The 57,671-nt window shown below is 39.3% G+C and carries 51 protein-coding genes (1 of these 51 running past the window's edge); 23 read left to right on the top strand and 28 right to left on the bottom strand.

Annotated features, from left to right (window positions below; genetic code table 11):
* The 6 genes from I6F44_RS09945 to I6F44_RS09920 all read left to right on the top strand — a co-directional run.
* Nucleotides 1–425, top strand: partial view of a sigma-70 family RNA polymerase sigma factor gene (locus I6F44_RS09945; RefSeq protein WP_197173712.1) — the 3' portion only. 106 nt of this gene lie to the left of the window's left edge; 425 of the gene's 531 nt are visible here — the last part of the coding sequence; its start codon lies off the left edge, out of view; it ends in the stop codon at nt 423–425.
* Nucleotides 422–1,105, top strand: coding sequence for an anti-sigma factor (locus I6F44_RS09940; RefSeq protein ID WP_197173711.1), 684 nt, complete (start codon nt 422–424; stop codon nt 1,103–1,105). The genes I6F44_RS09945 and I6F44_RS09940 overlap by 4 nt, the downstream gene beginning before the upstream one ends.
* 158 nt (nt 1,106–1,263) lie before the next feature.
* Nucleotides 1,264–2,856, top strand: a complete 1,593-nt coding sequence (locus I6F44_RS09935) for a DUF4331 domain-containing protein (protein ID WP_165735915.1) — start codon at nt 1,264–1,266, stop codon at nt 2,854–2,856.
* Nucleotides 2,857–2,867: 11 nt separating this feature from the next.
* On the top strand, nt 2,868–3,377 hold the full coding sequence (locus tag I6F44_RS09930) for an Ig-like domain-containing protein (protein WP_121953590.1): 510 nt from the start codon (nt 2,868–2,870) through the stop codon (nt 3,375–3,377).
* Nucleotides 3,378–3,430: 53 nt separating this feature from the next.
* Nucleotides 3,431–4,456 carry a hypothetical protein gene (locus tag I6F44_RS09925; RefSeq protein ID WP_121953591.1) on the top strand — a complete coding sequence of 342 codons (1,026 nt, stop codon included), beginning with the start codon at nt 3,431–3,433 and terminating at the stop codon, nt 4,454–4,456.
* On the top strand, nt 4,453–5,565 hold the full coding sequence (locus I6F44_RS09920) for a HupE/UreJ family protein (RefSeq protein ID WP_197173710.1): 1,113 nt from the start codon (nt 4,453–4,455) through the stop codon (nt 5,563–5,565). The genes I6F44_RS09925 and I6F44_RS09920 overlap by 4 nt, the downstream gene beginning before the upstream one ends.
* 66 nt (nt 5,566–5,631) lie before the next feature.
* Here I6F44_RS09920 and I6F44_RS09915 read toward each other — a convergent pair whose 3' ends face one another.
* The 7 genes from I6F44_RS09915 to I6F44_RS09885 form a co-directional block, all read right to left on the bottom strand.
* Nucleotides 5,632–6,258: a TetR/AcrR family transcriptional regulator gene (locus tag I6F44_RS09915; RefSeq protein WP_121953593.1), complete on the bottom strand. Its 627-nt coding sequence runs from the start codon at nt 6,256–6,258 to the stop codon at nt 5,632–5,634.
* 96 nt (nt 6,259–6,354) lie between these two features.
* On the bottom strand, nt 6,355–7,773 hold the full coding sequence (locus I6F44_RS09910; RefSeq protein WP_197173709.1) for an efflux transporter outer membrane subunit: 1,419 nt from the start codon (nt 7,771–7,773) through the stop codon (nt 6,355–6,357).
* Entirely contained in the window at nt 7,770–10,904 is a 3,135-nt protein-coding gene (locus I6F44_RS09905) for an efflux RND transporter permease subunit (protein WP_197173708.1), read from the bottom strand. Before I6F44_RS09905 ends, I6F44_RS09910 begins: the two co-directional genes overlap by 4 nt.
* A gap of 12 nt (nt 10,905–10,916) precedes the next feature.
* Nucleotides 10,917–12,086: an efflux RND transporter periplasmic adaptor subunit gene (locus I6F44_RS09900; protein WP_197173707.1), complete on the bottom strand. Its 1,170-nt coding sequence runs from the start codon at nt 12,084–12,086 to the stop codon at nt 10,917–10,919.
* Between the two features lie 289 nt (nt 12,087–12,375).
* Nucleotides 12,376–13,677: a hemolysin family protein gene (locus tag I6F44_RS09895; protein ID WP_024607789.1), complete on the bottom strand. Its 1,302-nt coding sequence runs from the start codon at nt 13,675–13,677 to the stop codon at nt 12,376–12,378.
* Nucleotides 13,678–13,824: 147 nt separating this feature from the next.
* A complete protein-coding gene (locus tag I6F44_RS09890; RefSeq protein WP_024591832.1) occupies nt 13,825–14,514 on the bottom strand; it encodes a transporter substrate-binding domain-containing protein in 690 nt (229 codons plus the stop codon).
* 129 nt (nt 14,515–14,643) lie between these two features.
* Nucleotides 14,644–15,753 (bottom strand): arginase family protein, encoded by a 1,110-nt coding sequence (locus tag I6F44_RS09885; protein ID WP_007582386.1) that lies wholly within the window; start codon nt 15,751–15,753, stop codon nt 14,644–14,646.
* A gap of 454 nt (nt 15,754–16,207) precedes the next feature.
* On the opposite strand from I6F44_RS09885, the gene udp reads away from it, so the two are divergent.
* Nucleotides 16,208–16,963 (top strand): uridine phosphorylase, encoded by a 756-nt coding sequence (gene udp, locus I6F44_RS09880; protein ID WP_007582384.1) that lies wholly within the window; start codon nt 16,208–16,210, stop codon nt 16,961–16,963.
* A gap of 186 nt (nt 16,964–17,149) precedes the next feature.
* Here udp and cdd read toward each other — a convergent pair whose 3' ends face one another.
* Both cdd and ppc read right to left on the bottom strand, forming a co-directional pair.
* Entirely contained in the window at nt 17,150–18,076 is a 927-nt protein-coding gene (cdd, locus tag I6F44_RS09875) for a cytidine deaminase (protein WP_169060827.1), read from the bottom strand.
* A gap of 425 nt (nt 18,077–18,501) precedes the next feature.
* Complete coding sequence (gene ppc, locus I6F44_RS09870; protein ID WP_007582382.1) at nt 18,502–21,147, bottom strand: phosphoenolpyruvate carboxylase; 2,646 nt, start codon at nt 21,145–21,147, stop codon at nt 18,502–18,504.
* Nucleotides 21,148–21,267: 120 nt separating this feature from the next.
* On the opposite strand from ppc, the gene I6F44_RS09865 reads away from it, so the two are divergent.
* The 6 genes from I6F44_RS09865 (at nt 21,268) to I6F44_RS09840 (ending at nt 25,614) form a co-directional block, all read left to right on the top strand.
* Complete coding sequence (locus I6F44_RS09865; protein WP_010553974.1) at nt 21,268–21,666, top strand: thiol-disulfide oxidoreductase DCC family protein; 399 nt, start codon at nt 21,268–21,270, stop codon at nt 21,664–21,666.
* Nucleotides 21,663–22,385, top strand: coding sequence for an SDR family NAD(P)-dependent oxidoreductase (locus I6F44_RS09860; RefSeq protein ID WP_197173706.1), 723 nt, complete (start codon nt 21,663–21,665; stop codon nt 22,383–22,385). Before I6F44_RS09865 ends, I6F44_RS09860 begins: the two co-directional genes overlap by 4 nt.
* A gap of 9 nt (nt 22,386–22,394) precedes the next feature.
* Nucleotides 22,395–23,003, top strand: coding sequence for a flavin reductase family protein (locus I6F44_RS09855; RefSeq protein ID WP_024605704.1), 609 nt, complete (start codon nt 22,395–22,397; stop codon nt 23,001–23,003).
* A gap of 101 nt (nt 23,004–23,104) precedes the next feature.
* Nucleotides 23,105–24,325, top strand: coding sequence for a M24 family metallopeptidase (locus I6F44_RS09850; RefSeq protein ID WP_197173705.1), 1,221 nt, complete (start codon nt 23,105–23,107; stop codon nt 24,323–24,325).
* Nucleotides 24,326–24,439: 114 nt separating this feature from the next.
* Nucleotides 24,440–25,099 (top strand): DsbA family oxidoreductase, encoded by a 660-nt coding sequence (locus I6F44_RS09845; protein ID WP_008134379.1) that lies wholly within the window; start codon nt 24,440–24,442, stop codon nt 25,097–25,099.
* Nucleotides 25,100–25,266: 167 nt separating this feature from the next.
* Entirely contained in the window at nt 25,267–25,614 is a 348-nt protein-coding gene (locus I6F44_RS09840) for an energy transducer TonB (protein ID WP_121953603.1), read from the top strand.
* 73 nt (nt 25,615–25,687) lie between these two features.
* On the opposite strand, the gene I6F44_RS09835 is transcribed toward I6F44_RS09840, so the two are convergent.
* The 8 genes from I6F44_RS09835 to I6F44_RS09800 form a co-directional block, all read right to left on the bottom strand.
* Nucleotides 25,688–25,966 carry a peptidylprolyl isomerase gene (locus tag I6F44_RS09835; protein WP_197173704.1) on the bottom strand — a complete coding sequence of 93 codons (279 nt, stop codon included), beginning with the start codon at nt 25,964–25,966 and terminating at the stop codon, nt 25,688–25,690.
* 120 nt (nt 25,967–26,086) lie between these two features.
* Complete coding sequence (locus I6F44_RS09830) at nt 26,087–26,509, bottom strand: hypothetical protein (RefSeq protein ID WP_024607799.1); 423 nt, start codon at nt 26,507–26,509, stop codon at nt 26,087–26,089.
* A 320-nt stretch (nt 26,510–26,829) separates the two neighbouring features.
* On the bottom strand, nt 26,830–27,153 hold the full coding sequence (locus I6F44_RS09825; protein ID WP_197173703.1) for a DUF3592 domain-containing protein: 324 nt from the start codon (nt 27,151–27,153) through the stop codon (nt 26,830–26,832).
* A 90-nt stretch (nt 27,154–27,243) separates the two neighbouring features.
* On the bottom strand, nt 27,244–27,666 hold the full coding sequence (locus I6F44_RS09820; protein WP_024607801.1) for a thiol-disulfide oxidoreductase DCC family protein: 423 nt from the start codon (nt 27,664–27,666) through the stop codon (nt 27,244–27,246).
* Nucleotides 27,667–27,693: 27 nt separating this feature from the next.
* Nucleotides 27,694–28,221, bottom strand: a complete 528-nt coding sequence (locus I6F44_RS09815; protein ID WP_165735898.1) for a response regulator transcription factor — start codon at nt 28,219–28,221, stop codon at nt 27,694–27,696.
* Nucleotides 28,218–29,459 carry a sensor histidine kinase gene (locus I6F44_RS09810; protein ID WP_197173702.1) on the bottom strand — a complete coding sequence of 414 codons (1,242 nt, stop codon included), beginning with the start codon at nt 29,457–29,459 and terminating at the stop codon, nt 28,218–28,220. The genes I6F44_RS09815 and I6F44_RS09810 overlap by 4 nt, the downstream gene beginning before the upstream one ends.
* Nucleotides 29,460–29,520: 61 nt before the next feature.
* Nucleotides 29,521–29,925 (bottom strand): nuclear transport factor 2 family protein, encoded by a 405-nt coding sequence (locus I6F44_RS09805; RefSeq protein ID WP_101216128.1) that lies wholly within the window; start codon nt 29,923–29,925, stop codon nt 29,521–29,523.
* An 8-nt stretch (nt 29,926–29,933) separates the two neighbouring features.
* Nucleotides 29,934–31,241, bottom strand: a complete 1,308-nt coding sequence (locus I6F44_RS09800) for a metal-dependent hydrolase family protein (protein ID WP_197173701.1) — start codon at nt 31,239–31,241, stop codon at nt 29,934–29,936.
* Between the two features lie 153 nt (nt 31,242–31,394).
* Here I6F44_RS09800 and I6F44_RS09795 point away from each other — a divergent pair, with 153 nt between their 5' ends.
* Together I6F44_RS09795 and gloA2 are read left to right on the top strand one after the other, a co-directional pair.
* Nucleotides 31,395–32,474, top strand: coding sequence for a ketoacyl-ACP synthase III (locus I6F44_RS09795; protein ID WP_197153068.1), 1,080 nt, complete (start codon nt 31,395–31,397; stop codon nt 32,472–32,474).
* Nucleotides 32,475–32,544: 70 nt separating this feature from the next.
* Nucleotides 32,545–32,931, top strand: coding sequence for an SMU1112c/YaeR family gloxylase I-like metalloprotein (gene gloA2, locus I6F44_RS09790; protein ID WP_039488460.1), 387 nt, complete (start codon nt 32,545–32,547; stop codon nt 32,929–32,931).
* A 38-nt stretch (nt 32,932–32,969) separates the two neighbouring features.
* Here the strand turns inward: gloA2 and I6F44_RS09785 are convergent, their stop codons facing one another.
* Together I6F44_RS09785 and I6F44_RS09780 are read right to left on the bottom strand one after the other, a co-directional pair.
* On the bottom strand, nt 32,970–34,334 hold the full coding sequence (locus I6F44_RS09785) for a leucyl aminopeptidase family protein (RefSeq protein ID WP_197173700.1): 1,365 nt from the start codon (nt 34,332–34,334) through the stop codon (nt 32,970–32,972).
* Nucleotides 34,335–34,421: 87 nt separating this feature from the next.
* Nucleotides 34,422–34,844, bottom strand: coding sequence for a hypothetical protein (locus tag I6F44_RS09780; protein WP_024600540.1), 423 nt, complete (start codon nt 34,842–34,844; stop codon nt 34,422–34,424).
* 112 nt (nt 34,845–34,956) lie between these two features.
* Between I6F44_RS09780 and I6F44_RS09775 the strand changes: the two genes are divergently transcribed.
* From I6F44_RS09775 to I6F44_RS09765, 3 genes are all read left to right on the top strand, one after another.
* Complete coding sequence (locus I6F44_RS09775) at nt 34,957–35,127, top strand: oxidoreductase-like domain-containing protein (RefSeq protein WP_010553991.1); 171 nt, start codon at nt 34,957–34,959, stop codon at nt 35,125–35,127.
* 310 nt (nt 35,128–35,437) lie between these two features.
* A complete protein-coding gene (locus I6F44_RS09770) occupies nt 35,438–38,020 on the top strand; it encodes a TonB-dependent receptor plug domain-containing protein (RefSeq protein ID WP_169045158.1) in 2,583 nt (860 codons plus the stop codon).
* Between the two features lie 90 nt (nt 38,021–38,110).
* The gene (locus I6F44_RS09765; protein ID WP_197112734.1) at nt 38,111–39,544 is read left to right on the top strand and encodes a tetratricopeptide repeat-containing sulfotransferase family protein; all 1,434 of its coding nucleotides are present in this window, start codon (nt 38,111–38,113) and stop codon (nt 39,542–39,544) included.
* Nucleotides 39,545–39,709: 165 nt separating this feature from the next.
* Here the strand turns inward: I6F44_RS09765 and I6F44_RS09760 are convergent, their stop codons facing one another.
* On the bottom strand, nt 39,710–40,612 hold the full coding sequence (locus I6F44_RS09760) for an alpha/beta fold hydrolase (protein WP_197173699.1): 903 nt from the start codon (nt 40,610–40,612) through the stop codon (nt 39,710–39,712).
* A gap of 128 nt (nt 40,613–40,740) precedes the next feature.
* Here I6F44_RS09760 and rlmF point away from each other — a divergent pair, with 128 nt between their 5' ends.
* Entirely contained in the window at nt 40,741–41,673 is a 933-nt protein-coding gene (gene rlmF / locus I6F44_RS09755) for a 23S rRNA (adenine(1618)-N(6))-methyltransferase RlmF (protein WP_197173698.1), read from the top strand.
* A 40-nt stretch (nt 41,674–41,713) separates the two neighbouring features.
* Nucleotides 41,714–42,718, top strand: a complete 1,005-nt coding sequence (gene ltaE, locus I6F44_RS09750) for a low-specificity L-threonine aldolase (RefSeq protein WP_197173697.1) — start codon at nt 41,714–41,716, stop codon at nt 42,716–42,718.
* On the opposite strand, the gene I6F44_RS09745 is transcribed toward ltaE, so the two are convergent.
* The 8 genes from I6F44_RS09745 to I6F44_RS09710 form a co-directional block, all read right to left on the bottom strand.
* The gene (locus tag I6F44_RS09745) at nt 42,692–43,285 is read right to left on the bottom strand and encodes a thymidine kinase (protein ID WP_007582344.1); all 594 of its coding nucleotides are present in this window, start codon (nt 43,283–43,285) and stop codon (nt 42,692–42,694) included. The genes ltaE and I6F44_RS09745 overlap by 27 nt on opposite strands.
* A gap of 296 nt (nt 43,286–43,581) precedes the next feature.
* Nucleotides 43,582–44,424 (bottom strand): amino acid ABC transporter substrate-binding protein, encoded by an 843-nt coding sequence (locus I6F44_RS09740; RefSeq protein WP_197173696.1) that lies wholly within the window; start codon nt 44,422–44,424, stop codon nt 43,582–43,584.
* Between the two features lie 75 nt (nt 44,425–44,499).
* On the bottom strand, nt 44,500–44,970 hold the full coding sequence (locus tag I6F44_RS09735; protein WP_197173695.1) for a methylated-DNA--[protein]-cysteine S-methyltransferase: 471 nt from the start codon (nt 44,968–44,970) through the stop codon (nt 44,500–44,502).
* Nucleotides 44,970–46,322, bottom strand: a complete 1,353-nt coding sequence (locus I6F44_RS09730) for a DNA-3-methyladenine glycosylase 2 family protein (RefSeq protein WP_197173694.1) — start codon at nt 46,320–46,322, stop codon at nt 44,970–44,972. The genes I6F44_RS09735 and I6F44_RS09730 overlap by 1 nt, the downstream gene beginning before the upstream one ends.
* Before the next feature lie 75 nt (nt 46,323–46,397).
* The gene (locus I6F44_RS09725; protein WP_197173693.1) at nt 46,398–47,009 is read right to left on the bottom strand and encodes a superoxide dismutase; all 612 of its coding nucleotides are present in this window, start codon (nt 47,007–47,009) and stop codon (nt 46,398–46,400) included.
* Between the two features lie 16 nt (nt 47,010–47,025).
* The gene (locus I6F44_RS09720) at nt 47,026–47,532 is read right to left on the bottom strand and encodes a hypothetical protein (protein ID WP_197173692.1); all 507 of its coding nucleotides are present in this window, start codon (nt 47,530–47,532) and stop codon (nt 47,026–47,028) included.
* A gap of 79 nt (nt 47,533–47,611) precedes the next feature.
* Entirely contained in the window at nt 47,612–48,094 is a 483-nt protein-coding gene (locus I6F44_RS09715; protein ID WP_024608844.1) for a GNAT family N-acetyltransferase, read from the bottom strand.
* Between the two features lie 12 nt (nt 48,095–48,106).
* On the bottom strand, nt 48,107–52,870 hold the full coding sequence (locus I6F44_RS09710) for a PAS domain-containing protein (RefSeq protein WP_197173691.1): 4,764 nt from the start codon (nt 52,868–52,870) through the stop codon (nt 48,107–48,109).
* Between the two features lie 257 nt (nt 52,871–53,127).
* Between I6F44_RS09710 and I6F44_RS09705 the strand changes: the two genes are divergently transcribed.
* From I6F44_RS09705 to I6F44_RS09695, 3 genes are all read left to right on the top strand, one after another.
* Nucleotides 53,128–54,003 (top strand): cation diffusion facilitator family transporter, encoded by an 876-nt coding sequence (locus I6F44_RS09705; RefSeq protein WP_197173690.1) that lies wholly within the window; start codon nt 53,128–53,130, stop codon nt 54,001–54,003.
* A gap of 57 nt (nt 54,004–54,060) precedes the next feature.
* Entirely contained in the window at nt 54,061–55,131 is a 1,071-nt protein-coding gene (locus I6F44_RS09700; RefSeq protein ID WP_197173689.1) for a PepSY-associated TM helix domain-containing protein, read from the top strand.
* Nucleotides 55,132–55,204: 73 nt separating this feature from the next.
* Nucleotides 55,205–57,340 (top strand): TonB-dependent receptor, encoded by a 2,136-nt coding sequence (locus I6F44_RS09695; RefSeq protein ID WP_197173688.1) that lies wholly within the window; start codon nt 55,205–55,207, stop codon nt 57,338–57,340.
* Nucleotides 57,341–57,671 lie beyond the last annotated feature (331 nt).

Raw genomic sequence — 57,671 nt, 5'->3', positions numbered from 1 at the left:
GTTTAAATATGCTCACTAACAGAGCTTATGCGGAAGAGGCACTACAAGATGCTTTTATAAAAATTTGGCATAACGCATCTGAATATAACGCCTCTAAAGGCACCGTTATTAGTTGGATGATAAGTATAGTTAGATACAGAAGTCTTGACTCACTGCGCTATCACAAAGTACGAAAAGAGCAGTCGTTAGGCGATGACGAATATGAAAATGAAAATGAAAGTATCGACGTTAATTACGATGAAGAAACGAAACTGGTTAATTGTATCGAACAGCTTGAGCCACAACAAAAACAAGCTATTCACTTAGCTTATTATAAGGGGCTGAGTCATAGCGAGCTAGTGGATCATATAGAAACGCCATTAGGTACAGTTAAAAGCTGGATCAGGCGTGGGCTTATGCAGCTACAAAGGTGTTTAACATTATGAATTATAATAAACCCGAACTATTAGACGCGCTTGCTGGGCAGTATGTGCTTGGCACACTTAGAGGGCTTGCCCGTAAGCGTTTTCAGCGTCTGTTGCTTAATTCAAATCAAGCACGTGAAGCAACAAGTCTATGGGAGCAAAACCTAAACAACTTAGCGAGTGCTATTACGCCGCAAACGCCACGTGACGAGGTATGGGTAAATATACTACAACGTATTGAAAACAGGCCACAAACAAGTAAAACAGTGATACATACCAAGCCTTCAATTTGGCGTACATGGTCTTTTGTGGCAACTGCTGCGTGTATTGTTTTAGCCTTTTTAGTTATTCAACCTAGTACCAATGTTATGCACACTCAACAAATTGCTTTGGTTCAAAATCAAGATAAACAATCATTGTGGTTTATTCATGTAAGCGAGCAAGGGCTCTCAATTAAAGCCAGTAGCCAATTGGTTGCCCAAACTAATAAAGATTATGAGTTGTGGATGATTTTAAAAGGGCAAGATGCACCTATTTCACTGGGTTTACTGCCCAAGCAAGGCAGTAAAATATTATTTAAAGATAACCGCTTTAACGCAAGTGATATCGCATTGTTAGCAGTGAGCTTAGAACCTATTGGCGGCTCGCCAAATGGCTCTCCTACTGAAGTGCTTTACACCACAGAGCTAGTACTTTTATAACCCTACTATTATGACTAAAGTTGGCTGTTTACTTAAAGCAGCCAACCTTCTTTAAAACTTTTTTAACAAAAAATAAAAATAATTTAACTTTTTTGCATCCAATTTAAATCCTGCCCCGTTATTAGCTATGACTTCAATCAAAACTAAAGGACAAAGTCATGAAAGCTTTAACTCCATCAATACTCGCAGTAGTAATATGTAGTACGTTTGTAAGTGCACCAAGTGAAGCATCTAGCCACAGAGAAGCGCCAAATATAAGCCGTTTCCCGACTTTAGATTCAACCGATTTTTATGTATTTAATAGTTACGAGCAAGGTCGTGATGATTTTGTAACATTAATTGCTAACTATATCCCGCTGCAAGATGCATACGGCGGTCCTAATTACTTTGCAATGGACCCAGATGCTACCTACAGCATTCATATAGATAACGACGGCGATGCTGTTGAAGATATTACATTTGCGTTTAACTTTAAAAGCATGCTTCCTAATGATAACCAAGGTGTGCAATTAACTGTTGGACCTGAAGGTAATCAACGCACCGTGTCTGTACCGCTTAAAAATGTAGGCGGTGTATCTGCCGGTGATGACAGCGCTGCAAATTTTAGCGAATCATACACAATGAGCATGATTAGCGGCGCGCAGCGTACTGGCGAAACAACGGTATTAAACAACACTGCATCAAACTCAAGCACATTTTCTAAACCGCTTGATTATGTCGGCAATAAAACATTTGGCTCAATGAGCGATTACCAAACTTATGCTGACCAATTTGTGTATCAGGTTTCAATTCCTAACTGTGAAAGCATGGCACAAGTTTTTGTAGGACAACGTAAAGACCCATTTGTAGTTAACCTAGGTAAAACATTTGATTTAGTTAACTATGTACCTGTAGAAGGCGATAGCGCCCCTGGTGCTGGTGACGGCGGTGGTTTTCCAGGTGGTATAACGCAATCAGCCGATAATGACGACCTTGCAGATAAAAACGTAACATCAATCGCTATCGAAATACCTAAAAGCTGTATTGTCGGTGAAGGTAACAAAGTAATTGGTGCATGGACAACAGCAAGCTTACCTCAAGCACGTGTATTAAACCCAAATGCTAAATTTGCTAATAATGCGGTAAACGGTGGTGCATTAACTCAGGTTTCACGACTAGGTAGCCCGCTTGTAAATGAGCTGGTAATTGGTATTAAAGACAAAGACACATTTTCTACTGCGCACCCTAAAGACGATGCACAATTTTTAGATTATGTATCTCACCCAGCACTACCAGAGTTATTAAATATTTTGTTTAAAGATGCTGTTAATACCACTCTTGGCGCAAACTTAGAAACTCTGGCACCCACTAACTTCCCGCGTACTGATTTAATCACTGCATTTTTAACGGGTTTTGCAGGCGTTAATCAACAAGCAACAGTAACACCTTCAGAAATGCTACGTTTAAATACAGACATTGCAGCAACAGCGCAAGCTGATCAATCTGCATTTGGTGTAGCGGGTAATGATTTAGCCGGCTTCCCAAATGGTCGTCGCCCGGGTGATGATGTGGTTGATATTGCACTTCGTGTTGTGATGGGTCGTTTATGTCATCCTATTCCTGTAAATGGTGAAGACACTGATTTAGGACTCTGTGTACCAGAGGATGCTAATACAGGCACAGTGCCATTTACTGACGGTGCACCTATTGATGCAACAATGATGGATTCATCATTCCCATACCTTGCAACACCGCTTGCTGGCTCTAAATAAGGAGTAAAATAATGCGTAATTTAAAAACTACCCATATTTGTGTTCTCCTCAGTGCATTAACATTGGGAGCATGTAGTAGCGATGATGATAAAAAACAGCCTACACCGGTTGTAAACACAGCGCCTACCGCAAGTGATGCAATGCTAACTACACAAACTGAGGTAAGCATTACCGATATGCTTAGCGCAACCGACAATGATGGCGATTCACTGACTTACTCGTTAACAAGTGAGCCAACTCTCGGAACTGTTACCGTTAATAGCGATGGTAACTTTACCTATACACCGAATAAAGAAGCGACAGGTTCAGATAGTTTTATGTTTGGTGTAAGTGATGGCGTTAATTCGCAAGTAACTGCAACAGTAAACATTACAATTGACGCACTACAAGTCGACTTTGCTCAATTTGCAACCGATGCATTTAATCAAGCCGCAAATGCAGAGCCATTAACTGTTAACGGTCGGGTGTTTACAAACACAGATACCGATGTTGATGGATTAATTTCAACAAACGGTAACTAACCAAGTAATTAAGCTGACAGGCCATGGATGGCTTTTTTCAAAGGATATTTATAATGCATTTATCAATTTTTAAGTCCGTCGCATTTATTACTTTATGCCTAACACCACTTGCGTTAAGCGCTGCGCTTTTTACCCCAAAAGATGATGCAGTTATTGCTAAAAGTAATTCAACGCTTAGTGCTTCCCTCTCTGTTGACGAAATAAATACATTAGTCACTAACAGCCAATATGCCGGCCAAACAGAGCGCTTACAGGGGCTACTTAAAACCCGTTTAGCCCAGCTATATAAACAAACACCCTCATCTCAAATTGGTTACTTATATGCTCGCGTTTTACAAAAAGAGCACCTTTTTGACGAAGCTATTGATATTGCTAACAACGTTTTGATTGCCGAGCCAAAACATAGTAATAGCCATTTATTGCTAGCCAATATATTTATGACTCAAGGTAAGTTTGCACAAGCAAAAAAACACTGCGTCGCCTTAATTGGGCAAGTAAGCACTATTACTGCTAGCACCTGTGTACTCGATGTACAAAGCCAACATGAAAGCGTTTTAGACAGCTACCAAGCATTAGTAAAAATTATAAATAATAATCAAACTAGCCTAGCTACAAACCATGTTTTAAGTGAAATGAGCTACCGTTTAAACAACTACAAACAAGCTTTGTCTCACTTACAAAGTGTAGATTTAGTTCAAGCCCCTGTGAGCCTTATTGTTTTATGGGCCGATATTCAAATTGCTCTAAATCAACCGCAACAAGTATTAAATACATTAAGCGTACTGCTTCCTGATAAAAGTAATTTAGAGGATGCTATTTTGCTAAGACTTTCAATCGCAGAAAAAAAACTAAATAAACGCGATAAAAAATGGCAAAATACAATGGCGCAAAGAGTTACACTACGAGAGCTTCGCAAAGATTCTTTTCATGCAAGTGACTTAGCTAAATATTACCTTGATGTACAACCAAATCGCGAAAAAGCACTTTACTGGGCTCATATTAATTGGCAACAGGCTAAAATGAGCACCGATGAGCAATTACTTATTCAAGCAAAAGCGATGCAACGAGATACACTATGAAAACGCCTTATCTATTTATACTCACTTTAATGCTGTGCATTTTTTCAACTTACAGCTTTGCCCATCAACTAAGTACAAGTTATATAACCTTAAATAGCGAGAACAATAACGACACCAACAAAAACCAATACACGGGTACTTGGCAAATTAATATAGCCGACTTAGAGCACGCAGTGCCTCTGGATTTAGATAAAAACGGGCAAATTTCGTGGGCAGAAATAAAAGCAAAACGCAGCTCAATTAATAACTTCATTGAAGAAAATTTAAATATCACGCAAAACGCGCAATCATGCCTTTTAAAAAGTGAAGGTATCTATCAGCTAGATAACCATTTTAACCAGCCTTATTTGGTGATTCCGTTGCTGTTTAGCTGTGATGACAATGAAGCAATCTCCCTTTCCTATTCTGCTTTTTTTAATACCGATGCCAATCATAAATCCATCGTAAATATAAACGGTGTATCTCGTGTATTTAATATCAACGAGGCACAACAAACGTTCAGCTTTGAGCAAACAAGTTATTTAAGTACGTTTAATCAATACGTGTATCAGGGTGTTTTACATATTTGGATTGGTATTGATCATATTTTATTTTTAATCGCCCTGTTACTTACCTGTGTTTTAAAACGCAGCGATAAAGCATGGCAAGGTATTAGCTCTAAAAAACAAATTATTAAACACACAGCATGGATAGTAACCGCGTTTACGCTTGCGCACTCTATTACGCTTACCGCAACAGCTATGAACCTTGTATCACCAAATAGCCGCTGGGTAGAGCTTGGAATTGCTATATCGGTTTTATTTGCAGCATTAAATAATGTGTGGCCGTTGGTACTTCGTTTAGGTTGGCTTACTTTTGCTTTTGGTTTACTACATGGGATGGGATTTGCGAGCGTACTTGGCGAGCTTGGCTTGTCGAGCGACTATCAGCTGCTTAGTATATTGGCGTTTAATTTAGGCGTCGAAATCGGTCAACTTAGTATCTTACTAGTAGCCTTACCAATACTCATTTATGTACGACACTACACTTGGTATAAAAAGTGGTTAATGCCAATGGGCTCCGTTGCTATCGCAATCATTGCACTTCAGTGGTCAATCGAGCGCTTTTAAATAGACTAAAATAAAAAAGCTAGCCAAAATATTGGCTAGCTTACTTTTGGTTATTTATTTTGAGCGTTACTGCGCTTTATCAAATGGCATCAGTAATGTTTTCATCGCAGGGCGAAGCGCTATGAGTACCGTTTCTTCGGTGAGCTCAGGGTAGAGTAACTTTCTGAGTAATAACCCCGCCATCATCGAAAAAATAACGTTAATTCGGCTTTCAAGTTCAAGCTCATCAATGTCTTTGAGCGCACTTCGCTCGCTTGTTAAAAGCTGTCTCATGCGCCCTCTTGCTTGAATATCGGTTTCACGCAAGAGAGTTGCTACTTTAATATTTCGACCTGCTTCTGCCATCATGTCTAAATCAATAACACACGAGCCTGTGTCCATGTGCCTTTGCACACCAATATTTAAGCCATCTAAAAGAGCCGCTAAAACATCACCAGGGTGATCTTCAAACTTTTGAAAGATGGAGAACATTTCTTCCATGTCTTTTTCAATAATGCTTTCTATAATGGCTTCTTTACTTTCAAAGTAATTATAAATATGGCCTGCACTCATCCCTGCCGTTTTAGATATTTCAGCCATACCTGCACCGTGATAACCTTTTCGGCGAAAACACTCTGCAGCAGCTGTTAATATTTGCTCACGCCTAGCCAGTGCTATCGCGGGATCTGTTTGCCTTTTTGCTTTAGGCTTCATGTTCAACTCCACTACCAAGTCATAAACCCAGTAAAGCAAGAGCTATAAATAGTCTCGCCATGTAAATATGTAATGCGGCTTTAAAAGCCGAAAATATTATTTCTCTACCTGAGCTGTTTCACTGGTTACGTTCCATCCGCCACCAAGCGCTTTGTACAAGTTAATTTGGCTTGCAAGATACGCTTGCTGACCCGAAATTAACTGTTGCTGAGCGCCGTACCACGTACGCTGAGCATCAAGTACTTGCAAGTAGCTATCTGCGCCTTTTTCGTAACGCATTTTTGATAAATCAAACGTGATTTGTCGGCTACTTATAAGCATATCAAGGGCACTTAATTGCTCTTGGTAACCTTCTCTGTCAGCAAGTGCATCGGCAACTTCGCGAAACGCATTTTGAATTTTTTGCTGATAAGTAGCCACTGCAATTTCTTGATCAGCTTTTGCTACATCAAGATTTGCTTGGTTACGTCCCATATTAAAAATAGGTAAGCTAATTGACGGCACAAAACTCCATGTACCCGAGCCTGAATCAAACAAGCCACTTAAATCACTTGAAGCAGACCCTGCATTGGCTGTTAAGCTAATACTTGGATAAAACGCCGCACGTGCAATACCAATATTGGCATTTGCAGCAAGCATTAAATGCTCAGCGGCTTTAATATCAGGGCGTTGCGATAACAGGTCAGACGGTAAACCAACCGGCACTTCTGGCATGCTGATCAAGTTAGTCAGGTCTTTACTAGGCAGTAAATCAGCTGAAACAGATTTACCCACTAATAAATCTAAGGCACTTTTATCACGCTTTAACAAACGTTTGTACGTTGCTATGTCTACTTTTGCTGTAGCAACTGTACTTCTAAGCTGCTCAAGGGTAATTGAAGACGTCGCACCTAAATCAAAGCTTTTTTGCGTAAGCGATAATGATTCTTGCTGAGAGGTGAGCGTTTCTTTTGCAAGCTCTAGCAGTTGTAAGTCCGTCGCGTAACTAAGCCACGCATTTGCCAACTCTGAAATTAAAGACACCTGCGTACTGTATTGACTAAGCTCTGTAGAGTATAAATTTTGGAGTGCTTGCGCTGATTGATTGCGTACTTTGCCCCAAATATCTAACTCGTAAGACGTAATGCCCACTGTTGCACTGTATTGCGAGCTAATAGCTGCATCGCCAGTACCCGACAAATCAGCCGGTAAACGCTGGCGCGTACCAGAAGCATTTAAATCAAGTGATGGATACAAAGCAGAGTCTTCAATTTGATACAAACCACGAACACGCTGCACATTAAGCACTGCAATTTGCATGTCTTTATTATGCTCAAGGCTTTGCGTAATTAAGGTTTGTAGTTTTTCATCATTAAAAAACTGCTGCCAATTTAATTGCTGCGCAGCGCTTTGCTCAGTACCTGATGCATAAGCATCAGATACTGGTAGAGCAAGGTCTTTTTGCTCTGGCGCTAATTGACAACCACTTAGCACCAATAAAGCAATTGCACTTAGGCTGAATGTTTTAATGCTCATTCTGCGCTCTCCTTTGTTGTCTCGTTAGTTTTACCAGGGAATACACGGCGAACTAACACAAAGAACAACGGTACAAATACAACAACTAATATTGATGATGCGAGTGTGCCGCCAATAATCGAAATACCTAACGCATTTTGCGCACCAGAACCCGCACTTGAGGCAATAGCAAGCGGTAAAACACCACAAATAAAGGCCATCGAAGTCATAAGTATTGGACGTAAACGTAAGCGTACAGCTGCAATAGCCGCATCAACTAAACCAAGCCCTTCATCCATTTTATGAATCGCAAACTCTACAATCAATATCGCATTTTTAGACGCTAAACCTATGGTGGTCAACAAGCCTACCTGCAAGTAAATATCGTTAGATAAGCCACCGCCTAGCGCTGCCATAATTGCACCAAATATACCCAGTGGCACAATCATCATTACCGCAAACGGTACCGACCAACTTTCATAAAGTGCAGCTAAACATAAAAATACAAACAATAGCGATAAGCCATATAGTAAAGGTGCTTGACCGCTACTTGAGCGCTCTTGGAATGAAATACCGGTCCACTCAGACGAAATACCATTAGGTAATTGTTTAACTAAACGCTCCATTTCATCCATTGCTTGGCCTGTACTGTAGCCCGGCGCTGCACTGCCTTGAATTTCCATTGCTGAAAAACCATTGTAACGCTCTAAACGTGGCGAACCATACGTCCAGTAGGCACTAGCAAACGCTGAAAACGGCACCATATCGCCATTATCATTGCGCACATACCACTTATTTAGATCCTCAGGCACCATGCGCGATTGTGCATCACCCTGCATATACACTTTTTTAACTCGACCACGGTCAATAAAGTCATTCACATAACTACTACCCCATGCTGTCGAAAGTGTACTGTTAATATCGTTTTGCGACACGCCAAGCGCTTCGGCTTTTGCCAAATCTGTATCAAGTTGTAGTTCTGGCATATCTTCTTGTCCATTTGGACGTACGCCCGCTAAAATTGGACTTTGGCTTGCTAAACCTAATAACTGATTTCGCGCAGCTAAAAGTGCGTCATGGCCAAGACCTACACGGTCTTGTAAAAAGATATTAAAACCATTAGCAGTACCCAGTTCAACAATTGCAGGTGGCGGGAATGCAAACACAAACGCTTCTTTTATCGTTGAAAAGTAGCCCATCGCTTTACCTGCAACACCTTGAACAGATAACTCGTCACGCTGACGCTCATCCCAATGTTTAAGGTTAACAAAGGCAATGGCTGAGTTTTGGCCAGAGCCTGCAAAACTAAAACCAGTAACGGTAAAAATACCATTCACAGCTTCAGATTGATCGTTTAAAAAGTGATTTTCTACCTTTTTAACAACCTCAAGCGTTTGTTGTGTTGTAGAGCCCGCTGGCAGTGAAACTTGGTTAAACAAAATACCTTGGTCTTCGTCAGGTAAAAATGCCGTTGGCAAGCTTGAGAATACATAAACCATACCGCCCACAATCACGCCATAAATAAGTAAGTAGCGTTTAGAGTGTGTAAGCATACGGCCTACAAAGCTTTGTGCACCTGAATTTGTTTTATCAAAACCACGGTTAAAGCCTGTAAAAAATCGGCCAAATAACGTCTCATTGTTATGTACATGGCTTGGTTTTAAAAGCGTTGCACACAATGCAGGCGTTAAAATAAGAGCAACTAAAACAGATAACCCCATCGCCGATACCAGTGTTATAGAAAACTGACGATAAATAATACCGGTAGAGCCACTAAAGAATGCCATTGGGATAAATACCGCAGAAAGCACCATGGCAATACCTACCAGCGCGCCTTTAATTTCATCCATAGATTTACGCGTAGCTTCAAGTGCCGAGAGTTTTTCCTCGGTCATTAAGCGCTCAACGTTTTCTACCACAACGATTGCGTCATCTACCAATAAGCCTATGGCAAGTACCATTGCAAACATCGTTAGCGTATTTATTGAATAACCAAAGGTGTATAAAATACCAAACGTACCTAGTAAAACCACTGGCACGGCAATAGTTGGAATAAGTGTTGCCCTAAAGTTTTGTAGGAACAAATACATAACTACAAAAACAAGTACAACAGCTTCAATTAAGGTGTGAATAACTTTTTCGATAGATAACGATACAAACGGCGTTGTGTCGTAAGGTATAACAGCATCTAACCCTTCAGGGAAAAACGGTTTTAGCTCTTCAATCGCTTTTTTAACTCCAGCGGCAGTATCAAGTGCGTTAGCACCACTGGCTAATTTAATACCTAACCCTGATGCAGGTTGCCCATCGTAACGAGCAACAACGCGGTAGCTTTCACCGCCAAGCTCTACTCTAGCAACGTCCTCTAGACGTACAAAAGAGCCATCTGGATTGGTTTTAACCAATATTTGTTCAAATTGCTCTGGCGTTTGTAATCGACTTTGAGCCGTTACTGTTGCATTAAGTTGCTGACCATCAACGGCAGGCATACCGCCAAGTTGACCGGCAGATACTTGCGCATTTTGCGCACTAATTGATGCACTAATATCAGCAGGTGTCAGCTTATAATTTTGTAACTTTGAAGGGTCTAACCAAATACGCATCGCGTACTGAGAACCAAACAGCTGCACTTCACCTACGCCTTCAACACGCGAGACAATATCTTGCACGTTTGATGAAACATAATCGCCAATATCAATATTGGTCATGCTGCCATCTTTAGACACAAAAGCATAAACCATTAAAAAGTTACGCGCTGACTTTGCAACTACAACACCTTGCCTTTGAACGGCTTCTGGTAATAGTGGAGTCGCTGTCGCTAGTTTATTTTGCACTTGAACTTGTGCAATATCAGGGTCTGTTTCGGCGCTAAACGAAAGTGTAAGTGTAGCAGAACCACTCGACTCAGACGTAGATGACATATAAAGCAAGCCATCAAGGCCTTTCATTTTTTGCTCAATAACTTGCGTTACCGTATCTTCAAGTGTACGTGCAGATGCACCAGGGTACGTTGCAGTAATACTCACTGCAGGTGGTGCAATTGAAGGATACTGCGAAATAGGTAAACTCCTGATCGCCAAAATACCTGCAAGCATCACTACAATAGCGAGTACCCAAGCAAATATCGGTCTATCGATAAAAAATCGTGACATTAAAACTCTCCGTTATTGCGCTTGATCGGCTTTAGTAGACGATTGAATTTCAGATGGATTCACTGGTGCACCAGGGCGGATTTTTTGTAAACCTTCAACTATTAATTTATCGCCATCCATTAAGCCATCAGTAACAAGCCAATCAGAACCAATCGTTCTATCTACTTTTAATACGCGGCTTTCTACTGTGTTATCTTTGCTGACAACCATTGCTGTTGGTTCGCCTTTTGAATTACGGCTAACACCACGTTGCGGAGCTAAAATAGCACCCGCCTTAACACCTTCCACAATAGAAGCTCGGGCATACATGCCTGGCAGTAATAATTTTTCTGGGTTTGAAAATTTAGCACGTAGTATTACTGAGCCAGTACTTGGATCAACTGTCACTTCAGAAAACTGCAATGTGCCTTTATGAGGATAAACAGAGCCATCTTCCATAATAAGTTCAACATCAGTTTGGCTAGTCGAATCAACACTTAGAGCACCTGATGATATTGCTTTTTTAAGTTTGGTAAGCTCATTACTTGATTGTGTTAAATCGATATAAATTGGATCTAACTGAGTCACTGTAGCAAGTGCAGTACTTTGGTTAGCACTAACTAGTGCACCTACAGTTACGCTTGATTTACTAATTTGACCACTAATTGGTGACGACACATGGCTGTAATCAAGGTTAATTTGCGCCGATTTTAACTGCGCTTTAGCCGTTAATAATTCTGCTTTTGCTTGTTTGTATGCGGCATCTGCTTCATCAAAGTCTTGCTGACTTACCGCTTTTATTTTTAAAAGCTCGCTAAAACGAGATGCTTTAGCTTTACTACTTGAAATACTCGCCTGAGCACGTGCAACACTTGCTTCACTTGCTGCTAAGTCTGCTTCAAATGTCGCAGGGTCTATTTGATACAGAGCCTGGCCTTGTTTAACCTCTTTACCTTCAACAAATAAACGAGATTGCACAATACCACTTACTTGTGGGCGAATTTCAGCAATTTGAAATGCACTGATACGACCAGGAAGTTCTTTTTTAAGAGTAAGCGCTTGGCTTTTTAATGTAAGTACACCCACTGGTACAGCTTTAGGAGCTGAAGCTTGTGACTGCTCAGTTGCTTGATCACAACCAGTTAAAGCAACAGAACCGACGAGGGCTGACAATACAAATAAAGCGATGCGGGAACGCTGCATGTTAAATACCTTTTAGTTTAGAGTGAACGATCATTCTAAATTAAAACGCGCTGATAATGAATCTTAATTAGAAGAAATTTACACAAACTTACACTCCTCAGTACAATATACGTCTTAGGTTGCATTTAATGTTAATTAGATGAAAACAGAATCAAGACTGTATGAAAATAAAACAACTTAACATATTGAAATAATATCTCATTTTAGAAACGAAGTTTTTAACAGGCACAAAAAAGCCAAGCAAATACAGCTTGGCTATTTATATAAAAACTAAAGCACACACCTTATTTTAAAGGGTATTAGCACTCTGCGGGTTAATAACCCTTGAAACTAACAACTGCTCTACCCTAATTCCTTCTACATCAACAACTTCAAACTTAAAGCCTGAAAAAGTTAAATGCTCCGCGCGTTTAGGTATTCGCTTCATATTGTAAATTAAAAAGCCAGCGACCGTTTCATAGTGCATCTGGTCAGGAAATTCTTCTATATCAAGTACTTTTGCTAAATCGGTAATTGGGGTTAAGCCATCTACAAGCCATGAATTTTTATCGCGTTCTATGATTAATTCGTCGCCTTGATGAGTGATTAAATCACCCATAAACCCTTTCATTAAATCTTTTACCGTTACAATGCCCACCGAAAGCGCATATTCGTTTACGACAACAGCAAATGGTTTTGCTGCACTTTTAAACGCATTTAAAGCTTCAGATAAGCTTAATGTTTCGGGTAAGTAAAAAACATCTTTATCAATGAGATCATCGTTTATATTGGCGGCTTCGCCCTTTAGTACTTGTCGTAAAATATCTTTAGATTCAACAGAGCCATGCAACTTATCTAAATTTCCTGACACCACTAAAAAGTGGTTATGAGGATGGTCAATAATTTTAGTCGCAATATCATGGCTAGATTCGTTTAAATCAAAATAGACAATTTGGTCGCGTGGCGTCATTACGCTTGATAAAAATCGCGCTTCTAGGTCAAACACATTGCCGATGAGTTCATATTCTTGCTTTTGCAAACTACCGTATGCAGCACCTGCTTCCATCATGGCAACAATGTCCTCTGTTGTCACATTGTCTTCTCGCTCAGCGGGCACTTTAAATAAGCGCAGCACAAAGTTAGTGACACCATTAAAAAACATCACCAGCGGGGTTAATGCAAAGGTAACCCAGCGCATTATTGTAACCACTCTAACAGCGACCGCTTCTGGCATGATCATCGCTAAACGCTTTGGCATTAAATCGGCGAATAATATAAACAAGGATGTAATAGTAAAAAACGAGAATAAAAAGCTAATTTTTTCTAAATGCGCACCTTGATAAAACAATACCAACACACTTTCAACATAAGGCGATAAGGCCTGCTCGCCCACAATACCACCCAATATCGCTATCGCGTTGAGTGCTATTTGGATCATGGCAAAAAAAGCCCCTGGATTTTCTTGTAGCTTTAGTACCGCTGCTGCCTTTATATTCCCTTCATCTGCCATTACTCGCAGTTTTATTTTACGCGACGCTGCAATTGCTATTTCTGACATAGCAAACAACGCACTGATCAAGATCAATAAGCTAATCCCGATTAAATCACCCATTAAACGCTCCAAAAAGTTAGTGCTTTTTTAAACAAAAAGCAGCTGGATTATAATCGGTTTTTAAAATGCGGCAATTTATATTTATAAAATATATTAAAGTAATTTAATTTCATGAGGTTACATTGATTAAACTGTTTTTTAAACTGTTTAATTGCCTTTAAAGGCGACTTTTAATTGAACAACTAAGGCCGGATCCATATTTATATTACAAGCAAAAAATAATGGAGATTGAGCTGTATTTAGATTTAGTAATGGCTCGAGTAGCTCAAGCCTTGGCTCAGTTTTTATTCGATAGCTAAATTGCTTTTTGCTAAGAACAACAAAATCAAGAATATCGTGACGAGTGCTTATAAGTTTATCTATTTTATCTAGGCTATCGATGAGTAATAAATGCTTGTTCTCACTAAAGCCCCTCTCAAGCAAATAGTGATGACTAAAGTTATCACGCAGTACTGCTATTTTATATTTTTTAGCATCATTGAGAGTATTTAACTTTATACCTCTGGACTTTAGACCATAAATAGCAGAATCAAAGCTTTCCAGTTCACCTACCCAGTTAAACTTACTTTCTCTATTAGGTAATCGAACAATTGAAAATATACAGGTGTTTTTATCGCGTAGCGCTGCATTGTAAGATATGGCCCAACTATGCGCCAACATAGTGTATTTTATACCAGTGCCTTCTAGCGCTTTATGAACTTTATCGACAGAACGGCCAACGAGTTTATTATCTTCATTGAGATACTGAAAGTCCGGAAATACTTCCGTTACTATTGTGATTTCAGTTGCATCAACTTTAATACAGCTAATGAACAATAAAAAGATCAATAATTTCATTCAGCAAGGCCTCAACTAACTCATTATAAGTATTTAATAAATATAGCTGAGGCTTTATGAACTGCTAGTTTTTAGTCATGTAATGCACACTTATACGCTGATAGTACTAGTATTTATAGCTCATACAGCTTACTTGTTCATCGCACTAATTAAAAAGGCTGAAATTTTAGCGCCTTCTCTAAGTGTCGTTTCAGAGCTTGATTGGCCCACTAAAGAGCTGTCGGTAAATGGCGCTATTTCCATCATATCCGCACCCGTAATCGGAAACTCATCCGCAATGGCTGATAAAATATCAAGCGCATGCTGTGGTGTTAAACCATTATGTTCTGGCGTACCTGTGGCAGATGCAAACTCTGCATCAAGCGCATCAATATCAAAGCTTACGTATACTTCATCAACGTTATCAGCTTTTAACTGTGCAATAGCGTCGGCAGCAACCGCTGCTGCGCCGCGCTCAATGATTTCATGTGCCCAATGTTGCTTAACGCCAAAGGTACTTTCCCAGTGTGCTTTAGGCTTACCACTTGAGCGTATACCAAATTGTATTAAATGATGTGGCGCCGGTAAAAACTCTAAAATATGCGTACACCACGAGCCAAAACATAAATCTATGCCTAGGCGCTCAACAAGTAAATCGGTATGCGCGTCAAAGTGAATAATAGCGGTACGCTTACCTTGCTCACGTTTTGCTTTTAAGTAGGCTTTGGTAAGTGGGTAACTAATTGAGTGATCGCCACCAATACCAAATATCCCTTTATCTTTAAATGTTGCGTAAAAACTGTCGCATACATCCTCAGTGATTGATAAGGGGCTTACGTAGTAGTCGTTATCTTCATTACCGTATAGGGCTTTTTGGCAATTAGAAATGGTTGCATCATTTAGGTATTTATCATGAAGTAAATGTGGGATTACACGTACATCGCCTAAATCAAACGAGTGACACTGCGGTTGCTGATCAATTAAAGCTGAGCGCACAAACAGTGGCCCCCAGTTTGCACCGCGTAAAATACCACCGCCACAGTCTGAGCTAATACCTAACATAACGGCTTTATGTGGAGAATTTGGTAATTCATTTAAAGACTCGCGCCACAAATTATCAACGTTTTCAGTTTGTCCATAAAGTTTATTACGCAGTGCGGCTTTGCGCTCTTTTGCAGTATTTACTGTGTATACGCCATCACCAGGTGCGCACAAACAGTGCTCAACTTTGTTTTTAAATGCTTCAAATTGTGTGCTCATAATAAACTCCTTCGATTTTTATTCTGTACGTAGCTAATTACTTTTGATTAGTTATGCAAAATCACCAAAAGTGCCTAAACTTCAAATAAATTCCACTTTGCTAAATAAGTCTGTGCCTAATATAAATAAACACGTTAGCTTTTACGTGCTTAATACAAATTTAAGCCATTGAATTAATTTAATATTAATGAATATTTACCATAAACTATTTAATTGTAGTTACGCGCTTGGTTGATACTTATTATGTCTGCTCGAACATGTCAACAGCACAACAAGGCTACTTGTATAAGCACTTGATTGAATATTCATAGTTGATGAATAAATCAAATTAGTCCTTAAAATTATTAAGACTTAATTGGAGGAGTTAAGATAAAACGGACAATCGTCCTGTACTTGATAAACGTTTCTAGGAATGATGCTAAATTGACACAATTTATTATAAAAAGGCTTAGCTATGGAAAAGGTATTTCACTTAGGACTATGTATTGACGATCTTAAAGGTGCAAAACTTGCGATTGTACCGGGCGATCCAGATCGTGCTGCACGCATTTCACAATTCCTAGACAACCCAACCTGCCTTGCTCAAACTCGTGAGTTTCATGTTTACTTAGGTCAACTAAACGGCCATTCGGTGGTTGTTTGTTCTACGGGTATTGGTGGTCCATCTACGTCGATTGCAGTAGAAGAATTAGCACAACTTGGCGTGCGTAAATTTTTACGTATTGGTACAACAGGTGCGATTCAGCCACATATCAACGAAGGCGAAATTTTAATTAGCCAAGCGTCTGTACGTTTAGACGGTGCAAGCCAGCATTTTGCTCCTCTTAGCTACCCTGCTGTGTCTGACTTTTATGCAACACAAGCTATGGTACAAGCATGTAAAAACTTAAATATCGATTTTCATATTGGTATTACTGCATCAAGCGATACATTTTATCCAGGACAAGAGCGTTACGATACGCATTCTGGTTACGTTCCTAAATCACTACAAGGTAGCTGCGAAGAGTGGCAAAAACTGGGCGTGATGAACTACGAAATGGAATCAGCAACATTATTTACTATGTGTGCAGCCCTTGGTTTACAAGCAGCATGTGTTGCCGGCGTACTTGTTAATCGTACTCGCCAAGAAATACCAAATGTTGACCATGGTGAAATTGAGCGTAAATCTGTAGCGGTAGTATTAGAAGCGGCAAAAGTATTACTTGATTAATATAAGTTCTATTAATTAATGGGCTATTATAACGATAAGAAAATGGCTCAGTAACAAGGCAAAAATTATGAAGTATAGTTGTCTTATATGAATAATTTTTAACGCAGTTAGTGAGTTATTTAATTCGATAGAATGGCACATTTTAATAAAGCACAGCTCTGCCTGTGCTTTATTGTTTTTAAGAGGTTATTTTAGCTGAGCGCTAATTACTTCTATTGCCGGTAGATTTTTAAAACTTGCAAGTACAGCACGTGCTACACCCGCTTGGTTTTCATGGCCTGCGGTTTCTAAAAGTGTAATTGATTTTACTGTACTTTCGTTAAAGCTAAGCCCTGCGATAAATAATTGGCTAAGTGCACTTTGCAGTGGCGACAAGCTTGGGCTGTACGCTGCGTTTTCTGCGTAACTTCCGTAAAAATCACCATTTTCAAATGTACTAATTTTTACTGCACTAAAGTTTTTACTATAGGGTACGTATGCGTTTAATGCTGTACTTGCTAGTTTTTCATCTAGTTGATCATTTGCAAATACTTGCTGGTGAGGCTCTGGATTAAACAAGCTAAACGCGTTACCTAAATCAGTCGGCCCAAACGAGTGCGGCAGTAATTCTGCCAATTTAAAGTGTTGCTCTGGCAATAAAATATCAAACTCTTTCGCATCAGCGAGTTCGTTCATAAACTGACGACAATACCCACACGGTGCATCGCTAATCGCTATTTTAACTATTTTTTTAGCGCCGTTTAACCATGCGTTATTTATAGCCGATTGCTCTGCATGAACCACTAAACTCAATGCTTGATGATCAAACTCTACATTTGCACCAAAGTAAAAGTTTACCTCATCGTTTTCATCAAGTGCTTTAACAATTGCGCCTACATGAAAATCTGATATCGGCGCTACAGCATACTCAGAAGCCAAAGGTACTAAACCTTGTAATAATGCATCATCAGACACATTGAGTTGCGCGCATAACGCTTTAATATTATTAGAATTTAATATGCCATGTTGTGATTTTAATTGACTACGTAATGACGCTGTTTGCGCTACGTTTAATGTGATGTGCGAATTTGTAAGTGCTGTATCTTGCTGTACAGTAAAAGTTGCTGAAGCCATAACATTTTTTAATTATTCAATGGCTAAGTAGTTTAAAAGGTTAAGCCGCTAATTGCTAGGGCCTGTTGACCTTTCAGGATTAAAATTTGTTCTAACTAGGGACGATTTAATCGTGGCGCGAGGTTTGTAACCTAGTGGGCTAAGTAAAAACCGAGCAACAAAGAGTTAATCGTCCCTAGGACGAACCTTTGGGCAGCGCGTGTTTGGTATTTATGCTGCGTTATCGCCTATTTATGGGGAATAACCACACTACATAGGCTCTGCCTTGCCTAAATACCAAATACACTGCTGCAAATTTAACCTCGAAAGATAAACAGGCCCTAGGTTATTAAACGCAAAAAAAGGGAGCACATCGCGTGCTCCCTTTAATTTTAACTGATATACCCAACAAAATAATTAATTGGTATACCTAACAAAATAATATGTTAGCCGGTATTACGCATACCTGCTGCAATACCTGTCATCGTGATCATTAATGCATTATCAATGTCACCTTCGTTGCGTTTTTCCTCTGAGCGAGCACGGCGTAAAAGCTCAACCTGTAGTAAGTTAAGTGGATCGGTGTACGGGTTACGTAAACTAATCGACTCCTTAATCCAAGGTTGTTCGGCTAGTAGGCTTTTTTGCGGGCTAAGTGATTGCACCAAGCTAATGGCTTCTTGAAGCTCTTTACGAAGTGTTACACCCAGTGGTTTGTACATATCTTCCACCAGCGCATTATCATAATGCTCACTCAACCAACAATCGGCTTTACTAAATACCATTTCTAGCATTTCTAGGCGCGATCTAAAGAACGGCCACTGTAAGCTCATTTCGTTTAGAGTTTCAGCGCCGTACTTATTAAGCGCAGCTTTTAAGCCTGTTAACGCACCTAGCCATGCAGGAAGCATTAAACGGTTTTGGCTCCACGCAAAAATCCATGGAATAGCACGCAGGCTTTCAACGCCGCCATTAGGATTACGTTTTGCAGGACGCGAGCCAAGCGGCAACTTAGACAGTTCAAGCTCAGGTGTTGCCATTCTAAAGTAAGGTACAAAGTTTTCATCATGGCGAACTACATTACGGTAGTGTTCACACGACTCCTCACTTATTAGCTTCATTACTTCGCGCCACTGCGGTTTTGGCTCCGGTGGCGGTAATAAGTTACTTTGCAGAACTGCGCCAGCGTAAATATTTAAGCTTTGCAGTGCTACATCGGGTAAACCAAATTTAAAGCGAATCATCTCGCCTTGCTCGGTTACACGCAAGCCACCTTTTAATGAGCCAGGCGGTTGTGAATGCAGCGCTTGTGCAGCGGGTGCACCACCACGTCCTACTGTACCACCACGTCCGTGGAATAAAACAAGCTCAATACCACGTGCATCAGCAAGCTGTACTAGCTTATCCATTGCTTCGTACTGCGCCCAACCTGCTGCCATCATGCCAGCATCTTTAGCTGAATCAGAGTAACCAATCATTACGTTTTGGGTGTTTTTAATGTGCCCGCGATACCAAACATTATCAAGCAATGTGGTAATTACATCACTGCCTGCGTTTAAATCGTCGAGTGTTTCAAACAACGGTGCCACTGGTAAATCAAAGCTACAGCCGCTTTCTTTTAGCAATAGTTGTACTGCTAAAATGTCTGACGCTGTTCGCGCCATCGAAATAATATACAAACCAAATGTTGCTTCGTCTTGCTTGGCAATTACATCAAAGGTATCAAGTACTTCTTGTACATCAGGGCTTGGTTGCCAATGCTTTGGAATAAGCGGTCTGCGTGAGTTAAGCTCTGCAAGTAAAAATGCTTGTTTGTCTTGCTCTTGCCATTGGTTGTAGTCGCCTAAACCTAAGTAACGCGTCAGTTCTGAAAACACATCGCCGTGGCGAGACGAATCTTGGCGCACATCAAGTTTAGCTAAACGCAAACCAAAGCTATTTATACGGTGCAGTAAATCAAGTAATAAGCCATCCGCAACTACTTTCATATTACACTTTAATAACGAGCGATAGCACACTTCAACTGGGTGTTTAAGCTGATTAATATTAGTAATTAAGTCTTGTGAATCGCTGCGCTTATTTTTAATTTTAGCACCTAAGTGCGCCACTGTTTCTGCAACTTGGTTTTTAAGCTTTTTGATTACCGCTCTATATGGTTCAAACTCTTGCCCTGCAAGCTCAACAAGCTCATCACTGGCATCTGACATAGAGAGTTCAGCGCACAACGTTTTTAAATCTTGAATGTATAAGTTAAGTGCCATCCAACGACCATGATCAAGCACTTCTTTTGTTACCTGCGAGGTTACAAACGGATTACCATCACGGTCTCCACCCATCCACGATGTAAACTCAATTGGGCTGTAATCTATTGGTAACTCTAAGCTCAACTGGTCTTTAACATTCGCTGAAAATTCACGTAAAAAGCGCGGAACCGCATGCCAAAGGCTATTTTCTATTACTGCATAGCCCCATTTGGCTTCATCAACTGGTGTTGGGCGAGAGCGACGAATATCGTCGGTATGCCAAGCTTGGCTAATCAGCTGTTCAATACGATTTAAAATATTGTCCCGCTCTTGCACTAAGTTATCTTTTCGCTCTAATGACGCTAAGCAATCACTTAGTTCAACGTGTTTATTAATAATAGTACGGCGCGTAACCTCGGTTGGGTGAGCGGTCAATACTAAGTTTATGTGGAGTTTTGAGAGTGTTTCGGCCAAATGATTACTGTCTAACTGGCCTTGTTCTGCTTTTGTAGCTAACGTTTTTAATGTTTGAGTGAGAGGGTTTTGTTGACCAAGGCCAACGTCATTAAAACGCGAAACGGTATGAAATTGCTCTGCTACATTAGCAAGGTTTAAAAAATGATTAAATGAACGGGCAACCGGTAAAAGCTCTTCATCACTAAGCGCATGTAAAACATCTATTAGCGCTTGTCTGTCGTCTTCGTTACCACTGCGAGATGATTTTGATAAAGCACGAATTTCTTCCACTTTATCTAAAATCGCTTGACCTTGGGCATCTTTGATTGTTTGTCCTAGTAGTTGCCCTAGTAAATTTACATTACCTCGCAAGGCGGCGTATTGTTCACTCATTTATCAGTCTCCATTTTTTCGTAGGACACTATTAATATCATTATGAAGAGATATTTAATAGATCCATTTGCAATGTCTTGTCGTAAAAAAATATATATAAAATAATCACAAAGCATTCACATGATCATTTTTTACGATGGTAACTGCCCTCTTTGTAGCACCGAGATGCAGCAACTAAAACACGCTGATAACAAAAACTTAATTACGCTTGAAGATCTTAACGCGAGCGACTTCAGTGAGCGCTACCCGTATATTGATAAAGACAAAGCAATGAACTACCTTCAAGCTCAAAAGCAATCAGGTGAAATGATTTATGGGCTTGATGTAACTTACGAAGCATGGAAAATAGTGGGTAAACACAGCTGGTTGAAAATTTTTCGCTTGCCAATAATTCGCTTTTTCGCTGACTGCGGATACCTATTATTTGCTAAGTATCGGCACCCCATCAGTCGCTTTTTAATGCCAAATACTCAGTGCAGTAATGGCCAATGTGGACTAAAAGCAAAAGGTGATAAATGAAAACTATTGTTTTATTCGGCGCAAGCAGTGCCATAGCAAATGCATATATAGAACATCTACAAATAAACACGCCTACTCATCAGATCGTTTGCATTAGTTCAAAAAGTATTGAGTCTGGCTCAAGTGTTGTCCACCTGCATACTGACTACACAAAAAAAAGTTTAGCGCGCGTTACTAATTACCTAAAAGAGCAAAATGCCGATATACAACAAGTTATTATATTCAATGGTACACTGCACAACGAAACCCATATGCCTGAAAAAAAGCTGGAGGATTTAGACGCTGAGTATTTTAGCCAACTTCTAAATTCAAACGCCCTAACTCCCCTACTTTGCTTACAGAGCGTATTGCCGCTGTTAACCCACAAAACGCAGTGTACTATTACAGCACTCAGTGCGCGCGTAGGCAGCATAAACGACAATAAATTAGGCGGTTGGTATACTTACCGCGCATCTAAAGCGGCGCTTAACATGCTATTTAAAACCGCTGCCATAGAGCTTGCTCGTCGTGCTAAAAATACCAAACTCATTTTGTTTCACCCTGGCACTACCGATACAGCACTTTCAAAGCCCTTTCAAAAAAATGTAGCTGAAGGCAAATTATTTACGCCTGAATTTGTAGCCAAGCAACTATTTGAATTAACAAACAATAACCCTGATTTAAAACTAAACGGTGAGCCTACTTATCTAGACTGGCAAGGCTCAACCATACCGTGGTAAGGATTTTTAATGCATTTTACTAAAGCGCGTATAGACGCACTTGAAAAACATACCCGTACACATTTAATTAATTCTCTTTCGGGTTTTAAAAGCGCTAATTTAATTGGCACGCAAGACTTACTCGGCAATACCAACTTGTCGATTGTAAGCTCGGTTATTCACCTTGGCGCTAACCCACCTTTAGTCGCCATGATTATGCGCCCTCATAGTGTGCCGCGTCATACATTTGAAAACATTTTACAAACGGGCACTTACACCATTAACCAAGTAAATAAGTCAATTTACAAACAAGCTCATCAAACTTCAGCTCGTTACGATAAAGACGAGTCTGAGTTTGATGCTACAGGGTTAACGCCTGAATACTTAAACGACTTTGCAGCGCCTTTTGTAAAAGAAAGCCGCTTAAAGTACTCGGTTAAATTTGTAGAAAACCAACATTTAGCCATCAATGGGACTGAGCTCGTTATTGGCGAAATTATGGATGTTTTTGTTGATAAAGCCGCGCTGCAAAGCGATGGTTTCCTAGATTTACAAGCAATAGAAACAGTCGCAGTAACCGGGCTTGATAGCTACCACACAAGTAATAAACTCACGCGTTTACCTTACGCTAAAAAATAATATGACCTTTTAAGAGGCTATAAACTATTAGCCTCTTATCGCATAACATTGAATTTTACCTTGGTATTAATCACACTAGCTAAAAATCCAAGGAGAAAAACATGACTACCATCGGTATTGGTACACAATCGAGCGAACAAGCGTTGGCAAGCCTAAGTAATATGACGCAAACGCTAACCCCTATTGCAGCTGACGAACATTTAGAGCGCATAGCCAAAGCGCAAGCTTATATGCTTGCAAACAACATAGATGCAATTTATTTAAACGCTGGCACCAACCTAACCTACTTTACAGGTATGAAATGGTACGCGAGCGAGCGTATGGTTGGCGCAATACTACCGGCCCTTGGTGAAGTACAATACATTGCGCCTTATTTCGAAATTGGTTCACTAAACGGGTTTAAAGTAATAGAGGGGCCTATTCATGGGTGGCAAGAGCACGAAAATCCTTATGCACTTTTTGTTGAAGTACTAAAAAAACTAAACATTAATGAAAACGCAACCATTGGCATTGATGAAAGCGCGCAGTTTTTTATATTCGACGGCATTAATAAAGCGCAAACGGGTTTAACACTCATAAACGCACAACCTGTAACGGCGCATTGCCGTATGCATAAATCAATTCACGAGCTTAGCTTAATGCAGCGCGCGATGGATATGACCTTAGCCGTACATCAAGCCACAGCAAGCATGCTTTATGAGGGAATAACCACCACCGAAGTAGAAGCCTTTATTAAGCAAGCACATCAAAAAGTAGGCGCGCCAGGTAACTATTTTTGTATTGTTTTATTTGGTATTGCAACGTCTTTTCCGCACGGTGTTAAAGACGCCCAAGTACTTAAAAAAGGCGATATGGTATTAATTGATACCGGCTGTAAAGTACACGATTACCTATCTGATATTACCCGTACCTATGTATTTGGCGAACCAACAATGCGCCAACGCATGTTTTGGGATCATGAAAAAGCAGCGCAAATGGCGGCATTTAATGCAGCTAAAATCGGTGCTACGTGCGAAGACGTAGACGCTGGCGCACGTACTTATTTAGCGGCGCAAGGGCTAGGTCCGCAGTACCAAACACCGGGTTGCCCGCATCGAACGGGCCACGGCATTGGGCTAGACATTCATGAATGGCCATACTTAGTTGGCGGTGATAAAACCCCACTTGCCCCAGGCATGTGCTTTAGTAACGAGCCAATGTTAGTTATACCTGATGAATTTGGCGTACGTTTAGAAGATCATTTTTACATGACCGACAACGGCCCTCATTGGTTTACACAACCAAGTTATAGTATTGACGACCCATTTGGGCTTAACGCTTAAAACTGAATTCCTTCAAGAGCAGCTGTTTAGTTGCTCTTTTTAGTTTGGTATTGATAAAGTGCAGTTCATCCCAATATCCCCTGTTATACCAAAGCAATCCTCAAAAGGATAAATATGAAAAACTTTAAAATTGATATCGTTTCAGACGTAATGTGCCCTTGGTGTGTAGTGGGTTATAAAAACCTAGAAACTGCACTAGAGCAACTTAAAGACGAAATGAGCGCAGATATTACGTGGCATCCTTTTGAACTAAATCCAGATATGCCAATTGAAGGTCAAGACTTAAACGAACACTTAATGCAAAAGTACAACCTAAGTGAAGAACAAGGCGACGAAAATCGTAAAAACATGTTCGAAGCCGGTCAGCGTGCTGGGTTTACCTTTAATTTTGATGGCAAACGCATCATGATCAACAGCTTTGATTTGCATCGTTTATTAATGTGGGCACGTGAAGAAGGTAAGCAAACCGAGTTAAAACTCGCCTTTTTTGAAGCGCACTTCACAGATTTAAAATACTTAAATCAAGAAGAAGCGTTGCTCGACGTTGTTGAAAAAGTGGGTCTTGATAAAGAAACTGCGCGCGGTATTCTACATTCAGACAAATACGTACAAGACGTACGCCAAGAGCAAGACAACTTTAAACAGATGGGTATTACGTCAGTACCTACATTTATCATAAACGATAAATATGCACTCACTGGCGGACAACCAAGCGACTCATTCATTCAAGCACTTAAACAAATTAGTGAAGAAGAAGCCAAGCAAGACGCTTAATATACAAATAAAGTTTAAAATTAAGAAAGGCTGCACATTGCAGCCTTTCTTGTATATTTATCAGTTCAAAAATAATACAAAGTTGTTATTTACCTTAGATCTCTTTTGGTGTCATTATAGAAACTACATTTAACAAATCGATAACAATACCTATAAAGGGATTTATAATGAAATATATAATTACAACATTAACTTCACTGTTTCTTTTAACCGCATGTTCGACAACACCTCTACCTGATAACCCTAACTCTACGCTAATAATGCCCAGCCCTCCAGAGTATCCAATTAAAAGTGTCCGTGAAAAAATTGAAGGTAGTGTGACAATGTCTTTTGATGTAAATGCATCTGGTAAGCCAGTTAATATTAAAGTGATTAAAGCTGAGCCTGTGAAAATTTTTGATAAAGCAGCGATTCGCTCTCTTTCTAAATGGCGTTACGCACCTAAAGTAGTTAATGGTATTGCGGTAGTTGATGAGAATTTAGAAATGACTATAGATTTTAATTTAGCAAAATAATAACTAACTAAAACAGGCTGCACATTGCAGCCTTTTTCTATATAGCGAAGGTTACTTCTTACTTAAAAGTAAACTAAGTACGATAAAGCACTTTAATAACATGCCAGCCGAATTTTGTTTTAACTAGGTGGGGTTCTAAAATTGCACCTTTAAATGCAATTTTGTCAAACTGTGGGACCATTTGCCCGCGTCCAAATTCACCTAAATCCCCGCCTTTTTTACCCGATGGGCATGATGAATACTTTTTAGCTAAGGTTTGAAACTTTGCACCTTTACCCAATTGCTTAATAATATCTTCTGCAATTTCTTTGTGCTTAACCAAAATGTGAAGTGCATGTGCTGTGTTTCCCATGAAAAAAGCCTTTTATACCGTTAGCTAAAATTAAACGCGGCGATTTTAGCACAGCCACCTAAACCTAGCATCTACTTATAGCTAACCAATCTAATAATTGGCAACACTTAATAGTACACTTTAATTCACGAAACCTGATATTTGATCTAAGCAGCTGTATTCAGGGTCCGAGAGTGGGCTTAACCTAGTTACTTTTCTAATTCGTGGTGCTTTACTTTTTTCATGGCTGGAAATTACGCCCTCCACTAAAAGCATTCTATTGCTACAACGCTTAACAAACCCCTCAGTTACATCACCGTAAAATGGGAATACTAAGTATTGCTTTGACATTTTTTCTAGAGCTGCACGATCTTCATAAAAACTAAGGTGCCCATAATGTCCAACTAAGCACACTTTAGTTCCAACCAAATCATTTTGATTCTTAAACAGTTGACCCCATGATACTTTTTTACATTCTATATTTTCCTGTAAGGGAAATGCTTTTACAGAAAAGAGCACAACTATTAAAATTAACAATCTAGACATAGATATAAATTTTTTCATATTTGGATTCTATTAACTTTCCGGGAGGATTGCTCTATAACGCATCCGCACACTTTAAACTATGAGGCCAAAACATCTTATAACCTATTAATTTGTATAAATTAAAACCTCAAGATTAGCAGTAATCAACCAAAGGCAAGAAGAAAAACCTAACCCAATTAGTTTTCTGCTTCTGCTAAGAGCCTTTTTAAAATCAGTTTTTTAATAACGTTCTTAAATTCACAGCTGAGAAAAATACCATAGCTATACACACAAACAACAAAAGATAAATACCGTAGCCTACACCAACCATTAGGTAGGATTTACTAGGCTCCTGAGGGTTATAAAAAAACATTAACTTTATCCCTCGTTTGATATTTGTTAATTTGTAAATCTCGCTCCGCTCTATCAAGCATAGAGTTGACGTTTGATACTCGATTTCCAAAAAATAGCTTTTCATCAACCATATAAGAGTATTCAACCTCTATAATATAGCGCTCTTGGTTATGTTGTATACGTAGTCCATTACTAGAAATAACAGTACCCTCAACCATAGGCCAACTTTTCGTAGTCAGACCTTCTGAAACAACGGGTACTAAATAAGCACTCCAAGCGAGTGAAGTTAAAAGCATTACAACAAAAAAAACTCTACTTTTATTAAACATATCAACACCTGATTTTTTGGGACTGCGCAATATATTTGTTTATGGAGACAATAATTCAATACGATAGTAAATTTCTTTACCTGCGATCAATTATAAGTAATGTTTTGCGTCCTCTGGGTTTGGTACTCTGCAATACTGATATTTTCCAAATAAGGTATAGCGGTTTAAAGCAACCCTATCGTATAACCAATTATTAAACCTATTTGGCAAAATACTAAATACAGTTGCTAGTTTGTATGGGTAACCTAGCTGCTTAACAACGTTAAAAAAAGCATGGCTTTGCGTATACGCTTTACCGTTTTCTAGGTAAACCATTGAGGCATATTCAATTGTTGAAAAACCAAAGTGTGTTAACAACAGTTCCCCTTTTGGAGATTGCACGCTGCATAATCTAAAAATAGTATTTTTATCGTGAGCAATAATAAAGTTACACCACGCGCTGCAAAGCTTACATTGCGCATCAAATAATATAATTTTTTGATTTTGCATTATTGTCACTGCATCATCGCTCATAACACTTTCCTTAAATTAAGTACTAAATTACTGCTGCACCGGCTTTTTTTGTAACTTGCGCTGCAAAGTACGTCTGTGCATATTAAGTTGCCTTGCGGTAACCGACACATTGCCATTATTACTGTGTAATACTTGTTGAATATGCTCCCACTCTAAACGCTCTGGCGACATAACCGCATCATCAATAACACTCGATGCCGATGCCACAGGCTCGGTGTTAAGCGCTTTTAATAATGTTGCCATATCAACCGGTTTAGTAAGGTAGTCGTTTGCGCCTAAACGCATTGCCTCTACTGCGGTTGCTATACTTGCAAACCCAGTTAGTAAAACAATATGAGCCTGAGTGAGCAAACTACGCAGCGGCTTTATGAGTACAAGTCCGTTATCGTCACCTAGTTTCATGTCTAATAAAATAAAGTCGGGCAATAGTTTACGCGCGGTAAGTAACGCATCACTTTGGTTATGCGCCACCTCGCAGATAAAGCCTTGTTTAGTTAAGCGCCTTGCCAGTGTGCTGGCTAAATTTATGTCGTCTTCAATTATAAGTAACTTCATGAGGCGTTATTCTCAGTGTTTGCAATAGCGAGTTTAACTTTGGCGACAGCGCCGCCATCTGCATGGTTAAACAAGGTAAGCGAGCCATTTAAACGCTCAAAAGTAACGTTTGATAAAAGCACAGCAAGCCCCATTCCTTGATCGCTTGGCATAAGTTGCCCGCCCAACTCTGCTAACTGAGATGACGAAAAGCCACAGCCAAAATCACGAATTAACAAGTAAACGCATTCGCTATGTAAGTTATCTTGCTGCCAACTCAGCTCTAATTGAGTTTGACCTTGTTTTTGATTAGCAAGCGCGGCGTTTTGCAATAAATTTAAAATAGCGGGCAATAACATCGCATCACTCAATAATGTTGCCGCAATTGGTGGCGTAATCCATTTAATTTGCTGATCAGGGTATTGCAATAAAAGTGTGTCTATAATTTGTGTTTGCAGTTGCTTTACCGTCACATGTTCTTGTGAATTTTTAAGGCGTAACTGCTCCGAGAGCTTTCTAAAGTCGTTAAGTTGCGTACTACACTGAGTAAGCGGCGCTTGCATGTGCTTAACAATAGGATTGTTTGGTTGATCCTCTAATAACTCTTCAAACAGTAACTGTAAATTTGCAATTGGGGTCGCTAGTTGATGGGTTATTTGTGCAGCGGCCCCATCAAGGGTAACAAGCTGTTCATTACGTAATTGTTTTTCACGCACGTTAGCAATAATACGCTCTCGCTCTTTAAGTGCCCTGCTCATTGCGCCAATCACTAATGCGATTACGCTAGCACTTAAAACAAAATTAACCCACATACCAATAAAGTGACCACTCATATTCATTTGATGCATGCTGTGATCGGGCATCTTAATCAGTAAAAAGCTATATGCGGCAATGGCTAATACCGCGATGTATGCCAATCCCTTTTCACGCAAAGTAACAGCAGCGATCATTATTGGGAGCAATAACAGTGATACAAATGCATTGGTTGCACCACCGCTTAGAGAGAGCAAAACCGTTAAAAATAATACATCAGCGGTTAACTGCATCAACATACCCAAAGGTTTAGCGCGGCTTACATTACGATAGGCAAACAGGCTAATAAGCTGAAACACAGCCTCAACGGCAATAACAATCAGTAATGGCAGTAATGCGATTTGATGTTCTAGTAAAAAATAAACGCTAAGCACCGCGATTAATTGCACCGCAATAGCGCCGCTTCGCAGCATTAATAGTCGACTAATGGTGGGGTCGGTACGCATTAACAAGAGGTGATTGCCCAATCAAATGTTTAATAAGGTTATTTTAACGGTTATATGATTTTTAATCATCATCCATCGAAATTGAAAACGGTGCACAAGGCGTTCCTTGGTGAAACACCATTTTCCATTGCCCGTTAGTTTGGCGCCAAAGCGACATACGCAATGAATAATTAAATTCACTGCGAGCAGAGCGCCTATAAGCTGCCTGATAACTAAGTTGCACTACGTCATCACTTAGCATTCGGCCCTTAAAATGCTGATTATAAAACTGTGGCACAACCTCGGTAGGTAAGCGGGTAAGTACTTGGTATTTATTAAATGTAGTGCCGTTGGCAGCAATTTCGATAAATTCATCATCGAGTAAAGCATCTAATGCGCGCTCAGATTGGCGAACTTCTGGGTCTAGTAACTGGCGCTCAGCGTCAATCAAATGATTAAACAACGACACTTTTATTTTGCTGCTCATAACCTTCCCTATTGTTTATAAACTTGCCCGGCTTTCATAACAAATTGCACGTTTTTAAGTACGTCGATATTTTTAAGCGGTGAGCCATTCACACTGATAATATCTGCTTGTTTACCAACACTCAAGTCGCCAATGAGTGCGCTTTGTCCCAGCAGTTTAGCTGCATGTATGGTTGCTGATTTAATAGCTTGGGCTTCGCTCATACCATTGTTTACCATTAAACTAAATTCGTTAGCATTGAGCCCATGACGCGACACCCCAGAGTCTGTTCCAAAAGCTATATTAACCTTGTTTTTCAGTGCAAGTTTAAACGAAGCCTGCATTTTTGGAGTCACTTCACGCACTTTGTCGGCTATTGCCGGTGGCATATTTAGGTTTGTAAGCACCTCTTCACTTACCGTTGCACCCGCTAAAAGCGTCGGTACTAAATAAGCTCCCGTTTTTTTAAATAACTTTATTGCCTCTTTATCTAAATAAGAGCCATGCTCAATAGAATCTACACCGGCTTTTAAGGCCGCTTTTATACCTTGTGTACCGTGTGCATGCGCTGTAACTTTACGCCCCAAGTGATGAGCAGTATCAACAATTGCAATCAGCTCTGCATCTGTAAGTTGTTGGTTAACACCAGCAGCGGTATTACTTAGTACTCCACCCGTGGCAGTAATTTTAATTACATCAGCTCCACTTTTAATTACCTCGCGTACCGCACGGCTACAATCATCCGCGCCATTACATATACCAATCCCGCCTGTAACCGCATCTGTAATATCTTTTCGATAACCGTGCATATCTGCGTGCCCACCGGTAGGCGATATTGTATTACCCGCTGCAAAAATGCGAGGGCCGTTAATATCATTTCGCTCAATAGCACGTTTTAGCGGAAATATAACTTTGTGATCGCTACCTAAATCTCGCACTGATGTAAAACCCGCATCGAGCGTACGTTGTAAATATTTAATTGAGCGCAAAGCATAATCGGCATCATATTCAGTTGCCCAGCGGTGAGGGTTTGCTTTAGCATCTCGCTCAAACGTAACGTGAACATGCATATCAATAAGACCAGGCATTACAAATTGATTTTTAAGATTTATAATATCGGCATCAGGTAGGTTAAGTTCTGCTTTTGTGAGGTAGCCGTTTTTAATGGCTGTTATTGTATTATCTGTTATGACTAACGTTTGCTCTGTTTTTACTTTTTGAGCCTCGGATGCAAGTAAACTGCCCGCATAAATAATTTTATGCTGTTGAGCAAAAGCCCCATTTGCTATTAATGCCAGCGTTATTGCAGTGAATGTTGTTATTAGTGTTGTTTTCATACTTGCTCCTTTTTTATACTAGCATTACCTTAAATAACCTGTAATTGCGAATATTTACGACACAAAGCATGCTATAAACTAGTCTTGAAAGCCGTTTTTTGGTATAACTCACCCATTAGTAATACATGTCAGACCACCTTAAGAGAACATACTATGCCTTACGCACATATCACTGGTTGGGGTAAATGCATTCCACCAGCAAGCATTAGCAACGATGAAATTAGTGAAATAGTTGATACCACCGACGAGTGGATAACCTCGCGTACAGGCATTAAATCTCGCCGAGTGAGCCATGTAAGTACCGCCGAGCTGGCAACCGTTGCAGCTAAGCATGCTATTGCGTGCGCAGGCGTTGATCCTAAAGATATTGATTTAGTAATATTAGCAACCTGTACACCTTCTACTGTTGTGGCAAATACCGCCTCACAAGTGCAAAAAAACATTGGTGCAACAGGCGCTGCCGCAATGGATACAAACGCGGCATGTTCGGGCTTTTTATATGCATTGCAAGCTGCTACAGCACAAATTCAAGCGGGTATGATCAAAAAAGCAGTGGTCATTGCCGCTGAGCGTATGACCTGGTACGTAAACTGGGCACGTCGCGATAGCGCTGTTTTATTTGGCGATGGCGCAGGTGCAGTAGTACTTGAAGCGGCAGATACGCCAGCTGGTTTACTAGCAACCAAAACTGGTTGTGACAGTGAAGACCGCGATATTTTACACATCACTAACTTTGGTAGTGATTTAAATAAATATGAGCCAATTGGTCCATCTGATTTATTATTTGAAGGTCGTGAAATTTTCAAACGTGCTGTTAAAGGCATGAGCGAAGCGTGCGACGATGTACTTAAACAAGCCGATTTGAGCCTTGATGACATTAATGTACTCGTTCCACACCAAGCTAACTTACGTATTATTCAGGCTATTCAGCATCGCTTAAAAGTACCTGACGAAAAAGTAATGGTTAACATTGGTGAGTATGGTAATACCTCTGCTGCTACGATTGCTATTGCGTTATGTGAAGCCGTTGAGCAAGGGTTAATTAAACCGCATTCAAACATTATGTCTGCTGCATTTGGTGCAGGCCTTACCTGGGCTGCAAGTTACATAAAATGGGGCGAACGCGTAACGCCTATTAGTGTAAGCGATGCCGCTTTACCGCCATGTAATAAAACCGGTTTAGAACTTGTAGCACCGGCCGTTAAAGCATGTAAAGAAGCGCAGCCCAGCTAACACAACATGTAATAAGTCACATATAAAACGCACTTAATTAAGTGCGTTTTTGCTTTTTAAGGAATTAAATTTGAAACTTTTAGGTATTCACCACGCTGCTATTATTTGTAGTGACTATGCACGCTCTAAACACTTTTATAGCAATGTACTTAAACTTAACGTTATTAATGAGCACTTTAGAGCTGATCGTAATTCATATAAGTTAGATTTAGCCATGCCCGATGGTAGCCAAATAGAGCTATTTTCGTTTGATGGATCGCCCGCAAGACCAAGCTATCCCGAAGCACAAGGCTTAAGACATTTAGCTTTTAAGGTAGCGGATGTACAGATTGCAAAAACGTATTTAGAGTCGTGCGATGTAAACGTTGAAGATATTAGAGTGGATGAAATAACCGGCAAAAAGTTTACCTTTTTTGCCGATCCAGATAACTTGCCACTTGAGCTTTATGAGGTTTAAAACTCATAAGCTCAAGTTCTTACTATTGAATCAAAAACTTACTTATTAAAACGATTTTGTAAGTAGTTAAACACTGCACGAATACCTAATGCTTCACCACCCGTTGGACGACCTGGTAATGCACGTAAGTTCCACGCCATTACATCAAAGTGTACCCACGGTGTTGTTGGCTCAACAAATTCTTTTAAGTAAAGCGCTGCAGTAATAGCACCACCAAACGGTGTACTTGCACAGTTTGCCATATCGGCTACATCACTTTTTAGTAAGTTTTTGTATTGCTCAAACAACGGAAGTTGCCAAACAGGATCATGTACACTTAAACCTGCATCAATAATACCGTTTGCTACATCGCGCTCTGTTGAGAAAAAGCCCGGAAGCTCCGTGCCCAGTGCAACACGACATGCACCCGTGAGGGTAGCAAAATCAATAATTAGCTCAGGATTATCGTTTTGTGCTTCGCTTAATGCATCACACAATACTAAGCGCCCTTCTGCGTCTGTATTATCAATTTCGACCATAATGCCTTTGCGTGTTTTAACAACATCGCCAGGGCGAAATGCATTGCGCGATACTGCATTTTCAACAGCGGGTACAAGCACTCGTAATCTAATTGGTAAGTTAGCTGCCATAATAAGCTGTGCTAGTGCAATTACGTGCGCCGCGCCGCCCATGTCTTTTTTCATGTTACGCATGCCAGAACTTGGTTTTAAATCAAGTCCACCTGAGTCAAAACATACGCCCTTACCTACTAGTGTAATTAATGGAGCATCTGTTGCGCCCCATTTTAAATCGAGTAAACGCGGTTTATTTTCGCTTGCACGACCCACCATGTGAATAGTCGGGTAGTTTTGCTCTAGTAGCTCATCGCCAATCCACTGTGAAAATTCGCCATTGTAAGTTGCAGCTAAATCTTCCATTACTTGCGATAAATGTTGCGGCATCATATCTACCGCTGGCGTATTAACTAAATCACGTGCAAGTGTAATGGCATCAGCTTGTTGCCTAATACGGTCAAACAACGCTTTATCGCTAATGGCTAATTGCGCTTTTGCTGTTGGTTTTTCTTTATATTCACTAAATTCGTAACCACCAAGCACAAACCCTAAAGCAACTTGCTCTACAAAAGCGCTCTCGCCTTGAATTTGATAAGTACCAGTAGGAAGTGTATTTGCTAAATTACCCGCAGCCCAAAAATCATCGCTACTTTGCATTAAACAAAATACCTGGCTTAACTCGCCCGTTTTAGCATCAGGGATTAAAGCAACACCTTGCTTTTCGAAACCTGTATTAGTTAACCAATTTTGTATAAATGCAGGCTGCTGTGCTTGCCAGTCAGATAATTCGTTTTTAAGAATAAAAGATAAAGGAATACCAGAAGATGTATGACGTAGTAATGCACTCATTAAAAAGCTCATATAATATAAAAATGGTACTTAAGAGCATATCAATAAGCGCACCTAAAAGGTATCGCTAATTTGAAGGGATTTTAGCTACTTTTTTAAGCTGTTTTTGGATTCTTGCTTTTGATTTTCTTGATCTATTTTAGCATCAAGTTCTTTAATAGATTTGTTTATATTAAACGAGCTTGGCAGTACATCAACTCCCACTAAACTCCCTAATTTAACAACTAAAGGAATTGTAAGCGGGGCAAAAGGTAATACAGCAAACACACCGAGCCCTAGCCCTTTTAGAATATCAACAAACTGTTCATTAGCGCGTTTTAACTCCTCTTTACTTGTTTGGCCTTGGGTATAGCGCCTATAAATAGAGAGCATTTCTTTGGTTTCTTGTTTTTCTTGCGCAAGTGCAATTTTAAGCGCCACCATAGCACGGCGAAAACGCAGCTGTTGGCGTTTCTTACTAATTTTAACTACCCGCCAAGGTGCACGGTGAATAACTTTATATAATCGCATAACTTTTATTTTCACACAGCAGCACGGGTTCACAAAGAATAATTTACTTACAACATCCTTTAACTTATCCTTTGCACCAAATTAGTATTAAATACATACAACAACACTGAATATGACAAACCAACTACCGCAAAAACCTGAAAAACCAAAATCTGATGAATGTTGTGGTGGTGGCAGTTGCTGCCCCTGCGTGTGGGATGAATATAAAGAGAAATTAGCAACTTGGCGATGCGCACAAAACATTGAAAACCCCACCAAAAAGAAACAAATAAATAACATTTAAATACTGATAACGCATTAATTTTCCTCTCAACAACCCTATTTGCACTTATTTAGTTCATTTTAGCTTTACTTTGCACCATTGTTGCATTTTTTCTTAAATTGAATCTTTTTGTTATCAAATGGTTAATTAGTAATTGCCCTTCCCGTTTTTTACCTATAGTCTGTAAATAGGACTTCACAAAAAGTAAGCTTAATTGATTAGGCTTTTGAGCTAAACCCTCAAACTTATGTGAAACAAAAAATTAAGTTAAAAATAAATGATGTGAAATTAGCATCAAAAATAAGAATTATTCTAACTGGGGAAAATTAGAATGAAATTAAAAAATAATGCGCTAAACCAAGCAATCAAATTTGCTTTAGCTACAACCACTGCAGGGTTGTTTTTTTCGGGTTCTGCTATTGCAGCAGACGAGCAACAACAAACTAAAGTAAACAAAAACGTAGAGAAAATTGCCGTAGTAGGTACGCGCTCAGCTCCACGTTCAATCGGTGACTCACCAGTGCCAATTGATATTATTGGTGGCGAAGAATTAGAAAGATCAGGCAATACCGACATGCTTGAGCTATTAAAAGGTGCAGTGCCATCTTTTAACGTACATCAAAATCCTATTAGCGATGCGGCCTCTCTTGTTCGCCCAGCTAACTTACGTGGTTTACCATCAGACAGCACATTGGTTCTTTTAAACGGCAAACGTCGTCATCGTGCTTCTGTAATTGCATTTTTAGGCGGTGGTATTAACGATGGCGCGCAAGGCGCAGATATTTCAGTTATTCCAAGCATTGCTATTAAACAAGTAGAAGTACTTCGTGATGGCGCAGCAGCACAGTATGGTTCTGATGCAATTGCCGGTGTAATGAACTTCCAGTTAAAAGACGCTTCAGAAGGCGGTAAATTAGAAATCCGCCATGGTCAATTTTATGAAGGTGATGGCGATACAACACAAGTGTCGGGTAACGTGGGTTTACCGTTTACCGACAATGGCTTTGCTAATTTAAGTTTTCAGTACAAAACAGCTGATGCAACAAGCCGCTCGGTTCAACGTGCCGATGCCGCAGCACTTTCAGCTGCCGGTGTTCCAGATGTATCTTCGCTCGCACAAGTATGGGGCGCACCAGAAGTTGATGACGATATTACAATTTTTGGTAACGTGGGTTTAGAGCTAACGAACGATTCTGAATTTTACATGTTTGGTAATTACTCTGAACGTGATGTACGTGGTGGCTTTTACTACCGTAACCCTCAAACGCGTTCTGGTGTTTATTCAAATGATGGTGGCGAAACTCTGCTTGTTGCAGATTTAACACCTGATATGAGCGCTAACTGTCCTACTATTGCAATAACAGATGGCAACGTACTAGATGATCCAGCTTACATAAATGGTGTAGCGAACAATCCAGATTGTTTTGCATTTAACGAATCGCTTCCAGGTGGTTTTACACCTAACTTTGGCGGCAACATTACTGATACTTCTTTAACTATCGGTACTAAAGGGCGATTCACTGGTGGTTTCTTAAAAGATACTTACTATGACTTAAGCGGTACTGTGGGTTTAAATGAATCACGTTACTTTATTTACGATACGGTTAATGCCTCTTTAGGTGCAGATACACCACGTGATTTCAGCCCAGGTAAATATGAGCAACTAGAGAAAAACTTTAACTTTGATTTATCAAAGGGTGTCGACTTTGGTTTAGCTTATGATGTAAACATTGCCGGTGGTTTTGAATGGCATGAAGAAACATTCACTATCATTTCTGGTGATGAAGAATCTTACACAGCAGGCCCTTTAACAGAACAAGGTTTTGGTATTGGCTCTAACGGCTTCCCTGGTTTTAAACCATCACAAGCAGGTGAGTTTTCTCGTCGTAACTATGCAGCATATGTTGATGTTGAAGCACCATTTACTGAAGATTTCTTAATGGGCGTAGCACTTCGATTTGAAGACTACGACAGCTTTGGTACTACAACTAACTACAAAGTAATGGCTCAATACCATTTAACTGAAGATTTAAATATTCGTGGCTCTGTAAGTAGCGGTTTCCGTGCACCTACAGTTGGTCAAGCTAACGTAAGTAACGTACAAACAAGCTTAGACAGCGGCGTATTACAAGACTCAGCGCTTCTTCCACCAACAAACCCAATTGCAGTGCAATTAGGTGGTACAGAGCTTGAGCCGGAAGAATCGCAAAGCTATACGCTTGGTGCTGTATACACAATCGGCGAGTTATTTTTAACGCTTGATTACTACAACATCCAGGTAGATGACCGTATTAGCCAATCAGATAAAATCAACTTAAGCCAAGCAGATAAAGATACACTTGCAGCGGCTGGAGTTCCTAATGTACAAGGTCTTGCTCAAGTAAGCTTTTTTACAAATGACTTTGATACAACAACACAAGGTATCGATTTAGTTGCAAACTATACTGCTGAACTAATGGGCGGAAGCTCTACGTTTAGCCTTGCTTATAACTGGAATGATACTGAAGTAACTCAATTTAGTGAGATTACAGGTGCGTTTAAAGTTAAGCGCTTAGAAGAAGACTTACCTAATCATCGTGCAACGTTCACATTGTCTCAACAGTGGGAATCAGTTTCTGCATTTGCTCGTGCAAACTACTACGGCGAATACCAAGGTGTTCACGTTGATTATGATGCAACAGCTAAAACAGCTGATGCTGCAGTCACTATTGATGCTGAAGTAACTTACTTCTTAAATGAATCAGTTAGCTTCTCTGTAGGCGCTCAAAACATATTTGACCAAGACGCTGAAAAGCTAGATTTTGCTGATAGAATTGATACGCCTAACAATAACTGGGGTGGTCAGTTCTACGAGACATCTCCGTTTGGTATTAACGGTGGCTTTTACTACGCTAAAGCAACATATACTTTCTAAACTATTTTCATGAAGAACCAAAGGCGAAATGTTAAAGACATTTCGCCTTTTTAATTTTATAGTTAATAAAAATAATAATAATGTCTAACTATGTTACTTAATAAAGCCAACCAATTATTTCAAGAGAATAAACTCAAAGAAGCCGAGTTCCATTTTAAAGCGATTTTAAATAGTAATCCCGAAAATGGTGAAGCTTTATTTGGCTTAGGCAGAATTGCCCTACGACTAGAGCGTTATGACGCTGCCGTGTACTTACTCCAAAAAGCGTGTGAGCGCATGCCTCATATGCTTGAACCATTACATGCCCTTGCTGATGCATTTAACGGTGTTAATTCGCCAAACGATGCGTTAACTGTTCTCGAATATGCAAAAAAGTTAGCGAGTCATAACCCAGAACCCCACTACTACCTAGCCCAACACTACTTAACATATGGCGAATTAGATAAAGCCCATACAACGTTTGCCCAAGCTCTCAGTATTGGCACCTACCCAGTAACAGCCTATATTTTATTTGAACTTGTACAGTTAGGCCGCTTTAATAAAGAGCATAATTATGTAAGTAATTTACACCACTTATTAACTCAAACGAGCAATTTACGTTTAAAAATGGTGTGTTACTACGCATTAGCAAACAGTTACGATGCACTTGAAGATACCGAGCAAGCATTTAATTACTTTATATTGGCGAATAAATTACAAAAAAAATTAAGTGAATTTAACACTAAAGATTTAATCCCTTTTTACGATGAAATAATAAAATACAACACCGAGGAATTTATTGCCTCTGCCGATAAAAAATTTACAGGTAATATTACACCTGTATTTATTATTGGTATGCCTCGTAGTGGCTCTACCCTCCTGGAGCAAATGTTGGCAAGCCATAGTCAGTTTTCGAGCCTAGGAGAAAGTACGAGTATTAGTAATAACGCGGTTGCTTTTATCGAGCAAAAAACGGGAGTTGCTTACCCGCAATGTTTAGCGCATTTAACGCCTGACTTAATCAAAAAAGCCCGCGAGCTTTATATCACAACATTAAAAACAGCATCGCCCATCAGACCTTTTATAATAAATAAACTGCCGAGTAATTATCAGTCGCTCGGACTAATATATATCCTATTTCCAAATGCCAAATTTATAAACTTAAGTCGTAATTTTAATGCTACAGCGTTTTCTATTTTCACTAATTACTTTGCTGAAAACGAGCCTTATTTTTGCTCACTACCTGAGTTTAAGCTTTACCATAGTGTGTATGAAAAACTGATGAGCCATTGGCACTCCTTTAAAGGTATGCCAATTTATGATGTCAGTTACGAAGATTTAGTGAGTAACCCAAAAGAGCAGCTAACGCAGTTACTTGGTTTTTTAAACTGTCATTTTGAAGAGCGCTGCTTAGCGTTTTATAAACAAAAAACACCGGTAACCACGTTGAGTAAACATGCTATTCGCCAACCTATTAATAACGCCGCAATCGCTAAGTGGGAGCGTTACAAAACACCTCTTTTAAAGTTACTTGATGAGAATTAATTAGGGCCTGTTTATCTTTCGAGGTTAAATTTGCAGTAGGCTGTTTGGTTTTTAGACAAGGCAGAGCCTATGAAGTGTGGTCATTCCCCATAAATAGGCGATAACGTAGCATAAAGACCAAACATGCGCTGCCTTTTGGGTTCAACCCTGAAAGGTCAACAGGTCCTACAGATGTGCTTTAAACCAATTAAGTAAATCTTTAAATTGATCTTCACGCGCACTTGGGTGGGTAAGCATATTAATATGATCGTAATCAAAATTATGCCCGTGTTTACGACCGTAAATTCGCATTTGTTGAATGCCAGGCCCTGATTCGTCCATAAATTTTTGAATATCGATTGGTTGCGCTAATGCTTTATCTTTTACCGCAGCAATATGAAGCGTTGGCGGTAAATGCAGGTTGTTTAGAGCTTTTGCATAATCAAAATTATCATCAGAATCTATCCATGGCTTCTTTTTAGCCCATTGCATACTTTGATAATGCGACTTTTGAGTTTCGTTATCGCTTCCCCACTTATAACCTTTAGCATTTAAATAGCCGTGTTTTTTAGCAAGTAAAGGTGCCATAAAATACCAAATTAAATTGGCTTGTAATAATTTTTGAGGATGATTATTAAATAAAGAGCGCTTAGAGCCAAAATACACACACGCTTTTACATCATTAATATATTCTGGAAAACGTGCAAACGCGCTGTTCATCAATACCCCGCCCCAAGAGTGAGCAACCCAGTAGTCAGGCTTCTTGCCTTCAATCAACTCTATTTGCTTAATAAAGGTAGGGATGTCTTCTAAAATGGCTTCAGTTTGCCCGTACTTAGCGTCACTTGAAATAACCGGTTTACTATCACCTCGGCCACGTAAATCAGCAACATAACAACAATATCCATGCTCAGCTAAAAATGGTGCGAGCCCTTTATTGGAGTGCGTGTAAAAAATTTTACCGTTTTCTACAGCTCCATGCATAAAAAATACGATAGGCCCTTGCTGACCTTCATCGCTAATACGGCGTAAATGAAGTGTTTGGTGAGCGTCTAAATTGATAATTATTGATTGCTGAGAAATTGCCACAGTTATTCCTTTTTATTATTTTCAACTCATCCTACCAGTAATATTAAATATACCAAAGGAAATGTCTGCACTTTACTCATCAGCATTTGTTACAATCACCACATCATATCTGTTGTTAAAATGAAGCCATGAAAGAAAATAATACACGTTCAAAACTACACCCTCGTAACCTACATAAAAATGGGTACGACTTCGATTTATTAACAACAGAGCACCCTGCTCTACTGCCTTTTGTTATAACCACACCTGCAGGCACTAAAAGCATTGATTTTAGTGATAACAAAGCCGTTAAAACACTTAATCAAGGGCTTTTAAAAGCTCACTACAATATTGATTTTTGGGATATTCCTGAGCATAATTTATGCCCACCTATACCTGGGCGTGTTGACTACATTCATTACTTAGCCGATTTATTAAGTGATGATAACCAACAACAAATACCTTTAGGTAAGCAAATTAAAGTGCTTGATATTGGTACTGGCGCTAACTTAGTTTATCCGCTTACTGGTACAAGTGAATATAAGTGGCATTTTACAGGGACTGATATTGATCCAGCTTCGGTAAAAATAGCAAAGCAAATTGCTCAGTTTAATGGTTTAAAAATAATCCTAAAACAACAAAAAAACGCATCACATATTTTTAAAGGCGTTGTAAATCAAAAAGATCTATATCATTTAACGCTCTGTAACCCTCCGTTTCATGCAAGCGAAGAAGAGGCAAGTAAAGGCAGTGAACGTAAGTGGAAAAACCTAGGAAAAACACCCAGTAGCGCACTTAATTTTGGTGGTCATAATAATGAATTATGGTGTGAAGGCGGTGAAGTACAGTTTATCTCTAACATGATTAAAGAGAGCGAAGACTTTGCAGAGCAAGTACTGTGGTTTACGTCGTTAGTATCCAAAAAAGATAATATTGCAGCTCTTGAAGAAGTATTAAAAGCCCACCCAATAGCACAATATAAAATAGTTGATATGGCACAAGGTCAAAAAATCAGCCGCTTTATTGCATGGACTTACTTTGATAAAGACACTCGTGAGCAAATTTGTAGCGAGCTGGCTTAGTACCAATTTTATTAAAAACAATAAAAAGGATAAGGCAATCATGATAGATTTTCGCTCTGATACAGTTACAAAACCAACAAAAGAAATGCGCGATATTATGTACAGCGCACCGGTTGGTGACGATGTATACGGTGATGATGAAAGCGTTAACCAACTAGAAGCTTATGCGTGCAAGCGTTTTAACTTTGAAGCCGCACTTTATTGTAGCTCAGGTACACAAGCCAACTTACTTGCAATAATGGCGCATTGTGAGCGAGGTGACGAATACATTTGTGGCCAAAATGCTCACAACTATAAGTTTGAGGGCGGCGGCGCAGCTGTTTTAGGGTCTGTGCAACCACAGCCTATTGAAAACGATGCTGATGGCAGTATACCTTTTAGTAAAATAGCGACAGCTATAAAACCAGACGATTGCCATTTTGCAAAAACGCGATTACTTAGCTTAGAAAATACCATAGGCGGAAAAGTACTCCCGCTTGAGTACTTAGCCCAAGCTCGTGACTTTGTTAATACGCATAATTTAGCGCTGCACTTAGACGGCGCACGTGCTTTTAATGCCGCTGTTGAGCTAGATATTGATATCACTGAAATTACAAAACACTTTGACTCAATTTCTATTTGTTTATCTAAAGGTTTGGGGGCGCCCGTAGGCTCTTTATTATTAGGCTCACCAGCACTTATTAATAAAGCAAGACGATGGAGAAAAGTACTTGGTGGCGGTATGCGCCAAGCCGGAATGCTTGCAGCTGCCGGGCAGTTTGCACTTGAGCACAATGTAGAGCGCTTAAAAGACGATCATGCAAATGCACGTTATTTGGCTCAACAATTAAGTGAAATCAGTGGCTTTACTGTCGATATGAGTAACACCACTAATATGGTTTACGCAACATACACTAACAGTATAAATATTGAAGAGATTGCTGAGGCGCTTAAACAACAAGGTATATTATTTAGCCCAAGCAAGCAGCTTAGGCTAGTAACGCACTTAGATATTACGCGCGAAGATATTGATACATTTTTAAATGCTTTGTCGGCCCATATTTAACGCGGCTTTATAATGTTTGCGGCATACCGAAACATATCGGTCATTGCCGCCAATTTCTACTTGGTTACCATCGGCTATTGCTTCACCATTTTCATCGGTACGCAGTACATGGTTTGCTTTACGTCCACAGTGGCATACAGTTTTAAGCTCAACTAACTTATCAGCCCACGCAAGCAAATATTGCGACCCTATAAATAGCTCGCCTCTAAAGTCGTTACGCAAGCCATAACACAATACCGGTATACCTAACTCATCAACCACATCGGTTAATTGCATTACTTGTTCTTTTGATAAAAATTGGCATTCATCAACTAACACACAATGGCGTTTTTTGTCGTTGTTAAGCGATTGAATAAGATCAAATACATCTTTACTAGCATCAAATACATGCGCGTCAGCTTGCAAGCCAATACGAGACGATACTTTACCTACGCCTTGTCTATCATCAATGGCTGCAGTAAGGATGACAGGTTCCATGCCACGTTCTTTATAATTAAATGCAGATTGTAATAACGTAGTTGATTTACCCGCGTTCATTGCAGAGTAGTAAAAGTATAATTGAGCCATTGCGGTGCCATTTTATAAAAAGTGCGCTTATGCTACCTTAATATTAAATTAATACCAATTTACAAACGCGAATTTAATGAGGTTATTAGGGCCTGTTGACCTTTCAGGATTAAAATTTGTTCAACCTAGGGGCTATTTAATCGCGGCGTGAGGTTTGTAACCTAGCGGGCTAAGTAAAAACCGAACAACAAAGAGTAAATTGCCCCTAGGCAGAACCCTTCGGGCAGCGCATGTTTGGCATTTATGCTGCGTTATCGCCTATTTATGGGGAATAACCACACTATATAGACTCTGCCTTACCTAAATACCAAACAGTCTGCTGCAAATTCAACCTCGAAAGATAAACAGGCCCTAAGTGTTTGTAAATATTTAATATAGATAGGTGCACTTTCAAACTTTGATAACCATTGCCACATTTCCCAACTTAGAGTGTTATTTTCTTCGTAGAATTTTTTTGAAAAAACAAGGTAACCATGGCTGGTTTCGTAAGGGGGATAAATAGGTTTAACATTATTACCCTCATACGGATAACTCGACACTTTTAAGCCATCAACTTGGCACAGATCAACGCTCGCCTGCACCACGCCCTTATCTAGCAACTCAAAAGCTTTGCTTTTAGAAAACGTATTATGAATAAAAAATGGTTCTTCTTTCAACGCGCTATTTAGTCCATAGCCATTAGGAATAGCTATAGTAAATGCTTTATTTTGAAATACTTCGCGAGTCTCCCATTCTTTATGAAATTTATATCGCCCTATAAGGCAGCTACTAAATTCACTTACTGCATAGTCATCTTGTAACTTACCTTGCTGATCAACAGGGTAAACAGCAACGTTTTCTCGTCCTTTGCGGTAACTGGCAATAACAGCATTAACTCGATTAAATTCTAAATCGCTTAAGCATCTACGCCATGGTTTTCTAACAAACTTAATCTCAACACCATCAATCGCTTTATCTAATAAACTTAAAACCTCAACTGAGGCATCAGGTTGATCAATAGGTATAGCCTTATCAACACCTAAAAATAGTGGTGCTGCGTTTTTATCTTCATAACAAAAAAGTAATTCTTTGGCCGTAACGCCATCGCAAAAAACAATACACTTCAAAACAAAAATATAAAGTAACGTTCTAATTTTCATAGTGATTTTTATTTATAAACTAAATCTACAGTGTAGTATGTAGAACTAAACATACAAAATATTCGTTAAATTAATTTACATTAATCCTTCGTGTTTCAGCAACCAAAGTTTCCTATCAAGCCCACCAGCATAGCCCGTTAACTTTGCATTTGCGCCAATAATTCGGTGGCAAGGCACTATAATACTAATCGGATTTTTACCATTCGCAGCGCCTACTGCCCTCACTGCTTTTGGGTTATTGAGTTGGTTTGCAATATAGCCGTATGTTTGCGACTGTCCAAAAGGTACCGTTAATAGTGCTTGCCATACGCTTTGTTGAAATGCTGTACCGTTTGTATCAAGTGGTACATCAAAAGTAGTACGACTCTTTGCAAAGTACTCGTTTAACTGCGCAACGCAAATAAGCACCGCCTTGTTAGTAACTTGCTCAAATGGCGTATGAGGGTGTTCAACTGGTGGATAAAACCCAACGTAACTCACGCCTTTCTCGGTCGCTTGAATAATTATGTCGTCTATAGGGCTCGAAATTGATGTTTGAATGATCATTATAATTGCTGCCAAAGTTGAAAAGTTAAGTAAGAGCGAAAAGGAGCGCTGTTAGCAGGTACGAAAGGGTTTGCCGCCGCTTGAGCTTTTTTAACACCTAAGTCGCCATCAAGTAAGATATCGGGCTGGCTTTGCCCTCGCAACTTTGCATAATTTACCGTCCAAGGACCAATTCCCTTTAAATTAAGCCATTCGTCTAAATCGTCATTTTCAGGATTTAGTGCACAAAACTGGGCTAAGTTGTGTAGCGCATTTTTGCGTGCTTGTGGCATTTTAAAAAATGCAAAATCACTATTAGCAACAATTTTAGCTGTAGGAAAATAAACGGGATCGCCCTCTTTTTCGCCTAATTCGTCAACTAACTTTGTTACTAAATTATGCGCCGCAGTAACACTCACTTGTTGTCCGAGTACCGCCCTTATACCGGCTTCAAAACTTGACCAAATCCCTGGAAGCCTGAGCCCTTCACACACTGTAAACGCATTGTTTATATTGGCGCTTAAATGCGTTTGAATTAAATTAATATCGGCATCTAAATCAAGCACACGGCGTATATTATTTATAACAGGTTGTAAGTACAACGTATTGTCTATATTGATAGATACACTAAAGTGGTTTTTACTCGCTATAAATTCAGCGGTAAAGCTTCCTTTGTATTCCTCACTTGCAAAAGTACGTCCGTAGCTCGTTTGTGTTATCCACTCCATTGGTTTTATCAAGCGCCTTTGTAAAAAGCCCTGCAAAGCAGGCCAATTATAAGGCGGCCTAAATGGCAGGGTTAAAGTGAGTGTTGACGTTGGTTTTTTATCGCCACTGCGCAGCTTCGAGGGAGCTATATTTAACTGCTGTAAAAATGCATCATTAAAGCGCCTAATGCTTTTAAAACCTGCGGAAAACGCTATTTCGGTAAGGGGTAAATGTGTTTCTTGAATCAGCTTTTTAGCAAAGTGACATTGGTTAAATAATCGATATTGCGTAATCGACACGCCAAAATACTGCTTAAACAACTGTCTTAAATAACGACTACTTACACCTAAACGAGCTGCTAATTTTTCGCAGTCGTGCTCGTCATTTTGATCTATTAACTGTTTTGCTCTAAGTGCAGTCGTTTTTGTACCCTGCCATGCTGCGCTGCCAGGGGCACTATCGGGCCTGCAACGAATACAGGGTCTAAAACCATCTTGCGCCGCATTATGGGCAAACTGATAATAAGCAACGTTTTTTTCGTGAGCCGTTGGCGCAGGGCAAATAGGTCTGCAATAAATACCGGTACTTTTTACCGCTACGTAAAAAAGCCCGTCAAAACGTGGATCGCGGCTCTGACGTGCTTTTTGCCAATGTGAAGTGTCCATAAACGGCTCTATAAATTAAACCTTATAGAGCCTAGCTTATACAAAAAAACTCACATTACTAGCCATATTCGGCACTCAACCAATAGCCAATAAATAACGCCTTTGTACTTCTTGCCAATTAATTACATTATAAAATGCAGCAATATATTCAGGGCGTTTGTTTTGATACTTCAAGTAATAAGCATGTTCCCATACATCGAGCCCCAAAATAGGTGTATTTCCCTGCATTAATGGGCAATCTTGATTAGCACTATTTTCTACAATCAACTTTTCATCTGGCGTTACACATAACCACGCCCAACCACTACCAAATTGGCTAATTGCCGCGGCTGTAAATTCCTCTTTAAATTTATCAAAACTGCCTAGTTGCTCATTTATAACCTGAGCCACAATACCTTCAGGTTCACCTCCTCCTTGTGGGCTCATTATTTGCCAAAATAAGCTGTGATTAAAATGCCCTCCTACATGCTCTTGTACTGCTTTTTGCAAATTACTAGGCAGGCTGTTTATTCCCTTAAGTAATTTTTCAGCATTTACGTTTTCATATACGGTATCTGCTAAAGCAGCATTGGCTTTATTGATATACGTTTGATGATGCAATGTGTGGTGAATATGCATCGTTTTGCTGTCTAAATGAGGCTCAAGCGCATCATATTCATAATCAAGTGCTGGCAATGTAAACGCCATAAATTACTCCTTTATTTTAATGTAGCAGGCTGTTTGTTGAGTCTTTAGAGCATAAGTAAAAATTCACTTGCTCTATTAGCTCAGGTAAAAAATGATAGCGTCTTGCAAATGATACAAGTTCAGAGAAAGTTTTAATGTAATGGTGCTTACTCACTTTTTGTATATCGTAATGAGTATGCTTAATTAATGAAGAGAGTGTTAAATGTACTTCGCATAGCCATTTGCATGCATTTTCAGGCTGTTGCATAGCTATATAGGTATCAGCTAAATTATGTGACGCAACAACAAGTGCGGGTATACAGTGCTCAATAGCATGAATGACAGTGTTATTAATCTGAGCATATAAAAATTGCTGAAGAAGATGATCTGCAAGTGTTTTAGCTAATAAGTATTTATCGCGGGCTTCGAGAAGTGCACCTTGTTCAAATGCATAATTACCTTGCATTATATTCGACTGCCAAGGGCTTAATGCTTGATCAAGATAAAGTAAATCTGAGTGGGGTTGTTTTTGACTTGAGATCATATAATCATCTGCACGTTTATTTATGAGTGTGTATTTAACTTACACACCCACAAAACTAAATGCAAATGATTTTCATTAACTATTTAGCGAAGTCTAATAATTCCTGCCCTGTTAAGCGATATATAATCCATTCGTTTTGTGGCTTTGCACCAATGCTATTGTAAAAATCGATAGCGGGTTTATTCCAATCAAGCACTACCCATTCAAAACGACCACAGTCATTACTAATGGCCTTATTAGCTAAGTGTTTCATAATGGCTTTACCTGCGCCATTGCCACGGCTATCTGGGCTTACGTATAAATCTTCAAGGTATAGGCCATTTTTACCTAACCAGGTAGAGTAATTATAAAAATATACCGCAAAACCAATTGGCTCATCACCTTCTAAACAAATTATGCTGTGCGCAGTTGCACCTTCACTAAACAGAGTATCTAATATTGCCTGCTCGTCTGTTTTTACTGCATCAGGTTCTTTTTCATATATGGCAAGTTCGGTAATAAAGTGCAAAATTGTTTTTGCGTCACTTGGTTTTGCATCACGTATTATAACGGGTTGGCTCATTGTATTTTTACCTTAAATATACTGCTCTAATTTATCTTTTAAAATATCTAATTGAATAGGTTTACTCAAGTAATCATCCATTCCAGCTGTAATACAACGCTCTTTATCGGAGTCCATTGCATTGGCGGTGATAGCAATAATTCTAATATTTTTGTGTTGTTCACCCGCTAATCCTTTGCGAATAGCCGCGGTTGAAGCAAAACCATCCATAACAGGCATTTGGCAATCCATAAGTACTAGCTCAAAGAACCCTGAATCATGCGCTTCTAATATATCAATTGCCAGTTGACCATTCCCGGCAATCGTAACATCACAATTAAGCTTTTTGAGCATTAATTTAGCCACCTGTTGGTTAATGGGATTATCTTCTACCAATAATATTTGGGAAGACTCCTGTACCTTTTCTTTTTTGAGTGACGAAATATAACCTGACGTAACGAGTGGAAGCACTTCTCCTGCTCCATTACTCGTAATAACAGACAGTGCAGAAATTAAATCGGCGGTGGTTACTGGTTTAGGGAAATATGCCTGAAAACCAGCATCCGAATAGCGCTGAGCGCCTTCCATACCAGCAATACTAGTCATCATTACAAGTGGCATTGATTTATAATGTTCATGTGCTTTTAATGCTTTACAAAGCTCTATGCCATCCATTCCTGGCATTTGCATATCAAGCACTGCAATATCATACATGCAATTTTCGCTTTTATATTGCTGCGCACACATATCAAGTGCTTGGTGTGCGTCACAAGCCAGAACAACTTTCGCGCCCCAGTGTTCAAGCTGCTGTAAAATTACTATTCTATTTGTTTCGTTATCATCAACAACTAAAACAGTTAATTCTTCCATATTAATATTAGGAATATAACGTTCTTTTTGATCTCCCGGTGTTAGCATTATAGAGGCGGTAAAGGTGCTTCCTTTACCTGCTTCGCTAGTGACAGAAATAGCTCCTCCCATTAACTCGCAAAGTTGTTTACAGATGGCAAGCCCTAAGCCACTGCCCCCGTACTCACGCGTTGTTGATGCATCTACTTGAGAAAACGGAGTAAATAATTGCTGTTGTTTGTCTTCACTTATTCCTATGCCTGAGTCTTTTACACTTACAACAAATTCTAAACCTTGAACCACTTTATTAATTTTCGCACTTACCACAACCTCGCCTTTAGCCGTAAACTTAACGGCGTTACTCAGTAAATTAGTAAGCACTTGGCGAATTCGCCCGGGGTCACCACATAATTGCGAAGGCTCCAAGGCTAACAAATCTAAAATTATTTCAATGCCTTTGTCTTGAGCAGTAAATGCTTGCGCGGCGGCAACTTCGCCAATTAAATCTCGTCCATTAAAGTTAATTTCTTCAAGTTCGATTTTACCAGCCTCGGCTTTAGAAAAATCTAAAATATCGTTAATCACGGCTAATAAAGAATGTGCGCTTGTTTTGGCAATGTCTACTTTTGTCTCTATTGGCTTAGGTAATGATTCTAATTGAACAAGCTCTAGCATACCGAGCACACCATTCATTGGCGTTCTTATTTCGTGGCTCATAGTTGCTAAGAATTGACTCTTAGCAAGCGCTGCATCTTCAGCTTTAACAAGCGCTACTTTTAACTCCTCACTAATTACTTTGCGCTGCTGAGAAATTAAAGTACTTCCCACTAAAGTAGCTAATGATCGAAGATACGTTTCTTCGCTTTGCGTCCAATTGTGGTGCTCGTCTACCGTTTCAGCACACAAAATACCTAAATTACCATCGCCAGTTGCTATCACTGCATCAAGCATCGATTTAATATTTAGTGGTTTTGCATACGCTTCTATAAAATCAGCAGTTGCTGGGTGCGTATAAACATCATCAATAGCTACTAAGTTTTGCTTATAAATGGCGTTGTAATATGCAGGGTAGTCTTTAGCAGTTAAAACAGCATTTGTATCTACAAAACCTTGCCCTTTAATGTATAAACTATGACATGTCATCACATCCCGTTTATCGTTAAAAATCCATACCGAAGCGCGAGCAATATCTAGCACTTCACACATAGATTTAACTGCTAACTTTTTAACTTGTTCTACATTACTGTTTTGTACTTCAGGGGCAACAGTAAGTGCGGCTAAATTTTTGTTATACCTGTTTGTTTTTTCGCTTTCGAGTTCAAGTCGCTTATGCGCATCAATACTTTGAAACGAGCCAAAAACACGTACGCATTTTCCATCTCTAAGTTCTGCTTGACCCATTGATTTAACCCAACGCTCCTGCCCCGAATAAGTTAAAATAATAAGCTCAACACTCCAACTTTCACCCAAAGTCACAGCGCATTCAAACAAGGTACTTATAGTGTCTCGGTGTATTCCTGGTTTATAAAAATCAATTGCGGTATCTATGCTAGGCTCATAACCCTCTGGTACCTCATGAATAACTTTAACTTCATCAGACCAATAAAGCGTATGCGCCTCTAAGTCAATTTCCCATGCGCCAATCTGACCTTGCTTACTCATTGATTCGAGTAAATTTTGCTGACGATTTATTTCTAATTGAGTGTTGTAACGATCCGTAATATCTAAAATAAACCCATCTAAATACAATATGTTGCCATCATCTGCGTAAATCGCTTGGCCTTTTTCGTTTACCCAATGCAAGGAACCATCGCGAGCTGTAATTCTATACTCAACAGACCATGGTTGCTTGGCGCCGACACAGCTTAATATTTCAGCTTTTATTTTTTTAGAATCGTCTTTGCATATTAAATCAAAAAAGTTAATGGCTTCGCTATGTATCAACTCATCAGGCGAATAGCCTGTTATTTCACTCGCTTGGTCGCTCATATAAAGCATGCTTAATTTGTCATCAAATTTACATCGATAAATAATGCCCGGTATATTTGATACTAAAGATGCAAACCTATCTCGACTTCCTTGCAGTTCATGCTGTGTAGATTTTTGATCAGATATATCTAAATGCGTACCTATCATACGTTTTGGAGAGCCATCGGTATTCCACTCAACTATTTTTGCAGTATCGAGAACCCAAATCCAATCTCCATTTTTATGCTTCATGCGGGCTTCGCTAACATAATAGTCAGTCTCGCCGGCAAAATACGCTTGAAGTTTTCTCTCCGATATAGCTAAATCATCAGGGTGAGCAAAGGTATACCAAGTATCTATAGTGCATGGTTCAAGCTCGCTGAGTTTGTAACCTATAATCTCGGCCCAGCGATTATTAAATGTCACTTTTTTAGAATCGATATACCAATCCCAAATACCCACGGCTGTTGAGTCAATCACTAGTTGTAACTGTGTTTTGTGCTGTTCAAGCTCTAGCTCTTGTAATTTAAGTGCTGAAATGTCAGTACGAATAGCGATATAGTTTTGTGGTTTACCGTTTTCATCTAAAAATGGCACGATGGTCGTATCTACCCAATAAAAATCACCATTTTTAGCTTTGTTACATATTTGCCCGTTCCATATGTCGCCATGTTTAAGCGTTTTATACATATTTTTAAAAAATTCTTTTTCGTGTTTTCCCGAATTTAAAAGGCGATGGTTTTCGCCTATTAATTCATGCTCATCAAAACCACTAATCTCACAAAATTTCTTATTTACAAAAGTAATAGTGCCATGCAAATCGGTTACAGCAACAATTGCATGTTCATCTAATGCGCTTTTTTGCTCGGCTAATTGTTTTAATGCAATTTGAAGTGCCGAACGTTGTTTTTGTAATATACTTTGTTGCTCTGCTTTTACGTCCACTAACTTACGAAGACCTAATGAAAGCTGATTAAACTCTATACTGTCGTTTATTATTGGAACTTTAACCAAATCGCCTTTTGTAATATTTTCAACAATTTTAGCTAAGTTAATTAAAGGCTGAGAAAGCCGGCGACCAAACCACCAAGACAGCGTTAATATAAGCAATAACGCCCCCGTATTAGTCAATACAGCAAGCTGCTTATAATAATTGGCGCCTTGTAGTGCGACTTCTTTTGGTTTTGATACGAGTAGCTGCCAGCCAGATTCATTTAAAAACTCTAATGAATTAATATACCCATATAAAGTGACTTCATTCTTATCACTATAAGTAAAAACACGTTGTGTTGGTGATCCGTTTTGAGAGAAAAATAGTGGTTGGGTATCGTCTGAATTATTACTTTTTTGAATTTTATTTTTGTACATAACATAAAATGTTATGTCTTTATTAGCAGCGTGTATTTTACTTAAATTATTTAATAAGCCGTTTAAATTTATATCTGCGATCAATATTGTTTGTAACTTATTTTCATCATTTAATACTGGCAAGCCAATAATATGATAGTCGCGCCCTGAGGCAGTCATTGACCGAAACTGAATCTTGCCTGTATTTTTAATACCTGTGCGTATGTCGTCAAAGCGCTGCTCTTTAATAACATCAAAAAAAGGTGATAAAGGTCGTGAGTTAACAAGGTTTATATCTATAAGCTCTACATGATTAACGAAGTCATACTGCTCAACAAATTGATTTATTAATTTTTGTTTTTTAGCAGAGCTAATATCAAGTTGTGACCTAAGCAAATATAAATCTTTAACATGGTCTGCAAACCAAATATCAGCAAATTGCTTGCCTATATTATTAAGCTCGTTAAGTTCGGTGTCTGCATTTTGTTTAAGGGTGCGATTTACGTGTTCAAGACTAAACCACGTAAGTATACAAAGTGGCACTAAAGCTATAATTATAAAGGTTATAATTAACTTACTTCGAACAGATTGTCCTTTACCTGTTAATTCACCAAAGTTTAAACCTTTGTCCATGCTTAATACCCAGCAGCTTTTAATCATTTAATATTACTTACATTAATGCACTAAATATATAAAGACGCAAGTTTTGAGCCGTAAACTCCTTAAAAACTCGACATTTAGCGCGACAAACTTAAATTCACGCATTTAATAAAATACGCCTTTATCATTAACTTAAAATTACGTTCATGTACGCGACAACTTCTGTAGCTGTTTTAAACCACCCATGATATAAGCAATATTCAGTCAATGTATTTGAAGGGATTATGGCAATGGCGCACGATCATTCACATAGTCATGTAGACGAAAACCAAAGTAATAAGCAGCTCACCGTTGCAGTTTTTATTAATGTATTACTAACCATAGCCCAAGTTATTGGTGGGTTATTTTCGGGCAGTTTGTCACTTATAGCAGATGCACTTCACAACTTAAGTGATGCCGCCGCTATATTTATAGCCTTGATTGCACGAAAAATCGGTAATAAACCAGCTGATGACACTCATCACTTTGGCTATAAACGCGCTGAAATACTCGCCACTCTTTTTAATAGCAGTACACTAATAATAATTGGTGTGTATTTAATTTTTGAATCAATTTCGAGTTATTTAAACCCTCAATCAATTAATGGTTGGATAGTTGTGTGGGTGGCCGCAATAGCGTTAGTGATTGATTTAGCAACAGCGTATTTAACCTATCGAGCTGGTGCAAATCACAGTATAAATATAAAAGCAGCCTTCATTCATAACGTATCAGATGCAATGGCATCTATTGTGGTAATCATTGCTGGCACCTTAATTATTTTATATCAATGGTATATTGTTGATTTAATCGCCACTGTACTTATTTCTATGTATGTAATTTATCATGGCATTTTACTTTTAAAACAAAGCTGCAAAGTTTTAATGCAAGCAGCGCCTGACAATATCGACACACACGCAATATCGGATGCTATTAGTAGTAAATTTAATATCGAATCGGTAACCAGTATTAAGCTTTGGCAATTAGACGATAAAGAAAGCTACTGCGAGCTTATTATTAGCACTCAGCAAGCGATTAATTTGCAAGCCATAAAAATATTCTTACACGATAATTATAATATCGAAAATTGCATAATAGAAATCCAACCAAATACATCACTATTTAATTGAAAACAGCTCGTATTATCATTTACAATATTAGCATTAACTCATAATGAGATACCGTTTTTGAAAATTTGGTTACGTAGAATTCATTTAGGCCTTGCCCTTATTAGCGGACTATTTTTATTAATAGTGAGCTTAACCGGTGCTGTTATGATTTATGCAAAAGACATTCAGCACTTAATAGAACCCGCAAAATGGCAAGTAGCACCACAAGCTACTTTTATGCATTACGATGAGCTTATACAAAATGTACAAACTCAAACTAAGCAAAAAATTACTTTTTTTATGCCAGAGCAAGCACCGGACGCCACATGGCAGTTTAGGTTAGCTAATAAACACTACGCTAGTGTTAATCCCTATTCAGGGAGTGTACTAAACGTCTATGAATCAACCGATACTATTTATGGGTTTGCCCAAGGCTTACATCGCTGGCTGTTGTTTGAAAACAGTAAGGGTGAAAAAACCTTTCGAAATTGGATGTCCGTGTGTGCATTGCTGCTGCTAGTAAATGTATTACTTGGTTTTTACTTATGGGTAAAACCAAAAAACAGAGTTAAACGTTTAGCTATAAAACCAAAAGCCAAATTTAGAGTGCTCATGTATCAATTACATACCGTGCTTGGTGTTTACTTTTTTATACCCCTTATGCTTATTGCCTTTACTGGCATGGCATTTAACTGGAAAACACAAACTCAATCTGTATTAGAATTTGTAACGTTTAACAAAGTAGAGCAAAGACCTAAAGCGCCAAAAATAATCCCCCTTTCTCAAGCTGTTTTAAATTATAACGAAGCAATAAAAAATGCCGAGAGCGTATTCCCTGATGGCAAAACATATAGAATTTACTTGCCTAAAAAAGATGACGAAGCAATTGCACTGAGAATGCAAAACCCTGGCGAAAGCCATGCTTACAGCTGGGTTTGGACTAACCCATTTACTGGTAAAGTATTAAACTCATTTGACGCCAGTAAAACCAACTTCACAACACAAGCATGGAACTTTAAGTATAAATTTCACATTGGTGATTTTGCAGGTCCTATAGTGCAGTTTTTATGGTTATTAATAGCCCTTTCACTCGCATTTTTTATTGTAAGCGGTGTGTATTTTTGGTTAAAACGCCACAAATGGAAATAAATCTCATTAACACTTGCGTCATTAGTTGATAATAATTACCATTACGCAACTTATTATCAACTAAGACCCTCCCATGTTAAAAACTTCGCTTTGCCTTATTGCTGTTGCAATAAGTGCTAACACGTTAGCAAATGAAAATAATAAAAATGAATACACTTCTGATCAGTTAGAGCATGTGATTGTATCTGGCAGCCGAATATCAGAAAGCATTGACGAAGTACCAGCCTCAATTACCGTTATTAATCAGCAACAAATACAGCAGCATTTAAAAGTAAGCTCAGAGCTGGGGAGTTTACTCGCGCAAATGGTTCCAGGCCTTGCACCTAACACTGGCAGCTCAAGTAATTCAGGACAAACACTGCGTGGTCGCGCGCCATTAATAATGATTGATGGCGTACCGCAATCAACCCCTCTTCGTAATGGTTCATTAGGTGTAAAAACGTTAGACGCAAGCGCAATAGCGCGCATTGAAGTCATAAAAGGAGCAACCTCTATTTATGGTAATGGTGCCTCAGGTGGCATTATTAACTACATAACAAAACAAGCGCGTAGTGATGGTAAACCGGAAGGCGAAATAAGTATTTCAAGTCGCTTTAGCGCTGTTAAGTTAGCAGAAAGTGGCGGCGGTAGAATATCAGCAGCAGTGAACGGTAAACTTGATAAACTAAGCTATCTACTAACAGCAAGCTATGAAGAAAACGGCGTACAACGCGATGCACAGGGCGATATTTTAGGCTTGCAATATGGTTTATCTGATTCTGAAACTCAAAACTACTTTACAAAGTTAAGTTACGATTTTGACGACGAAAAACAACTTCAGTTTAGCTACAACTTTTACAGCTCACAACAAAAAACAGACTTAGGCGATGTGACTGGCGATGGCAATATAGGGGAAAAAACATACGCTATACACGTCCCTTTAGAGCTTCAAAAACAAGGTAAACCGCAAGGCCCTGAAGGCAACGAGAATATAACCCTAAAATATGTTGATTACGCGCTGTTTGAAAACACACAAATGACCCTCGATCTATATAAACAAAATATAGAAAACGTGTTCTTTTTCTCAACCGCTTTAGCCAATCTTGATGAAGGTTACAGCGGTGGTCAATCGGTTATTAAGTCAGATAAACAAGGTGCACGAGCCACGTTTAATAGCCAGTTTGATTTTGAAAATGTAACAGCCACCCTAATCTACGGCATTGATGCCTTAAACGATAAAACATCGCAACCTTTAGTAGATGGCCGAGTGTGGGTGCCAGAAATGGACATGGAAAGTATTGCCGGCTTTTTACAAACAAAATGGGTAATAAACGATGATATTATCCTAAAAGCAGGCGTAAGAAACGAAAGCATCGATTTGAGCGTAAGTGATTATCAAACATTAAAACTGTGCAGAACCGAATCACAATGCTCAGTGCCATTGAGTGTGCGTGGCGACAGTATTAATTACGACGCGACAACCTATAACGCTGGTATAAAATACAATTTAACAGAGGCGTTTAGTCCATTTTTTAGTTACTCACAGGGCTCTGACATTTCTGATATTGGTCGCCTACTTCGCTCTGCGACCGTTGAAGATATTGCGCTTATTCAAACCCAAGCTTCAATAATCGATAATTACGAAGTTGGTTTTACCTCACAGTTTGAAAACGTGCGTTTTGAATTTGCACTTTACAGAAGTACCTCAGAGCTTGGTACAAGTAGTGAATATAATGAAGTAACGGGTGTTTACGAACCCGTGCGTGCACCACAAGAAATATGGGGTTACGAAGGACTAGTTAACTACACTATTACCCAAGACCTTAAATTAAGTGCTACTTACAGCTATGTTGAAGGTAAAAACACCGAGACAGATGACTATTTAGGCGCAAGCCAAATTAGCCCACCTAAAGCAACAGCTAATGTAACATGGCAAACAAATGACGAACTATCACTTGCAATGAGCTTTTTATACGTAGGCGACAGAAAGCGCTTTGATAAAAACGCACAAGGCCAATACTCCGGCGATCAGGGCCCTGTTAGTAGCTACAACACATTTAACTTAAGTGGCCAATACAATGTTAACGCCAAGTGGAGTAGCTATTTGGGAATAGAAAACCTTTTCAATAGTGATTACTACCCAGCCCGCGCACAAGCATATACTTACGGTGGGTACAACATTAAAGGATTAGGCACAACTGCAACATTGGGTGCTACATACCAATTTTAACAAATAAACACACACTATAGGCATGCCCTGCATGCCTATATGCTTAACCTGAGCTCTGGTTAAGAGATTTACTGACGTATAGAATCATGGAGATATTTAAATTGATTTTCTCTAGCCAGAGATTCTCAGTGAAAACAAGGCGACTTTACGCGTCAATAGCTAGCCTATTGCAAGTAAATTCAACGCAGTTAGCGCTGAAAATAGCTGCTCGAGATAGATTTATTATCCAGAGTTCATATATGGTCTCCTCCAGTATTGCAAGGTGTCATTCAACGATAGCAGGGACAGGTTTGCTGTCATATATACGGTCTTTTAGTGAAGATTATTACTT

Source organism: Pseudoalteromonas sp. NZS11_1 (assembly GCF_015864275.1).
In the GTDB taxonomy this organism is placed as follows: domain Bacteria; phylum Pseudomonadota; class Gammaproteobacteria; order Enterobacterales; family Alteromonadaceae; genus Pseudoalteromonas; species Pseudoalteromonas arctica.
The sequence above is the reverse complement of the archived record's forward strand: the minus strand, read 5'-3'. Positions and strand labels throughout refer to the sequence as shown.

Coding starts and splice junctions, on each gene's coding strand:
- I6F44_RS09720 (WP_197173692.1), bottom strand. CDS start 47,532: ATGATCTCAAGTCAAAAACAACCCCACTCAGATTTACTTTATCTTGAT.
- ppc (WP_007582382.1), bottom strand. CDS start 21,147: ATGAGTGAACAATACGCCGCCTTGCGAGGTAATGTAAATTTACTAGGG.
- I6F44_RS09900 (WP_197173707.1), bottom strand. CDS start 12,086: ATGCAGCGTTCCCGCATCGCTTTATTTGTATTGTCAGCCCTCGTCGGT.
- I6F44_RS09885 (WP_007582386.1), bottom strand. CDS start 15,753: ATGAGCACACAATTTGAAGCATTTAAAAACAAAGTTGAGCACTGTTTG.
- I6F44_RS09820 (WP_024607801.1), bottom strand. CDS start 27,666: ATGAGCGATGATGCAGTGACAATAATGCAAAATCAAAAAATTATATTA.
- I6F44_RS09915 (WP_121953593.1), bottom strand. CDS start 6,258: ATGAAGCCTAAAGCAAAAAGGCAAACAGATCCCGCGATAGCACTGGCT.
- I6F44_RS09910 (WP_197173709.1), bottom strand. CDS start 7,773: ATGAGCATTAAAACATTCAGCCTAAGTGCAATTGCTTTATTGGTGCTA.
- I6F44_RS09740 (WP_197173696.1), bottom strand. CDS start 44,424: ATGAAAATTAGAACGTTACTTTATATTTTTGTTTTGAAGTGTATTGTT.
- I6F44_RS09855 (WP_024605704.1), top strand. CDS start 22,395: ATGCATTTTACTAAAGCGCGTATAGACGCACTTGAAAAACATACCCGT.
- I6F44_RS09895 (WP_024607789.1), bottom strand. CDS start 13,677: ATGGGTGATTTAATCGGGATTAGCTTATTGATCTTGATCAGTGCGTTG.
- I6F44_RS09795 (WP_197153068.1), top strand. CDS start 31,395: ATGCCTTACGCACATATCACTGGTTGGGGTAAATGCATTCCACCAGCA.
- I6F44_RS09860 (WP_197173706.1), top strand. CDS start 21,663: ATGAAAACTATTGTTTTATTCGGCGCAAGCAGTGCCATAGCAAATGCA.
- I6F44_RS09780 (WP_024600540.1), bottom strand. CDS start 34,844: ATGCGATTATATAAAGTTATTCACCGTGCACCTTGGCGGGTAGTTAAA.
- I6F44_RS09695 (WP_197173688.1), top strand. CDS start 55,205: ATGTTAAAAACTTCGCTTTGCCTTATTGCTGTTGCAATAAGTGCTAAC.
- I6F44_RS09810 (WP_197173702.1), bottom strand. CDS start 29,459: ATGCGTACCGACCCCACCATTAGTCGACTATTAATGCTGCGAAGCGGC.
- I6F44_RS09745 (WP_007582344.1), bottom strand. CDS start 43,285: ATGGCTCAATTATACTTTTACTACTCTGCAATGAACGCGGGTAAATCA.
- I6F44_RS09825 (WP_197173703.1), bottom strand. CDS start 27,153: ATGTTTAATAAAAGTAGAGTTTTTTTTGTTGTAATGCTTTTAACTTCA.
- I6F44_RS09730 (WP_197173694.1), bottom strand. CDS start 46,322: ATGGACACTTCACATTGGCAAAAAGCACGTCAGAGCCGCGATCCACGT.
- I6F44_RS09840 (WP_121953603.1), top strand. CDS start 25,267: ATGAAATATATAATTACAACATTAACTTCACTGTTTCTTTTAACCGCA.
- I6F44_RS09710 (WP_197173691.1), bottom strand. CDS start 52,870: ATGGACAAAGGTTTAAACTTTGGTGAATTAACAGGTAAAGGACAATCT.
- I6F44_RS09800 (WP_197173701.1), bottom strand. CDS start 31,241: ATGAAAACAACACTAATAACAACATTCACTGCAATAACGCTGGCATTA.
- I6F44_RS09715 (WP_024608844.1), bottom strand. CDS start 48,094: ATGAGCCAACCCGTTATAATACGTGATGCAAAACCAAGTGACGCAAAA.
- I6F44_RS09705 (WP_197173690.1), top strand. CDS start 53,128: ATGGCGCACGATCATTCACATAGTCATGTAGACGAAAACCAAAGTAAT.
- I6F44_RS09725 (WP_197173693.1), bottom strand. CDS start 47,009: ATGGCGTTTACATTGCCAGCACTTGATTATGAATATGATGCGCTTGAG.
- I6F44_RS09905 (WP_197173708.1), bottom strand. CDS start 10,904: ATGTCACGATTTTTTATCGATAGACCGATATTTGCTTGGGTACTCGCT.
- I6F44_RS09765 (WP_197112734.1), top strand. CDS start 38,111: ATGTTACTTAATAAAGCCAACCAATTATTTCAAGAGAATAAACTCAAA.
- I6F44_RS09735 (WP_197173695.1), bottom strand. CDS start 44,970: ATGATCATTCAAACATCAATTTCGAGCCCTATAGACGACATAATTATT.
- udp (WP_007582384.1), top strand. CDS start 16,208: ATGGAAAAGGTATTTCACTTAGGACTATGTATTGACGATCTTAAAGGT.
- I6F44_RS09930 (WP_121953590.1), top strand. CDS start 2,868: ATGCGTAATTTAAAAACTACCCATATTTGTGTTCTCCTCAGTGCATTA.
- I6F44_RS09890 (WP_024591832.1), bottom strand. CDS start 14,514: ATGAAATTATTGATCTTTTTATTGTTCATTAGCTGTATTAAAGTTGAT.
- cdd (WP_169060827.1), bottom strand. CDS start 18,076: ATGGCTTCAGCAACTTTTACTGTACAGCAAGATACAGCACTTACAAAT.
- I6F44_RS09830 (WP_024607799.1), bottom strand. CDS start 26,509: ATGAAAAAATTTATATCTATGTCTAGATTGTTAATTTTAATAGTTGTG.
- I6F44_RS09835 (WP_197173704.1), bottom strand. CDS start 25,966: ATGGGAAACACAGCACATGCACTTCACATTTTGGTTAAGCACAAAGAA.
- ltaE (WP_197173697.1), top strand. CDS start 41,714: ATGATAGATTTTCGCTCTGATACAGTTACAAAACCAACAAAAGAAATG.
- I6F44_RS09805 (WP_101216128.1), bottom strand. CDS start 29,925: ATGAGCAGCAAAATAAAAGTGTCGTTGTTTAATCATTTGATTGACGCT.
- I6F44_RS09925 (WP_121953591.1), top strand. CDS start 3,431: ATGCATTTATCAATTTTTAAGTCCGTCGCATTTATTACTTTATGCCTA.
- I6F44_RS09770 (WP_169045158.1), top strand. CDS start 35,438: ATGAAATTAAAAAATAATGCGCTAAACCAAGCAATCAAATTTGCTTTA.
- I6F44_RS09935 (WP_165735915.1), top strand. CDS start 1,264: ATGAAAGCTTTAACTCCATCAATACTCGCAGTAGTAATATGTAGTACG.
- I6F44_RS09940 (WP_197173711.1), top strand. CDS start 422: ATGAATTATAATAAACCCGAACTATTAGACGCGCTTGCTGGGCAGTAT.
- I6F44_RS09845 (WP_008134379.1), top strand. CDS start 24,440: ATGAAAAACTTTAAAATTGATATCGTTTCAGACGTAATGTGCCCTTGG.
- I6F44_RS09865 (WP_010553974.1), top strand. CDS start 21,268: ATGATCATTTTTTACGATGGTAACTGCCCTCTTTGTAGCACCGAGATG.
- I6F44_RS09850 (WP_197173705.1), top strand. CDS start 23,105: ATGACTACCATCGGTATTGGTACACAATCGAGCGAACAAGCGTTGGCA.
- I6F44_RS09920 (WP_197173710.1), top strand. CDS start 4,453: ATGAAAACGCCTTATCTATTTATACTCACTTTAATGCTGTGCATTTTT.
- I6F44_RS09815 (WP_165735898.1), bottom strand. CDS start 28,221: ATGAAGTTACTTATAATTGAAGACGACATAAATTTAGCCAGCACACTG.
- rlmF (WP_197173698.1), top strand. CDS start 40,741: ATGAAAGAAAATAATACACGTTCAAAACTACACCCTCGTAACCTACAT.
- I6F44_RS09785 (WP_197173700.1), bottom strand. CDS start 34,334: ATGAGTGCATTACTACGTCATACATCTTCTGGTATTCCTTTATCTTTT.
- I6F44_RS09775 (WP_010553991.1), top strand. CDS start 34,957: ATGACAAACCAACTACCGCAAAAACCTGAAAAACCAAAATCTGATGAA.